We start from the raw sequence: 56,113 nt of genomic DNA, 5'->3' as shown, positions 1-56,113 counted from the left end.
CGCAGGGCCAACGAGCCAGGCCGTGGGCAGTGGTCACTGCCCGGCGGCCGCGTGGAGCCGGGTGAGAGCGACGCTTCCGCCGTCGCCCGCGAGCTCCGGGAGGAGACCGGCCTGGAGGTGCGGGTCGGTTCCTTGGTCGGAAGCGTACAGCGGGGGCCGTTCTTGATCTTCGACTACGCCGCCGAGGCGGTCGGCGGTCGGCTCGGTGCGGGCGACGACGCCACCGCGACAGCCTGGGTGACCAGGGCGGAGTTCGACGAGCTGGACCTGGTGGCACAGCTCGCGGACACGCTCGCCGACTGGCGGGCCCTGCCCCGCGCGTGATGCCGTGCGGGACCGTCCGCCGAGGGCTCTGCCGCGCGACGAGTCCTTCGTGGCCTCACGCCAGCCAGTGCATCCGCTCCCCGTGCCAGGACGTCCTGGCGAGCGGGGTCGTCTGCTCGGCGCCGCCCGTCCAGCGGGTGCAGGACAGCACCGCCTGCGGCGTGTCCAGTGCCGGATAGTCCGGAAGCAGGCCGGCGGAGTACTCCTCCAGGCTCACCCAGAACGTAGGGCGGGCTGCGGCCAACTCAGCGACAGCAGCACGGAAGGCTGTCACCCGTTCGGCTGAAAATGGTCGCAGTGCGTTGCTGGTGAGTAGTACGACCGGGAGATCGTCGGGGATTCGCCCGGCCGCGCCGGCGAGGTCCGCGACGGGGTCGCCCTTGACCAGGATCGGCGGCTTCTTGTTGCGTACGGTCGCCGCCGCGCCCAGCTGGCGCAGCCGGTCCGGCTGGTCCGGCCACACGCACGCCTCGAGCCAGGCGTACTCGTCCTCGTCCGCGAGGTCTACCGGATCGTGGTCGAGCCCGACCCGCGCGGACACCTGCAACCGCTTCGGGATCGTCGGGCCCTTCTGCCCCGGTTCCAGCCGCAGCGCGCAGTGCAGGCCCAGCGCCGCCCGCCCGGGGCCGGCCGCGACCTGGCCGGCCTGCTCGGACTGGTACCGGTACGAGTACAGGTCCATGCCCAGCAGCAGCGCCGCGCACGAGCCGACCTCCAGCAGCCCGACCGGACCGCCGCCGGCCTGCCGCGCCGCCAGCGCGACCGCCGGGTAGAACAGCGCGGCACGGCCGACCTCGTTGCCGCGCGGCACGGTGCGGGTCGCGACGAGCGCGCGGACCCGGTCGGCCCGCTCCAGCGCGAACGCCCGCCACATCCCCCAGAGGCCGGCGTCCGGCCCGTACGAGCCGCCGAGCGTCGGGTAGTAGTTGGTCAGCTCGTGGAACGGCTCGGCCTGTAGCACCCGCTGGACGGCGGCGAGCAGCAGCTCGGGCTCGGGGGCGGGGGCCACCGCGAGCAGGCGCGCGACGTCCTCGTCGGCCGCCGCGTTGACGGCCAGGTAGCTGTAGAGCGGTGACGTCTTCTCGACGTCCGTGCCGAACCGCCGCAACCGTTCGCGAATAACATCCAGTGCGGCGTTCATACGCCTAGTTTGCCCGAGGCTCCGGCCGTCCGGGTTGCTCGCCGCCCCGCGCGTCGCCGTATGACCTCCTGGGGACCATCACCTTGCGCCGAAAGACGCACACGACGGTGCCGTCCTGCTTGTAGCCGCGCGTCTCGACGTACACGACGCCGCGGTCGTCCTTCGACCTCGACGGGGTCTTCTCGAGGACCTCGGTCTCGCCGTAGATGGTGTCGCCGTGGAAGGTCGGCCTGACGTGCCGCAGCGACTCGACCTCCAGGTTGGCGATGGCCTTGCCGGAGACGTCGGGGACGGACATGCCGAGCAGCAGCGAGTAGATGTAGTTGCCCACCACGACGTTCCTGCCGAAGTCGGTGGTGTTCTCGGCGTAGTTGGCGTCCAGGTGCAGCGGGTGGTGGTTCATCGTGAGGAGGCAGAAGAGGTGGTCGTCGTACTCGGTGACCGTCTTGCCGGGCCAGTGCTTGTAGACCTCGCCGACCTCGAACTCCTCGTAGTAGCGACCGAACTGCACGTGCCAACCTCCTTGTCGCGACCGGGCACGAGCAGTCTTTCAGGTGGAGTACCCTTGACCACTGGTGTGTGAGTGAGCCCGCACCGACATTCGACCCGAGGAGGTGAGGACGCAATGAGCGACCCGCATAACCATGCCGGCGCCATCGGTCGCAGTAGCACCAGCGTCCCCGCCGGAAGGTTCTTCAGCCAGCACAGGGTCACCCGCTAGGACAGGCAGGCCCAACTGGTTCCGGGCGGACGCTCCGGCGCCCTTCGTGGCGCGTCGTAGTTCCGAACGAAACCCAGCTGGAGGTCACCATGCCTGCGATCCCCTCGCTCGGCAACCTGAGAGGCCGGGTGAACCGCCGCCACCAGAACCATCAGGTGAGCGCGGAGGAGTTGGCCCACGTCGTCGACTGCGCGGTGTACGTCGAGGGCGAGCGGCTGCCCGGGCAGTGGTCGCCGCTGGAGGCGATCACCGAGGTCCGGCGCCGGCGCGACGGGTTCGTGTGGATCGGGCTGTACGAGCCGGGCGAGGAGCAGCTGCAGGGCATCGCGGAGGTGTTCGGGCTGCACGAGCTGGCCGTCGAGGACGCGGTGACCGCCCATCAGCGACCCAAACTCGACCGGTACGACGAGACGCTGTTCATGGTGCTCAAGACCGTCCGGTACATCGAGCACGAGTCGCCGACGACCGCGAACGAGATCGTCGAGACCGGCGAGATCATGGCGTTCCTCGGCAAGCAGTTCATCGTGACCGTGCGGCACGGGAAGCACTCCAGCCTGAGCGAGCTGCGTGAGGAGCTGGAGGCGGCGCCGGACCGGCTGAGCATCGGGCCGGCGGCGGTGCTGCACGCGATCGCGGACCGGATCGTGGACTCGTACCTGGCCGTCAGCGAGGCCTTCGAGAACGACATCGACGTCATCGAGGCGACGGTCTTCGCGCCGCGGTCGCCGATCGGCGCCGAGCAGATGTACCTGATGAAGCGGGAGATCCTGGAGCTGCGCCGCGCGGTCATGCCGCTCGCGGTGCCGCTGCGGCGGCTGGCCGAGGGCTACACGCCGCTGGTGCCCGAGGAGGTCCGTTCGTACTTCCGCGACGTCGACGACCACCTCACGACCGTGTCGGAGCGCGTGGCGAGCTTCGACGAGCTGCTCACCACGCTGGTCGACGCGACGCTCGCGAAGATCTCGCTGCAGCAGAACATCGACATGCGCAAGATCACCTCGTGGGCCGCGATCCTCGCGGTGCCGACCATGGGGGTCGGCGTGTACGGCATGAACTTCGACTACATGCCGGAGCTGCACTGGCGGTTCGGGTACCCGCTCATCATGTGCGTGATCGTCACCGCGTGCCTGATCCTCTACCGGATCTTCCGCAAGAACCGATGGCTCTAGCTGGACGGCCCGTTGCCGTCCAGCGACCCAGTTCGGCCAACCGTTCGTTCGTGTTGAGGGAGGTTCCCCATGCCCAGGCTGTTCGCCAACCCACGTTTCTGGATGATGATGTTCGTTCTGACCTGGCTCTCCGTTGTCACGGTGCTCATCGCCATGGGGTCGGACATCGCCCCCGACACCGCGGGCGCCCGCTGACCCCATCGATGCGCTGAAGGACGCCTCGCCCGCGTGCGGAGGCGTCCTTCAGCGCGTTCGCCGGCGGCGGGGCCTAGTCAGGGCCTAGTCGTCGGCGCCGATCACCGGGGTGCTCGCGCGTTCTGGTTTGCCGAAGATGTCCTGGGGGTTGCCGACGACCCGTGCGCGTGACTTGTGCGTCTGGTCGCCCTGGCCCTGCCCCTGACCGCCCATCATCGGCGACATCGGCATCATGCCGCTTCCCGTGCCACCCTTCGAAGCGCCGGCGCTGGCCGCCGCGGCCGCGCCGCCGGGTGCGGCGGTCGAGTGTGGCGCCTGCTCACCGGCCACCGTGGAGTTGCCGGGCGCCAGCGGGGAGTCCATCGCGGCCGCCGCGGCGGCACCGCCGCCGAAACCGCCGCCGCCCAGGCCCCCGCCGAAGTCACCGAGACCACCGCCGAGTGCCGCCGCGTCGGTGCCGGTGTCCACCGGAACGCCGGTGTCACCGGGCGCCGGCGCACCGGGCGTCGACGGCACGACGTACGACCAGTCCTCGGCCGGGTAGGTGTGCGCCATCGTCACCCCGCCGAACGCGCCGTCGCCCTCGGCTCCCTCGCACAGCTGGACGAACGCCTCCAGCACCTGGCGGACCGCCTCGAACAGCTCCTTCGTCGGGCGCCGCATCAGGTCCAGGTACTCGCGGGTGCGGGCGTCGCCCTGCACCGGCAGGGACATGGCCTCCGACGCCGACTCGGCCGTCTCCGCCATCACGCCGGCCAGCTCGACGACGATCTCGCGGATCGAGTCGGCCGTCTGGTCCAGCACCTCGGCCATCGCGGACATGGCGTCCGCCAGGTCGTTGCCGGCCAGGCCGACCTGCTGCATGTACCCGATGAACGACTGCGCGGCCTCGCCCTCCCACGCGGCGTCCAGCTTGCCGAGGGGCTTGTTCAGCGCGCCGGTGACCTGCTCGACGCCCTCGCCGACCGTCCGCCAGCGCTCGGCCTCGGCGTGCATGTCGCTCCACCGGCCGACCACCGGCGCGAAGTACTCCTCGACCGGGTCGTTGACGCCGAGCTGGCGCGCCAGGCGGGACAGGTAGGCGAGCTGCGTGGTGATCTGGCCCTCGATGTCCTTGCCGTCCGGGGACTGCGTTACCTCGATGGTCACTGGAGCTCCCGCGTGATCGCGAGCCTGCTCGACTCGTCGGTGTCCAGGTAGGCCCTGGTCACCTCGCCGAGACCCTCCGACACCCCGTGCATCGCCTCGACCGCGCGGGCCAGCTGGTCACGCAGCAGCCCGGCGGCTCTGGCGTACGCCTCCGGCGTGCGCAGCTGACGGCCGAGCTGGCCGAACGACTCGTCGTCCAGCGGCTCGATGGCCATCGTGCCAACGCCCTCGGCGAGGGCGTCCCCGCTTTCCGCGGCCAGTTTCGCGTAACCGCCCACCCAGGCGGCGTCCAGCTTGATCCCGGTCACCGATGTCACCCTTCGTCAGGCATCCGACGATAGGCGAGGCGGCTGTCGTGCTGTGGTGCTTGCGAAAAAGGTTTGCGAACAGAACTCAGCCGCCGCCGGAGTTCTTCGTCGTCGACGGGTACTCGCCGCCGGCGAACGGGGTCGAGTCGTAGCTCTGTTTCACGTCCTTGACGCTCAGCGAGGCACCGTTCGGGAGCAGCCGGATGATGTTCTCCGGTGCGGGCACCGCGTTGTCGAGGCCGAGCCCGTCCGCGGTCGCCTTGTCCGGGATGCCGTACTTCACGCCGCGGTCGGAGACCAGGGTGAGCTGGCCGGTGGCGAAGTCCTCCCGGGACGTCGCCTGGCGGACCACCGCGCCGCGACCCGGCGGCATGAAGAAGTGGTCGATGCGCACACCGTCCGCACTGGGCGTCGATATGTCGACATACGACGGGACGCCCTTCGAGTCCGTCGAGATGCCCGGGAGGGTGTCGCCGATGTACACCGCCGTGCGCTCGTCGGCGTTGCCCCCGGAACCCGTGTAGCTCCAGCCGAGGCACGCGACCGGGTTGGAGCCCGGGTCGAGCACGTCCGTGGCCTCCGCCGGGTAGGTCGAGTCGTCGATCACCTTCGGGTCGTCGAGCCCGGAGACCCTGTCCGGGTTGACGGCCTTGATCTCCGGGGCACCCGGGTTGTCGAAGTACCGGATGAGGTCCGCCGTGGACTGCTTGACCAGCTGGATGCCGTCCTTGAGCAGGACGTAGTACTTGGTCTCCTCGCCGGCCCGCTCGACCTTGAACACCGAGCCGACCTTGCGCAGGTCCGGGTCGTCCAGGGCGATGTTGGAGTTGGTGCCACGGCCGGGGATGTCAGGCGGCCTCAGCTCGGCCTTCTCCGGGATGGCGTTCAGCATGCCGGTCGTGATCACGCGGGGTGTCTTTCCGGTGAGGTCGAGCGCCGAGCGGACCGCCGGCTCGGTCAGGTCGACCTTCGCGCGGACCGCGCTGGTGTTCGGCAGGTTCGCCGTGCCGGGCGTCCGGTAGACGAGGTAGGTCTGCCCGTCCGGCGCCTTCACCAGCAACGACTGGTCCTGCGGCAGTAACTTCCCGAGCCCCTTGACGCCGGCGATCACCGTCGTCTCGACCTTGTTCTCCGACGCGGGATCGTTCAGGTCCTTGTTGAGGAGGTACTGGTCGCAGACCGTCCACACCGAATCGATGCGCTGGTCCGCGCTGGGCAACAGGTCCGGACCGTCCGCGATGCCGACCTTGCGGCCCTTGGGGATGTCCCGCAGCTGGTTGTCGTCGACCACGCTCGGCGCGACGACCTTGACCGCGCCGGGGGCCGGCGCGGCGCCACCCGCTCCCTGCTGGTCCTGCGAACCCTCCTGTTGCTGTGCCATCAGCAGAAGCCGCGCGGACGCGAGGTTGAACACCGGGATCAGCTTGCGGTCCGGCTTCGCGATGAGCACGTACACCTGGCCGGACGGCTTGCCGATGACGATCCCGTCCGAGCCCGGCGCCTTCGCCTGCGGCGAGAGGATCCCCCAGATCAGGAAGCCGATCAGACCGATACCCGCCAGACAGACCCCGACGACCGTGGCACGGCTGTGCGTGCGCATCGGGTCGTGCAGCATCACCGCGTCCTTGCGGACCAGCGCCGACTGCATCCTGCGCAGCACGAAGCGATACGCCTGGACCTGTGACTTGGTGGTCGGTGTACTTGGCATTTCCGCCTCTGCAGCTCCCCGATCGCGGTACGGTTCCGCAGAATAGCCGTACGGGTGTCGGTTGCACGTTGGTTCGAAGCTAACGGCACAATCGGTGCTGGTGGGAGCCACGGGATGAGGGGAAGTAGCGAGCGGATGTCGGTGAGCACACCTCCACGGCACGGCGACGGCCGCACCCCGCCGGGACAGCCGCCGAGACCGCCACAGGGCCCGGTCGGCCCCCCGCCCGGCAACGGCGGACGCGGCATGCCCGGCGGACCGGGCGGCGGCGTTCGTGCTCCGGCGGTCGCCCCCAACGGCCGCGGACAGGCCGGCCCAGGAGGTCCCCCGCCAGGACCCGGCGGTCCTGGTGGCCCCGGCGGTGGTGGCGGTGGTGGCAACGGACCCGGTGGTCCGGCCGGTCCACCGCAACCCGCGACACCCCCGCGCCCGCCCATGTCGGCACGGCGCCGCACCCGTGGCGCGAGCCTCGGCTCGCTGCCGGTGTCGAACCTGGTCGTGCTGGAGGTCGCGTTCGCGATCGGGCTGATCATGCTCGCGATCAACATCGACCTCGTCTACGTGTCGATCGCGATCACCGTCATCGGGCTGGTCGTCGCGCTCATCCGCTGGAAGGGCCGCTGGTTCACGCAGTGGATCGGCCTCACCATGCGCTACGCGTTCCGCACGCACGCCCGGCTGTCCAGGCCGACCAAGCCGGTGAGCATCGAGGGCATCGAGGACTCCGACATCACTCCGGTGACCGGCCCGGACGACCCGCGCGTCGCGCTGCTGCGCCTCGCCGTGCCCGACCTGGTGGTCGCACACGGCACCGACCACGAGCGGCGGCCGCTCGGCCTCGCCTGGCACGACGGCACGTGGACCGCGGTGCTGCTGGTCGACCCGGCGCCCGGCCTGGTCACCCAGCTCGGCGGGGCCCCGAACCTGCCGCTCGGCGCGCTCGCGCCGTGCCTCGAGGACCGCGGCGTGGTGCTCGACAGCATTCAGGTGCTCTGGCACTGCTACCCCGGCAGCGCCGCACTGCCACCGAACTCACCGGCGCTCGCGTCGTACATGGAGCTGCTCGGCCCCCTGCCGGCCGCCGCGCGGCGCACCACGTGGGTCGCCGTCCGGCTCGACCCGCGCCGGTGCCCGGCCGCGGTGCGTGAGCGTGGCGGCGGCGTGATCGGCGCGCACCGCGCGTTGATCGGCGCGCTGTCCCGGGTACGCAACGCGCTCGAGTCGCGCGGCGTGCCGACCCGCCCGCTGGACCCGGACGAGCTGCTCAAGGCCGGCATCTCCGCCGCGGAGCTGACCGGTGCCCTGAACGTGCCGGCGACCCCGCCCGGATACCAGGGCCCACCGCCGACGACACCCCGCGCCAAGCTGACCGAACGGTGGACCGGCGTGACGGTCGCCGGCATCGGCCACGCGAGCTACGCGATCACCGGCTGGTCCCGCGGCAAGCCCGCGACCAGCCTCAACGCGCTGACCGGCGTGCGAGCCCTGTCGTCGACGGTGGTCGTGTCCATCTCACCCGGTGGCGAGGAGAACCAGGTCGGACTGCGTGGGCTGGTGCGGGTCAGCGCCCGCACGCCGAGTGAGCTGGAGTACGCGGACGGCCGACTGTCGACCATGTCCGACCGGCTGGGCATCACGCTCACGCCGCTGCGTGGGCTACAGGTGGCCGGTCTGGCCGCGACGCTGCCGCTTGGAGGGAGGGCGTGAGCATCGCGAACCATCAGACACCGAACGACCAGCGCCCGCCCACTCGGAGCCTGCGAGGAGAGGGCGAGGTGCGGTCGTGAGCGAAGCCTGCGGAGCGAACCATCAGACACCGAACGACCCGCGCCCGCCCACTCGGAGCCTGCGAGGAGAGGGCGTGGTGCGGTCGTGAGCGAGTCGTCGAGGCTTATGGATCTCCAGACCGGCAACGGTCTGGCGCAGGAGTTCATGGTCTCTCCCGCGATCCTCGACGCGATCAGCCCGACCGGCGACCGCGGCGGCATGATGCTGGGCTCGTCGCAGCAGGGCGAGCCGATGACGATCTCCGCGCTGCGTCCGGCGCCGACGAGGCTCGTGCTGGTGGGCGGCCTCTACCTCGCGCGGCAGGTCGCGTTGCGTGCCATGGCCGTCGGCGCTTGGGTCGTGGTCGCGACCGGGCGGCCGGCCGCGTGGCAGGTGTTGCAGAAGGCGGCCGGCACCGGTCCGGACGGGCGGCCGGCGCCGCTCGTGCAGATCCGGCGCCTGTCCCCGGTCGAGCTGCCGCGGCCGTCCGAGGACGCACCGCTGCTGGTCGTGCACGACGGCGGGCCCACGCCACAGGAGCTGTTCCCGCCACGTTCTCCTTGGCAGACAACGGTTTACGTGCTGCCGTACATGCACCCGCAGGCCGGCGCCACCGCGAACGCGGCGGATCTCGTGCTGCTGCAACGGTTGCCGGTCGGTCAGGCACAGCTCGCGGCCCGCGTGTGGCGGCTGCCGCCGCCGATGGTGCACGAGCTGACCACGCTCCCGGACGAGGAAGTCGTTGCGCTGGGCCACATGCTGTGGAAGCGGATGCGGCTGATCACGAACACCAAGGAGCAGCAGATCCTGGGCCCGGTCCGCCGCGGCGACTAGCCCTGTCCGCCTCCCCGGGGATTTTGTGTTGGTCGCGTTTCGGGGGATGGTGCGGTTTTCGGGGGTGGATGGTGGCTGGGTTTCGTCACGTTCCCCTGAGGTAGCTGTTGGGTGGTGTGGACCTGCGTTCGAAGATCTTCGGGGTACGTCTGGTTTCCCTCAGGTATCCCGTTGGGGGTTCTGCGGGTCGCTGAGATTCGGGCGGGGGCACTCGGCGCAACTTTTGCGGCCGTTCGGTGGAACTTGTTCCCAAGCGTAGGTCAAGTGTTCATAAGTAACTTCCCGAACACGCGTGACTCTATTGCGTAACCGCTCGTCGCGTACGAATGTGGGAGATAGTTCGCTTGCGAACGACGTCCTCTCCCCTACGCGACGAGACCTCCACGAGGGCTGGGGGTCCGTGCGCCCTGCGACAAGGAGAAACGGGAATGGGAAGGTCTCATGCCGTCTCCATGAGACGGCTTATGTCAGCTGGGTTCGCCACAGCCGCGGCTGTGGGCCTCGCGGTCGTCGGCATCACGCCGGCGTCGGCCGCCGAGGGCCAGATCCTCGGCGCCGGCACGGCTGACTCGATCGACGGCAGCTACATCGTCGTCTACAAGGACTCCGCCGCGGCCGAGGCGAAGAGCACCGCCACCTCGCTCGGGTCCAAGGTCAACTACCGGTACGACGCCGTCTTCAGCGGGTTCGCGGCCTCGATGACCGAACAGCAGGCCAAGCAGCTCGCCGCCGACCCGGACGTCGCCTACGTGGCGCAGAACCACCGGGTCCACATCACGACCGACCAGCCCAACCCGCCGTCATGGGGCCTGGACCGCGTCGACCAGCGGAACCTGCCACTCAACCAGAACTACGCGTACTCGACCACGGCCAGCAACGTGCACGCGTACATCATCGACACGGGCGCGGACCTGGACCACCCCGACTTCGGCGGCCGGATGACCTCCGGCTTCGACGCCGTCGACGGCGGCACCGCCGATGACGGCCACGGCCACGGCACCCACGTCTCCGGCAACATCGGCGGCACGACCTACGGTCTGGCCAAGGGCGTGCAACTCGTCGCCGTCCGCGTGCTGGACAACGGCGGCTCCGGCACGGAGGCGGGCGTCGTCGCCGGCATCAACTGGGTGACCGCCAACGCGATCAAACCGGCCGTGGCGAACATGAGCCTCGGTGGCGGCGGCAACACACCCATCGACAACGCCGTGAAGTCCTCGATCGCGTCGGGCGTCACCTACGCGATCGCGTCGGGCAACTCGAACGCCGACGCCTGTGGCTTCTCGCCGGCCCGCGTGCCGGAGGCGATCACCGTCAACGCCACGGACACCAACGACGCGCGTGCCTCGTTCTCGAACTTCGGCACCTGCACCGACATCTTCGCACCGGGCGTGAACATCACGTCCGACTGGCTCAACGGCGGCACGAACACGATCAGCGGCACGTCGATGGCGACGCCGCACGTGGCCGGCGCGGCGGCCCTGTACCTGGCCGACCACCCGACCGCGACGCCGCAGCAGGTGCGCGACGCCCTGGTCGCCAACGCCACGCCCAACAAGGTCACCAACCCCAACACGCAGAACCCGGTGCTCCTGTACACAGGCACGGAGCCCCCGCCGGACCCGCCGTCCAACGGCGCCTGCCCGGCCGCGACCAACGGCACCGACTTCGCGATCAACGACAACTCGACCGTGAGCAGCCCGATCACGATCTCCGGCTGCTCGGGGACCGCCAGCGACGGCTCGACGGTCGAGGTGCACATCGTGCACACCTACATCGGTGACCTGGTCGTCGACCTCGTCGCCCCGGACGGGTCGGTGTACAACCTGCACAACCGGGCCGGCGGCAGCGCCGACAACATCAACCAGACCTACACCGTGAACCTGGCGAGTGAGACCGCCAACGGCACGTGGAACCTCCGCGTCCGCGACGCCGCCTCCCTCGACACGGGACGCATCGACACCTGGACGCTCGACCTGTAGGCAACGCCTGCGCGGATGGGCCCCTCCACGCCGGAGGGGCCCATCTCCTTGTTCAGAGCCGTTCGCGGACGTTGCGGGTCTGTTCGGCCCTGGCGGCCAGCTGGTCGTCGGGGGGGTAGTCCACGCCCACCAGGGTCAGGCCGTGGGCCGGGGCCACCGTGATCGTGCTCGGGCGGGTCGCCGCGGTCAGCATCGAGGCCGGCCAGTCGCCCGGCTTGCGGCCCTCGCCCACCGCCAGCAGTGCCCCGACGAGGCTGCGGACCATCGAGTGGCAGAACGCGTCCGCGGACACCTCCACGGACACCAGCGTGCCGTTGCGGGTCCATCGCAGGCGTTGGAGGTCGCGGATGGTCGTCGCGCCGTCGCGACGGCGGCAGAAGGCCACGAAGTCGTGCAGGCCAAGGAGACGCTCGGCCGCCTCGTTCATTGCGTCGACGTCCAGCGGCCGTGGCCACGTCACGGTGTCCTTGCGGCGTAAGGGATCCGCGGACCACTGCGCGTCGCACACGCGGTAGACGTAGTGGCGGCGGACCGCCGAGAAGCGGGCGTCGAACCCGGGGGGCGCGACGCGGATCCCGTGGACCCGCACGTCCGCGGGCAGTGGGCGCGCCAGGCGCGACAGGTCCGGCGCGGCCGGCAGGTCCGTGTGGGCCACCTGGCCGGACGCGTGCACCCCGGCGTCGGTGCGGCCGGCGACCGTGAGCCGGACGTCGTGGCGCAACACGAGCGCCATGGTGTCCTCGATGACCGCGCATACCGTGCGGCGGCCCGGTTGCCGGGCCCAGCCGGAGAAATCCGTGCCGTCGTAGGCGATCTCGAGCAGGAAGCGGACGAGCCCGCCGGCCCCGGGGGGCGCGACGGGCTCGTCCGGGACGAGACCGGTCAGGACTCGTCTTCCTGCGTCTTCGGCCTGCTGAAGCCGGCGGCTTCCGCGTCCTCGGCCGTGGCGAACCACACCTCGGGGTCGGTCTGCTCGTAGTGCGGCGACTCCTGGTCGTGGAACAGCATCGAGTTGGCGTTGCCCTTGATCGGGAAGCCCTCGGGCGCCGAGCCGTCCTCCAGCGGGGCATGGCTGCCCGCGCCGTAGGGGTGCTCGTCGTCCGACTCGCTCTCCTCGACCTCGACGTCCGCGTCCTCGGCGGCGGCCTCGGTCGCGGTCTCCTCGGCCTCCTCCGTCGCGGCGGCGGACTCGGACTTGGCCTTCTCGTCCTTGGCGAACCGCGTCTTGCGCGCGGCCTCGGCCTCGGCGGTGACCGTCTTCTCAGCCACCAGCTCGATGATCGCCATGGGGGCGTTGTCGCCCTTGCGCGGGAGCGTCTTCAGGATCCGGGTGTAGCCACCGTTGCGGTCGGCGAAGAACGGGCCGATCTCCGTGACGAGCCGGTGCACGATCCCCTTGTCCCGGATCAACTGCATGATCTGGCGACGGTTGTGGAGATCACCCTTCTTCGCCTTGGTGATCAGGCGCTCCGCGTACGGCCGCAGCTTCTTGGCCTTGGCCTGGGTGGTGTGGATCCGGCCGTGCTCGAACAGCGATGTGGCAAGGTTTGCCAGCATCAGCCGCTCGTGGGCCGGCGAGCCGCCCAGGCGGGCGCCCTTGGTTGGCGTGGGCATTACAGCTGCTCCGTCTCCGCGTAGTCCTGGCCGTCATCGTGACCGCTGTCCCCACCGACACCGGTGTCCGAGGACCAACCTTCGCTCGCGTAGTCCGAGGCGGCGGTGGTCGGGTCGAACCCGGGCGGGCTGTCCTTCAGCGCCAGGCCGAGACCGACGAGCTTCATCTTGACCTCGTCGATCGACTTCGCACCGAAGTTGCGGATGTCCAGCAGGTCCGCCTCGCTGCGCGACACCAGCTCACCCACGGTGTGGATGCCCTCGCGCTTGAGGCAGTTGTACGAACGCACGGTGAGGTCGAGGTCCTCGATCGGCATCGCGTAGGCGGCGATGGTGTCCGCCTCCTGCGGCGACGGACCGATCTCGATCCCCTCGGCGTCCACGTTGAGCTCGCGGGCGAGGCCGAACAGCTCGACCAGCGTCTTGCCGGCCGACGCGACGGCGTCCCGCGGGGTGATCGAGGGCTTGGTCTCGACGTCGAGGATCAGCCGGTCGAAGTCGGTGCGCTGCTCGACACGCGTCGCCTCGACCTTGTAGGTGACCCGCAGGACGGGCGAGTAGATCGAGTCGACCGGGATACGGCCGATCTCGGCGCCCGCCTGCTTGTTCTGCACGGCCGGCACGTAGCCGCGGCCGCGCTCGACGACCAGCTCGATCTCGAGCTTGCCCTTGCCGTTCAGGGTGGCGATGTGCAGGTCCGGGTTGTGCACCGTGACGCCGGCCGGCGGCACGATGTCGCCCGCGGTGACCTCGCCGGGGCCCTGCTTGCGCAGGTACATGGTGACCGGCTCGTCCTCCTCGGAGCTGACGACCAGCTCCTTGAGGTTGAGGATGATGTCGGTGACGTCTTCCTTCACGCCCGGCACGGTGGTGAACTCGTGCAGCACACCGTCGATGCGGATGCTGGTCACCGAGGCGCCCGGGATGGACGACAGAAGCGTCCGGCGCAGCGAGTTGCCCAGCGTGTAGCCGAAGCCGGGCTCCAGCGGCTCGATGGTGAACCGCGAACGCGTCTCGTTGACCGGCTCCTCGCCGAGCGAGGGCCGCTGTGAAATCAGCACTTTCTTTTTCCTTTACCTCAGGGGCGACCGCTATTTGACGCCCACCGGAGATGTGCCGGGAGGCGGCTGGCGCCGCCTCCCGGGATGAATCACTTCGAGTAGAACTCGACGATCAGCTGCTCCTGCACGGGCACGTCGATCTGTGCGCGCTCGGGCAGCTGGTGCACGAGGATCCGCATCGTGTTCGGCACGACCTGCAGCCAGCCCGGGATGGGCCGGTCGCCGAAGGACTCCTTGGCGGCGACGAACGGCAGCGTGGGCATCGACTTCGGCTTCACGTCGATGATGTCGAACTTCGACACCTGGAAGCTCGGGACGTTGACCCTCTTGCCGTTGACGATGAAGTGGCCGTGGCTGACCAGCTGCCGCGCCTGGCGGCGGGTGCGGGCGAGGCCCGCGCGGTACACCACGTTGTCCAGCCGCGACTCGAGCAGCTGCAGCAGCGCCTCACCGGTCTTGCCCTTGGTGCGCGCGGCCTGCTCGTAGTAGCGACGGAACTGCCGCTCCAGCACGCCATAGGTGTAGCGAGCCTTCTGCTTCTCCTGCAGCTGCAGGAGGTACTCGCTCTCCTTGACCCGACCGCGGCCGTGCTGGCCGGGCGGGTACGGGCGGCGCTCGAACGCGCGGTCGCCGCCGACGAGGTCAACCTTGTACCGCCGTGACTTCTTGGTCACGGGGCCGGTGTAACGAGCCATTCTCTACTCCCCCGATCCCTAGACCCGGCGCCGCTTCGGCGGACGGCACCCGTTGTGCGGCTGTGGCGTGACGTCCTGGATGGTCCCGACCTCGAGGCCCGCCGCCTGAAGCGACCGGATCGCGGTCTCCCGGCCGGAACCGGGGCCCTTCACGAAGACGTCGACCTTGCGCATGCCGTGTTCCGCGGCCTTGCGGGCCGCGTTCTCGGCCGCCATCTGCGCCGCGAACGGGGTCGACTTGCGGGAGCCCTTGAAGCCGACGTGGCCGCTGGAGGCCCAGCTGATCACGTTGCCGGCGGGGTCGGTGATGGAGACGATCGTGTTGTTGAACGTGCTCTTGATGTGCGCGTGGCCATGAGAGACGTTCTTCTTTTCCTTGCGCCGGACCTTCTTGACGCCGGCGCCCTGACGGGACTTGGGTGGCATTGCTTCGGGGTGCTCCTGTTAGCGCGAGGAAGTCGAGGTCTGGGTGATCGCGGGCTCCGCGGTCGGTTCGAAATCACCGTCGCGGGCGGCCTCGTGCTTGAAGCCGGGCACGCGGTAGAGGTCGCGGAGTGCCTGTGGCCGGGCGCTCTTCGGCGCCACCTGAAGGGCCACGAACTGCCGGTTGCGACGTCGCTGTGCGACGACCGATACGACCTGGCTCACTTCTTACCAGCCTTCTTCTTGCCGGCGACGGTCTTCTTCGGGCCCTTGCGGGTGCGGGCGTTGGTCTTGGTCCGCTGACCACGCACTGGCAGGCCACGACGCCAACGAATGCCCTCGTAGCAACCGATCTCGATCTTGCGCCGGATGTCGGCATTCACCTCGCGGCGGAGGTCACCCTCGACCTTGAAGTTCGTCTCGATGTATTCCCGCAGCTTCGTGACGTCCTCGTCGGACAGGTCCTTCGCGCGCAGGTCCGGGCTGATCCCGGTCTCGGTCAGCAGCTCCTTGGAGCGCGTACGGCCGATGCCGTAGATGTAGGTCAGCGCGATCTCCATCCGCTTCTCGCGGGGGAGGTCGACGCCAGCAACGCGTGCCATATCTCCTCTTGAAGGTAGTTTCCAGGTCTTCTCCCCAGCCGCCCCGCACGGTGGCGGGCGCCGGCCTGGTCCGACGGTGAACCGAGCCCGAGTGGCTCGGCAGGCTTGGGGAGGGCCTCTTCAGTCAGTGCGGTGTGATCAGCCCTGGCGCTGCTTGTGGCGCAGGTTCTCGCAGATCACCATGACCCGCCCATGACGGCGGATCACCTTGCACTTGTCGCAGATCTTCTTGACGCTCGGCTGGACCTTCACGTCCCTGTCTCTCTTGTATTCGGTGGCTCTACTTGTAGCGGTAGACGATTCGGCCGCGGGACAGGTCGTAGGGCGAGAGCTCCACGACCACTCGGTCCTCGGGCAGGATGCGGATGTAGTGCTGCCGCATCTTGCCGCTGATATGTGCAAGGACCTTGTGTCCGTTCTCCAACTCGACCCTGAACATCGCGTTGGGGAGCGGCTCCACCACACGGCCTTCGACCTCGATAGCCCCGTCTTTTTTGCCCATGTCCTCCGCGTTTCGTCTTCGACGCAGCCCGCCGCACATGTACCTGGCTGGCTACACGCATGACGGAGACGGCGCAACGGGTGCGCCACCGAACTAGTCTACGCGCGTGTTTTGAACAGGAGAAATCAGCCCCCCGATACCAGGAACTGCCAGCCGGCCCGCCACCAGGTCAGCGTGCCGAGCCGCCGCCCGACTGCCGCCAACGGCGGCCGACGGGCCGCCGTGACGCCGGAGCCGGGTCGGCCACCGCGCAGTTCCAGCATAGCGAAACCGGCCATGAGCAGGGCGAACGCCGTGACGTGCCACTTGTGCACCGGCAGCCCTCCGTTATGGGGCCGGGCCAGGCAGACCTCGGCCGCGAGCCGGACGAGGGGCAGCGACGTTCGGCCAGGTCCGCCGGTGAAAGTGGGTCGAGGATCACACTCGGTGTTCGGGCGGTCCCACCGGCCGGGCCGAGGATCAGGCCGCTGGGGGAACCGGGCCACGCGGACACGCACACCGACCGTGGTCCTCAGCCACCATCGGGGTCTCAGGTCCGCCGGATCGGGGTCCGGGCGCGAGGGAGAGTGCGGCGGCTCGCCACAGCGATGGGGACGGCCGAGGGCCGGGACATCGAGATCACCCAACCGAGGGACACGGCGGCGAGGGCGACTCCGCGATGACTCCCCTGTTCGTCCGTGCCAACTCGGGTGCGGCCGTGAATTTTCCGCGGCCCACGCAAGACGGCGGCCCACGCGCTCCGAACCAGTCGTGACGAGGGGGCGACGATGCGACTACTGATGGGCAGCGTCGTGCAGGCCAGCGCGACCTGCTAGTGTCCCGCGCCGGAAATGCGGTGACTAAGTCGGTGGATCCAGGTTTCTGCTGGCAAGACGCCGGTTCGCCCTCGTACTGGGTCGTACTTGGGCGAACCGGCAACGCCGCCAGCAGGAAGCTGGGCCGCCGAATTAGTCGCCTGATTTCCGGCGCGGGACACTAGGGCGCGGTCAGCACCCAGGGACCGTCGTCGGTCACGGCGACCGTGTGCTCCCAGTGGGCGGCGCGGGAACCGTCGGCGGTCACGACGGTCCAGCCGTCGGCCAGCTCCTCCGTTGCCTCGTCGCCGCGGGTGAGCATCGGCTCGATGGCGATGGCCATGCCGGGGCGCAGGCGCGGGCCCTTGCCCGGCTTGCCGAAGTTGGGCAGGAACGGCTCCATGTGCATCGACGTCCCGATGCCGTGGCCGCCGTACTCGCGGACGATGCCGTAGGTCGTCCCGGAGGCGTGCTCGGTCGCGTGCACGGACTCCTCGATGGCGTGGGAGATGTCGGTCAGGTGGCCGCCGACGACCACGGCCTTGATGCCGGCCTCCATGGCCGCGCGGGTGGCGTCGGACAGGGCCTGGTCCTCGGGGGTCACGGTGCCTACCGCGACCGTCACCGCGGAGTCGCCGTGCCAGCCCTCCAGGATGGCGCCGCAGTCCACCGAGATCAGGTCGCCTTCGGACAGGACCTGGGTGCGGGACGGGATGCCGTGGACGATCTGCTCGTTCACCGAAGCGCAGATGGTCGCCGGGTAGCCGTGGTAGCCGAGGAACGACGGGACGGCGCCCGCGTCGCGGATCGTCTGCGCGGCCAGCTCGTCCAGCTCGGCCGTGCTCACGCCGGGGCGAATGGCCGCGACGACGTCGGCGAGCGCCTTCGCCACGACCAGGCCGGCGGCACGCATGGCCTCCAGCTCGGTCGGGCTCTTCAGCTCGATCATGGGACGGTTACGCCACTGTCGCAGCGCGTCGACCAGCGCACGGGTCACGTCCGGTCGCGAAGGGCGGCGAGGATCCGGTCGGTGACCTGGTCCACCTCGCCGACACCGTCGACGGTCACCAGCAGGTCCCGGTAGTAGTCGAGCAGCGGCGCCGTCTCCGACTGGTACACGTGCAGCCGGTGCCGGATGACGCCGTCGTTGTCGTCCGAGCGGCCGCGTACGAGCAGCCGCTGGACGAGCACGTCCTCGCTGACCTCGATCTGCACGACCGCGTCCAGCTTCTGGTCGGACTCCGCCAGCACCTTGGCCAGTACCTCGGCCTGGCCGATGTTGCGGGGGAAGCCGTCGAGCAGGAAGCCGTCCTCGGTGTCGGCCTGGTGGAGCCGCTCGATCAGCATCTGGTTGGTGATCTCGTCCGGCACGAGACCGCCGCTGTCGAGGATGTGCTTGACCTCCCGACCGAGCTCCGTCTCCTCCGCGATGTTCTTGCGGAACAGGTCCCCGGTGGAGATGTGCGGAATCCCCAGCTTCTCGCTCAGCGCGGTCGCCTGGGTGCCCTTGCCCGCACCTGGCGGACCCACCAGAACGAGTCTTGTCACTTGAGGAACCCTTCGTAGTTGCGCTGCATGAGCTGGCTTTCGATCTGCTTGACGGTGTCAAGGCCAACGCCAACCATGATCAGAACAGCGGTGCCACCGAAGGGGAAGTTCTGGTTCTGGCCGCTACCGGTCAGGTCGAGGAAGAAGTTCGGGAGCACCGCGATGATGCCGAGGTAGATCGACCCGGGCAGGGTGATCCGGCTCAGCACGAACTGCAGGTACTCGGAAGTCGGGCGGCCGGGGCGGATACCCGGGATGAAGCCGCCGTACTTCTTCATGTCCTCGGCCCGCTCCTGCGGGTTGAACTGGATGCCGATGTAGAAGTACGTGAAGAAGATGATCATCGCGAAGTAGATCGCGATGTGCACCCAGTCCGACTGGGCGGTGAGGTGCTCGGAGACGAACCTCGTCCACCAGTTGTTGGTGTTGCCGGCGAGCCTGGTGATCAGGTCGGGCAGGTACAGCAGCGACGACGCGAAGATGATCGGGATGACGCCGGCCTGGTTGACCTTCATCGGCAGGTAGGTCGAGGTGCCGCCGTACATGCGCCGGCCGACCATGCGCTTGGCGTACTGCACCGGGATGCGGCGCTGGCCCTGCTCCAGGAACACGACGCCGACGATGATGCAGAGGCCGAAGAAGCAGACGACCGTGAAGATCAGCGGGCCGCCGTTGCTCCAGATGTTGCCGCCCTCGGCCGGGATGCGGGCCGCGATGTTCACGAACATCAGCAGCGACATGCCGTTGCCGATGCCACGCTCGGTGATGAGCTCGCCGAACCACATGATCACCGAGGTGCCGGCGGTCATCGTGATGACGATGATGGCCAGGTCCCAGATGCCGTTCTTCGGGATGATCGGGTCCTGGCAGTCACCGAACAGGCCGCCGCGGTTGGCCATGGCGATGATGCCGGTGGCCTGCAGAATCGCGAGACCGATGGTCAGGTACCGGGTGTACTGCGTCAGCTTGCCCTGGCCGGACTGGCCTTCCTTGCGCAGCTGCTCGAACCGCGGGATGACCACGGTGAGCAGCTGGATGATGATGCTCGCGGTGATGTAGGGCATGATCCCGAGCGCGAACACCGACAGCTGGAGCAGCGCACCGCCGCTGAACAGGTTCAGCAGCTGGTAGATGCTCTGGTTGTCGACCTTCGCGACACACTTCTGCACGTTCGGATACGAGACACCCGGGGACGGCAGCAACGCGCCGACCCGATAGATCGCGATGATCATCAGGGTGAAAAGGATCTTGCGGCGCAGGTCCGGCGTCATGAGAGCCGAGCGGAAGGCGCTGAGCACCCAAGGACCTCCTCGACGTCGCCGGCGATTCTTCGCCGACGATCGGCTTTGCCGGCTGTTCACCGGCCGGGAACACGCACCTGGCCGTCAACGAGCTGGCAAGCCAGAACGCTTCGGGGGACACTCCACCCGAAGCGTGCTCCCGACTTTAACAGGAGGCACGTCGGCTTCTGCACCCCCTCGCCTGTTCCACCCGCCGTTGCACCGTTCGGCCTACCCAATACGCCCAGAAACCGCTCGACTACACGTTCGGCGGCTCGGCCAGCGGATCCTCGGTGGGCGGGATGGCCGGACCCGGCGGTTTCCCCGGCGACGGCGGGGCGTCCGGGACGACGATCGGTCCCGGCTCCACGGCGGCCGGCGGCTGGCCGGTCGGCCCGGGGTGCCCGTTGACCTGGCCGGGCGGGAGCGCGGACGGGTCCTGCGTGGCGGGGGCCGGGGGCGGCCCGGTCAACGGGTCGACGGTGTGCGCCTGGCCCCCAGGGGAGATCGGCTGGCCGGTCAGCGGGTCCACGGCGTTCGGCGGCTGGGCGGGCAGTCCGGCCGGCGGGCTCGTTCGACCCGTCAGCGGCCCGCTGCCCGCCGGCGGGCTCGCCGGGCCCTGAGCCAGCGGTTGGCCCGTCAGCGGGTCGACCGCGAGCCCCACGGCCCCCGTCACGCCCGGCACGGGCTCCGGTGGCAGGGCGTGGACCACCGGCTGGTGCCGCGGGACCTGACGCGGCAGTGTCATGCCGTACGGCGGCGTCGACAGGTACGGGTTCCCCGGCGGCGGCAGGGGCTGCCAGGCCGGGTCGCGGGCCGGGAGCAGGGACAGCACCGCCGCCGCGAAGCCGAACAGGACCGCGACCAGCAGCAGCCAGTAGCCGACGAGGTAGGAGCCGGACGTCTCGACGCCGAGCCCCAGGGCGCCCAGCGAGTCGAAGTACTCGACGCCGCTGTTGGCCACGACGGCGATCGTCCAGACGGTGCCGATCAGGAACGCGACGCCCGCAGTCATGAGCGAGCCGGACGCGCGGCCGGTGGTGCGGCCGGCCGACGGCGTGGCCGCGTACCAGCAGGCACACGCCGCGCCCGCCAGGATCACCGCCGCGAACACCAGGGGATAGCCGACCTTGGGGACCTGGATCGTTTCGGAGCCGGCCCGCCTCGGGCTGACCTCCACACTCCACGGCGTGTACGTGAACTCGATCCGGTTCACGTCGCTGAAGTCGCTGTCGACGTGCAGCTCGCCCGAGTACAGCGGCAGGAACGCGCTCGCGATCACCAGCACCAGCGCGGCGAAGCACAGCACCGCGGCGGTCACCCTGACCGGCTTCCAGCGGGTCGGCACCGTCATCGGCCGCAACGCGGTCATCGCGGCCGGGTACATGGGCATACCTGGCCGCTCCCCCATAGTCATGTCTGGAGCGTCGCCTATCGGATGCTTGAGCCACAAGACAGAAAAGTCACGATTATGCGTGAACACAGACGAAACGGCCGGCGGGGACGAATCCCCGCCGGCCGTTTCGGTGGTACTCCGGTGGAACCGGCTACAGCTTGGTGGCGCTGCCGCCCGCCGCCGTCAGCTTCTCCTGCGCGCTCTTGGAGAACGCGTGGGCCGTGACGTCGAGCTTGACGGACAGGTCGCCGTCGCCGAGCACCTTCACGAGCTCGTTCTTGCGGACCAGGCCCGCCTTCACCAGCTCGTCCACGCCGACCGTGCCGCCGTCGGCGAACACGCGGGCGATGTCGCCCAGGTTCACCGGCTGGTACTCGGTGCGGAAGCGGTTCTTGAAGCCACGGAGCTTCGGCAACCGCATGTGGATCGGCATCTGGCCGCCCTCGAAGCGCGCCGGCACGTTCTTGCGTGCCTTCGTGCCCTTGGTACCGCGGCCGGCGGTCTTGCCGCCCTTGCCACCCTCACCACGGCCGACCCGCTGCTTCTCCGTCTTGGCGCCGGGCGCCGGACGGAGGTGGTGGATCTTGATCGCCATCAGTCTTCGACCTCCTCGACGGTCACCAGGTGGCGGACCGTGTGGATCAGGCCGCGGATCTGCGGGGTGTCCTCACGCACGGTGGTCTGGCGGATCTTCCGCAGGCCCAACGTGCGCAGGGTCTCCCGGTGGTTGCGCTTGGTCCCGATGACGCTGCGGACCTGGGTCACCTTGAGCTGTGCCATGTCCTCACGCCCCCTGACCAGCCTGCGCACGCGCCCGCAGCATGCCGGCCGGGGCCACGTCCTCCAGCGGAAGACCACGGCGGGCCGCGACCTCCTCCGGACGCTGCAGACCCTTCAGCGCGGCCACCGTAGCGTGCACGATGTTGATCGCGTTGTCGCTGCCGAGCGACTTCGACAGCACGTCGTGGATACCGGCGCACTCCAGCACGGCACGCACCGGGCCACCGGCGATGACGCCGGTACCGGCCGAGGCCGGGCGCAGGAGCACCACGCCGGCGGCACGCTCACCCTGGATCGGGTGCGGGATGGTGCCGGCGATCCTCGGGACCTTGAAGAAGTTCTTCTTCGCCTCCTCCACACCCTTGGCGATCGCGGCCGGCACCTCCTTCGCCTTGCCGTAGCCGACACCGACCATGCCGTCACCGTCGCCCACCACGACCAGCGCGGTGAAGCTGAAGCGACGACCACCCTTCACGACCTTGGCGACCCGGTTGATGGCCACCACTCGCTCCAAGTGCGGGGTCTTGTCCTGGGCCGCCCCGCCACGGCCCCCATCGCGACGGTCCCGACGGTCCCGACGGTCACCGCGGTCTCCGCGGTTGTCACCGCCCTGGCCGCCCTGCTGGTGGCCGCCGCCGAATTGCCGTGAACGTCCCGGCATCAGGCGATCCTTCCCATGATCTTTTGCATGTCTAGAACTCCAGCCCGGCTTCCCGAGCCGCGTCGGCGAGCGCCGCGATCCGGCCGTGGTAGTCGTGACCACCGCGGTCGAACACGACCTTGGTGATCCCGGCGTTCTTGGCACGGTCGGCCACTAGCTGGCCCACCTTCGCCGAGCGGGCCTTCTTGTCGCCGTCCAGCGCCCGGACGTCCGCCTCGAGGCTGGTCGCCGCGGCGATCGTGCGCCCGGTCAGGTCGTCGACCAGCTGGGCCACGATGTGCCGCGAGGACCGGGTGACCGCCAGACGCGGCCGCTCGGCGGTGCCCTGCAGCTTCCGGCGGACCCGGAAGTGCCGGCGGGCCTTCGCGACCCGGCGACGCGTCGAGATGTCCTTGCCCAGCGGCTTGCGCCGCTTGGTAACAGTCGCTTCGCTCATGATCACTTACCCGTCTTTCCGACCTTGCGCCGGATCTTCTCGCCCGCGTACCGCACGCCCTTGCCCTTGTACGGGTCGGGCTTGCGCAGCTTGCGGATGTTCGCGGCGACCTCGCCGACCAGCTGCTTGTCGATCCCCTGCACGGAGAACCGGGTCTGGTTCTCGACCACGAAGGTGATGCCCTCCGGCGGCGAGACCTTGACCGGGTGCGAGAACCCGAGCGAGAACTCCAGTTCCGAACCCTTGAGCTGCACGCGGTAACCGACGCCGTGGATCTCGAGCTTCTTCTCGTAGCCGTCGGTGACACCGACGACCAGGTTGTTCACCAGCGACCGGGTCAGGCCGTGCAGCGCGCGGTTGCGGCGCTCGTCGTCGGGGCGCTTGACCTCGAGGACACCGTCCTCGCCGCGCTCCACGACGATCGGCTCCGCCACCGTGTGCGCGAGGGTGCCCTTGGGGCCCTTCACGCTGATGCTCTGGCCGTCGATCTTCACGTCCACGTTGGTCGGGACGGGGATCGGCAGCCTACCGATGCGAGACATCTGTCTACTCCCCTTTCCCGCTACCAGACGTAGGCGAGGACTTCCCCGCCCATCCGCTGCTTGCTCGCCTGCCGGTCGGTGAGCAGGCCGGCCGACGTGGAGATGATCGCCACGCCAAGGCCGCCGAGCACCTTCGGCAGGTTGGTCGACTTCGCGTACACCCGCAGACCGGGCTTGGACACCCGCCGCAGACCCGCGATGCTGCGCTCGCGGTTCGGGCCGTACTTGAGCTCGACGACGAGGTTCTTGCCCTTCTCGCCGTCTTCGTCGCGGTAGCCCATGATGTAGCCCTCGCGCTTGAGGATCTCCGCGATGTTGGCCTTGAGCTTCGAGTGCGGAAGCACGACCTCGTCGTGGTACGCCGAGTTGGCGTTACGCAGACGGGTCAAGAAGTCTGCGATCGGGTCGGTCATCGTCATGGTGACCTGTCAACCTTTCTCGCCATGGTTCCCTCACGGGCCTGTGGCGATCTCCTGGGTGTTACCAGCTGGACTTGGAGACGCCGGGAAGCTCGCCGCGGTGGGCCATCTCCCGCAGGCAGACGCGGCAGAGGCCGAACTTGCGGAAGACCGCGCGCGGACGGCCACAGCGCTGGCAGCGGGTGTAGCCCCGCACCTTGAACTTCGGCTTCTGCGCCGCCTTGTGGACAAGAGCTTTCTTGGCCATTCGCTCAGTTCTCCTTGAACGGGAAGCCAAGACGCCGCAGCAGCGCCCTGCCCTCATCGTCGTTGGTGGCGGTGGTGACGACGGTGATGTCCATCCCCCGCTGCCGGTCGATCGAGTCCGGGTTGATCTCGTGGAACATCGACTGCTCGTTGAGACCGAACGTGTAGTTGCCGTTGCCGTCGAACTGCTTGGGCGACAGGCCGCGGAAGTCACGGATACGCGGCAGCGCGATGGTCAGCAGCCGGTCCAGGAACTCCCACATGCGGTCGCCGCGCAGGGTCACCTTGGCGCCGATCGGCATGCCCTCACGCAGCTTGAACTGCGCGATGGACTTGGTGGCCCGCCGCACCTGCGGCTTCTGCCCGGTGATCAGCGACAGGTCGCGCAACGCGCCCTCGATCAGCTTGCCGTCGCGGGCGGCGTCACCGACGCCCATGTTCACCACGACCTTGACGACGCGAGGCACCTGCATCACGTTGTCGTAGGTGAAATCCTGCTGCAGGCCCGCCGCGATCTCCTCGCGGTAGCGGGTCTTGAGCCGCGGAATGGTTTTCTCTGCGGTGGTCATCAGACTTCCTTCGGCTCGCCGTTCTTGTCCTGGCCGGCCTTGCCACGTGCGACGCGGACCTTCTTGCCGTCCTCGCCGATCTTGTAGCCGACGCGGACCGCCTTGCCATCGACGACCAGCATCACGTTGCTGACGTCGATGGGGGCTTCCTGCGTGACGATTCCGCCTGACTGGGCACCGCGCTGCGTCTGGGTGATCCGGGTGTGCTTCTTGATCCGGTTCACGCCCTCCACGAGGACCTTGCCGGTCGCCGGGTAGGCCTGGATGACCTTGCCCTTGGCGCCCTTGTCCCGGCCGGCGATGACGACGACCTCGTCGCCCTTCTTAATCTTCATGTCAGAGCACCTCCGGAGCCAGCGAGATGATCTTCATGAACTTCTTGTCGCGCAGTTCGCGACCGACCGGTCCGAAGATGCGGGTGCCCCGCGGCTCATTGTCCGGCTTGATCAGCACGGCGGCGTTCTCGTCGAACCGGATGTAGGACCCGTCCGGGCGGCGCTTCTCCTTGGTGGTCCGGACGATGACCGCCTTGACGACGTCGCCCTTCTTCACCCCCGCGCCCGGGATCGCGTCCTTGACGGTCGCGACGATGATGTCGCCGATGCCCGCGTAGCGACGCGCGGAGCCGCCCAGCACACGGATGCAGAGGATCTCCTTCGCACCCGTGTTGTCGGCGACGCGCAGTCGCGATTCCTGCTGGATCACTTTGCCTTCTCCACGATCTCCACGAGCCGCCACCGCTTGGTGGCCGACAGCGGGCGGGTCTCCATCAGCAGCACGCGGTCGCCGACGCCGGCGGTGTTCTCCTCGTCGTGCGCCTTGACCTTGGTCGTGGAGCGCATGACCTTGCCGTAGAGCGGGTGCTTCTTACGGTCCTCGAGCGCGACCACGATCGTCTTGTCCATCTTGTCCGACACGACCAGGCCCTCACGGACCTTGCGGCGGCCGCGTGGCTTGTTCTCTGTCGTCTCAGTCGTCTCACTCATGCGGCACCCTCATCACTGGAAGCTTCATCCGGCGACACCGACAGCCCCAGCTCACGCTCACGCATCACGGTGTAGATCCGAGCGATGTCGTGCCGGACCGTACGGAGGCGACGGTTGTTGTCCATCTGACCGGTCGCCATCTGGAACCGAAGGTTGAACAGCTCTTCCTTCGACTCGCGCAGGCGCAGGACGAGCTCCTCGTCGTTCAGCTCGCGCATCTCGGACGCGTTCGTACCAGCGGCCATCAGAAGTCACCACCCTCACGCGTGACGATGCGGCACTTCATCGGGAGCTTGTGAATGGCCCTCGTGAGCGCCTCGCGTGCGACCGTCTCGTTCGGGAAGCTCAGCTCGAACATGACCCGACCCGGCTTGACGTTCGCGATCCAGTACTCCGGCGAGCCCTTGCCGGAACCCATGCGGGTCTCGGCGGGCTTCTTGGTGAGCGGGCGGTCCGGGAAGATGTTGATCCAGACCTTGCCGCCACGGCGGATGTGCCGGTTGATGGCGATACGAGCGGACTCGATCTGCCTGTTGGTCACGTACGCCGGCTGAAGCGCCTGGATGCCGAACTCCCCGAAGGTGACCCGGGTACCGCCCTTGGCAGCGCCGCCCCGCTTGGGGTGGTGCTGCTTGCGGTGCCTGACCTTGCGTGGGATGAGCACTGCTCAGCCCTCCCCGTCAGTCGCGTTGTTCACGGTTGGCTCGGCCCCGTTCACCTGCGGAGCCTCCGCCGCGGTCTCCGCCGGAGCGGGAGCGCGGCCGGCGTCGCCACTCGGCGCGCCGCCACCACTGGGTGCGCCACCACTCTGGGCGCCACCACTCTGCGCGCCGCCACCCGATGCGCCACCGCTCGGCGCACCGCCACCGGCGGCACCCCGGCGGGCCCGCGTCGGGCGCTCGCGCCGCGGCGCACGCTCGGACGGGGCCTGGCTGCGGGCATCGGCCTCACGCCGGCCACCGACGACGTCACCCTTGTAGATCCAGACCTTCACGCCGATGCGGCCGAAGGTCGTGCGGGCCTCGAAGAAGCCGTAGTCGATGTCGGCACGCAGCGTGTGCAGCGGCACCCGGCCCTCGCGGTAGTGCTCGGAGCGGGACATCTCGGCGCCGCCGAGACGGCCGCCGCACTGCACGCGGATGCCCTTGACCTGCGGGCTGCGCATGGCCGACTGGATGGCCTTGCGCATCGCGCGGCGGAAGGAGACACGGTTGGACAGCTGCTCAGCGGTCACCTGCGCGACCAGCTGGGCGTCGGCCTCGGGGTTCTTGACCTCGAGGATGTTCAGCTGCACCTGCTTGCCCGAGAGCTTCTCGAGCTCGCCTCGGATGCGGTCCGCCTCGGCGCCACGGCGACCGATGACGATGCCCGGACGCGCGGTGTGGATGTCGACGCGAACCCGGTCCCGGGTGCGCTCGATCTCCACCTTCGAGATCCCGGCGCGCTCCATGCCCTTGGACAGGAGCTTGCGGATCTTCACGTCCTCGGCCACGTACTCCGCGTACTGCTTGTCGGCATACCAGCGGGACTTCCAGTCAGTGGTGATCCCGAGCCGGAAGCCGTGCGGGTTGATCTTCTGACCCACTAGCTGGCACTCCTCTTCGCACTGGACTTACGACCCTTCGCAGCGGCCGCCTTCTTCGGCTCCGGCTTCGGCCGCGACTCCACCTCGACGGTGATGTGGCTGGTCCGCTTCCGGATCCGGTACGCGCGGCCCTGGGCCCGCGGGCGGAACCGCTTGAGGGTCGGGCCCTCGTCCACGTAGACCTGGCTGATCCAGAGCGTCTCCGGGTCAAGGTCCAGGTTGTTCTCGGCGTTGGCCACGGCGCTCGCGAGCACCTTGGCCACCGGCTCGCTGGCGGCCTGCGGCGCGAAACGGAGCACGTTCAGTGCATCCTCGGCGCTGCGGCCCCTGATCAGCTCGACCACCCTGCGCACCTTCATCGGCGTGGCGCGGACGTAGCGAGCCCGAGCAATCGCGCGCGGAAGCTCTTCCACCGCGGTCTCGTCACTCATCGCTTACTCCCTAGTCCTCTAGCGCCTGCGCGCCTTGCGGTCGTCCTTCACGTGCCCCTTGAAGGTGCGGGTCGGGGCGAACTCGCCCAGCTTGTGCCCGACCATGGACTCCGAGATGAAGACCGGCACGTGCTTGCGGCCGTCGTGCACCGCGATCGTGTGGCCCAGCATGTCCGGGATGATCGTCGAACGGCGCGACCAGGTCTTGATCACCGTCTTCTTGCCGGACTCGTTGAGCGCGTCCACCTTCTTGAGCAGGTGGTCGTCGACGAACGGGCCCTTCTTCAAACTCCTAGGCATCTGTCACTCCCTCCTGCTCTTAGCGCTTCTTGCCGGTCCGGCGACGACGGACGATCATCCGGTCGCTGGCCTTGCCCTTGCGGCGGGTGCGGCCCTCGGGCTTACCCGCCGGGTTCACCGGGTGGCGACCACCGGACGTCTTGCCCTCACCGCCACCGTGCGGGTGGTCGACCGGGTTCATCGCGACACCGCGGACGGTCGGGCGCTTGCCCTTCCACCGCATGCGGCCCGCCTTGCCCCAGTTGATGTTGGCGTGCTCGGAGTTGCCGACCTCGCCGACCGTGGCACGGCAGCGCACGTCCACGTTGCGGATCTCGCCGGAGGGCATACGCAGCTGGGCGTAGGGGCCTTCCTTCGCGACCAGCTGGACGCGGGCACCCGCCGAACGGGCGATCTTGGCACCGCCGCCGGGCCGCAGCTCGATGGCGTGCACCACGGTGCCGACCGGGATGTTGCGCAGCGGCAGGGCGTTGCCCGGCTTGATGTCCGCGCTCGGCCCGTTCTCGATCCGGTCACCCTGCCTGAGCTTGTCCGGCGCGATGATGTAGCGCTTCTCGCCGTCCGCGTAGTGCAGCAGCGCGATCCGCGCGGTCCGGTTGGGGTCGTACTCGATGTGCGCGACCTTGGCCGGCACGCCGTCCTTGTCGTGCCGGCGGAAGTCGATCAGCCGGTACGCACGCTTGTGGCCACCACCCTTGTGCCGGGTGGTGATCTTGCCGTGCACGTTTCGGCCGCCGCGGCCGTGCAGCGGCCGGACCAGCGACTTCTCCGGCTCCGAGCGGGTGATCTCGGCGAAGTCGGAGACGCTCGCGCCACGACGCCCCGGCGTCGTCGGCTTGTACTTGCGAATGCCCATCTCTACGCAGTCCCTTGGGTCTCTACTCGCCGGCTCAAGAGGCCGGGCCGCCGAAGATCTCGATCGGCTTGCTCTCCTCGGACAGGGTCACGATCGCGCGCTTGGTGTCCTTGCGCTTGCCGTACCCGCTCCGGGTGCGCTTGCGCTTGCCCTGCCGGTTCAGCGTGTTCACGCTCACGACCTGCACGCCGAACACCTTCTCGACCGCGATCTTGATCTCGGTCTTGTTCGCGTGCGGCGCGACGACGAACGTGTACTTGTTCTCCTCGAGCAGCCCGTAGGACTTCTCGGAGATCACCGGCGCGAGCAGCACGTCTCGGGGGTCGGGGATCACTTGGCCTCCTCCTGCTCGACCTCGCCGGAGCGCGCGGTGGCCTTGGCGGAACGACCCTGGACCGGGCCCTCCAGGAAGGCCTGCAGCGCGTCCTTGGTGAAGACGACGTCGTCGTTGACCAGCACGTCATAGGTGTTCAGCTGGTCCGGCGCGATCGGGTGCACGTTCGGCAGGTTGCGCACCGAGAGCCAGCTGTTCGCGTCCTCACGGGTGAGGACCAGCAGCACGTGCTTGGCCTCGGTGAACGACTCCAGCGCGATCCGGGCGGCCTTGGTGGACGGCTTCTCGTCGTCGACCAGGCCGCTCACCACGTGCACCTGGCCGGCGCGGGCGCGGTCGGAGAGGGCGCCCCTGAGGGCGGCGGCCTTCATCTTCTTCGGCACCCGCTGCGTGTAGTCACGCGGCTGGGGGCCGTGGACCGTGCCACCGCCGGCGAACTGCGGCGCCCGGGTCGAACCCTGGCGGGCGCGGCCGGTGCCCTTCTGCCGGTACGGCTTCTTGCCGCCGCCGCTGACCTCGCCGCGGGTCTTCGTCGAGTGCGTGCCCTGCCGGGCCGCGGCCTGCTGCGCGACGACCACCTGGTGCATCAGCGCGATGTTGGCCTGCACGTCGAAGATCTCCGCGGGCAGGTCGACGGAGCCGTCGGTCTTGCCTTCGGGGGTCTTGATCTCAACGCTGGTCACTGCTCATCACCCTTCGCGGCGGTCTTGAGGAACACCACGCCGCCCTTGGGCCCGGGGACCGCGCCCTTGAGGAGGATCAGCCCGTCCTCGGCGTCCACACGGTGGACGGTGAGGTTCTGGGTGGTGACCTTCACGTGGCCCATGCGGCCGGCCATGCGCAGGCCCCTGAACACGCGGCCAGGGGTGGCACAGCCACCGATGGAGCCGGGTGAGCGGTGCTTGCGCTGCGTGCCGTGGGAGGCGCTCAGGCCCTTGAAGCCGTGGCGCTTCATGACGCCCGCGTAGCCCTTGCCCTTGCTGGTGCCGGTCGCGTCGATGACCGCGCCAACCTCGAACACCTCAGCGGTGATCTCCTGGCCCAGCTCGTAGCTGTCGGCGTCGGTGGTACGCAGCTCGGCGAGGTACCGGCGCGGCGTGACGCCGGCCTTGGCGAAGTGGCCCTTCTCGGGCTTGTTCACCTTGCGGGGCTTGATCTCGCCGAACGCCAGCTGCACCGCGGTGTACCCGTCGTTGTCCTGGGTACGGATCTGGGTGACCACGTTCGGGCCGGCCTTGACGACGGTCACCGGGACGATCCGGTTGTTCTCGTCGAAGACCTGGGTCATCCCGAGCTTCGTGCCCAGGATCCCTTTCATCTGCCGGGAAGACATTAGTGCTCAGGCCTCACTGGATGTTGACGTCGACGCTGGCCGGAAGGTCGATGCGCATCAGGGCGTCGACGGTCTTCGGCGTCGGGTCGAGGATGTCGATCAGACGCTTGTGCGTACGCATCTCGAAGTGCTCGCGCGAGTCCTTGTACTTGTGCGGCGAACGGATGACGCAGTACACGTTCTTCTCGGTGGGCAGCGGCACCGGCCCGACGACCCGAGCACCAGTGCGGGTCACCGTCTCCACGATCTTGCGCGCCGAAGCGTCGATCGCCTCGTGGTCGTAGGCCTTGAGCCGGATGCGGATCTTCTGTCCCGCCATGGTGGCTTGCCGTCCTTGTCTCTAAAGACTCGTGCGCTCCGGTCCACGCGGTCGGGTGTGTCGCGCCCTACGCACAGACCGGCCCCTCAGACATTTGTCCTCAGGAGTGGTCATAGGTGGCTCCGCGGGCTGTCTTTGACTCAAACACAGCTACCCGCGAGCCAGCCCGTGCATGGCCGATCGCATGACCGTCCACGACGAGCAACCTGTCAAGGATGCCATACGCGTTCGTAGGCACCCACACCGGGGGCCCCAGGTGTGTGACCTGGGGCCCCGGTGGCGTAACTACTTGATGATCTTGGTGACGCGACCCGCGCCGACCGTCCGGCCACCCTCACGGATGGCGAACCGCAGGCCCTCGTCCATGGCGATCGGCTGGATCAGCTTGACGAGCATGCCCGTGTTGTCGCCCGGCATGACCATCTCGGTGCCCTCGGGGAGGGTCACCACACCGGTCACGTCGGTGGTGCGGAAGTAGAACTGCGGGCGGTAGTTGTTGAAGAACGGCGTGTGCCGGCCGCCCTCGTCCTTGCTCAGGATGACGACCTGAGCCTCGAACTCGGTGTGCGGCGTGGTGGTGCCGGGCTTCACGACGACCTGACCGCGCTCGACATCCTCGCGCTTGATGCCGCGGAGCAGCAGACCCACGTTCTCACCCGCGCGCGCGTCGTCCAGCGTCTTGCGGAACATCTCGATCGCGGTGACGGTGGTCTTCTGCGCCTTCTCACGGATGCCGACGATCTCGACTTCCTCCATCGGCTTGAGCACGCCCCGCTCCACACGACCGGTGACGACGGTGCCACGACCGGAGATCGTGAACACGTCCTCGACGGGCATGAGGAACGCCTTCTCGATCTCGCGCTCCGGCTCGGGGATGCTCTCGTCAACCGCGTCGAGCAGCTCGAGCAGCTTGCCGCCCCACTCGGCGTCGCCCTCCAGCGCCTTCAGCGCGGAGACGCGGACCACCGGCAGGTCGTCACCCGGGAACTCGTACTCGGTCAGCAGCTCGCGAACCTCGAGCTCGACGAGCTCAAGGATCTCCTCGTCGTCCACCATGTCGGCCTTGTTCAGGGCCACCACGATGTACGGCACGCCGACCTGACGGGCCAGCAGCACGTGCTCCTTGGTCTGCGGCATCGGACCATCGGTCGCGGCGACCACGAGGATCGCGCCGTCCATCTGGGCGGCACCGGTGATCATGTTCTTGATGTAGTCCGCGTGACCCGGGCAGTCAACGTGCGCGTAGTGACGCTTCTCGGTCTGGTACTCGATGTGCGCGATCGAGATCGTGATGCCGCGCTGCTTCTCCTCCGGCGCCTTGTCGATCTCGTCGAACGGCGTGAAGGGGTTCAGCTCGGGGTACTTGTCGTGCAGAACCTTGGAGATGGCCGCGGTCAGCGTGGTCTTCCCATGGTCGATGTGACCGATGGTCCCGATGTTGACGTGCGGCTTGGTCCGCTCGAACTTCGCCTTCGCCACTTCTCTCGTCCTCCTGGACTTGTTCTTCCGCCGTCTGACGTTCAGCGACGGCAGTTCTTGGGTTCAGTTGTGCGGAACCATAGGGGGCACTACCCACGCAGCCCGCACCGGATTGGTTATTCGCCGGTTGCCTTGGCGATGATCTCCTTCGCGACGTTCGTGGGAACCTCGGCGTAGGAGTCGAACTGCATGGAGTAGTTCGCCCGGCCCTGGGTCTTCGACCGAAGGTCGCCGACGTAGCCGAACATCTCCGACAGCGGCACCAGCGCCTTGACGACGCGGGAGCCCGACCGCTCCTCCATGGCCTGGATCTGGCCACGGCGGGAGTTCAGGTCGCCGATGACGTCACCCATGTACGTCTCCGGCGTGGTCACCTCGACGGCCATCATCGGCTCGAGGAGTGCCGGGCTCGCCTGGCGAGCGGCCTCCTTGAGCGCCATGCGGCCCGCGATCTTGAAGGCCATCTCCGAGGAGTCGACCTCGTGGTACGAGCCGTCGAGCAGGGTCATCTTGATGCCGACCAGCGGGTAACCCGCCAGCACGCCGTCCTGCATGGCGTCCTGCGCGCCGGCGTCCACCGACGGGATGTACTCCCTCGGCACCCGGCCACCGGTGACCTTGTTGTCGAACTCGTACATGGCGCCGTCCGCGGTCGACATCGGCTCGATCTTGATGACGACCTTCGCGAACTGGCCGGAGCCACCGGTCTGCTTCTTGTGCGTGTAGTCGTACTTGTCGACGGTCTTGCGGATCGTCTCGCGGTACGCCACCTGCGGCTTGCCGATGTTGGCCTCGACCTTGAACTCGCGGCGCATGCGGTCCACCAGGATGTCCAGGTGAAGCTCGCCCATGCCGGCGATGATCGTCTGACCCGTCTCGTCGTCCTGGTTGACCCGGAAGGTCGGGTCCTCCTCGGCGAGCTTCTGGATCGCGGTCGACAGCTTCTCCTGGTCGGCCTTGGTCTTCGGCTCGATCGCCACCTGGATGACCGGCTCCGGGAACGTCATCGACTCGAGGACGATCGGGTTCGCCGGGTCGCACAGGGTCTCACCCGTGGTGGTGTCCTTCAGGCCGATCACCGCGTAGATGTGACCCGCCATGGCCTCGCCGACCGGGTTCTCCTTGTTGGCGTGCATCTGGAAGATCTTCCCGATGCGCTCCTTGCGGTCCTTGGTCGAGTTGATGACCTGGGCGCCGCTCGCCACCTTGCCGGAGTAGACCCGGATGTAGGTCAGCTTGCCGAAGAACGGGTGCACGGCGATCTTGAAGGCCAGCGCCGCGAACGGCTCGTCGGTGCTCGGCTTGCGGAAGGCCGGCGTCTCGCCGTCCTGCAGCGTGCCCTCGACCGGCGGCAGGTCCGTCGGTGCGGGCAGGTAGTCGATCACCGCGTCGAGCATGGGCTGGACGCCCTTGTTCTTGAACGCGGAGCCACACAGGATCGGGTAGGCCGAACCGTCGACCACGATCTTGCGGACGCCCTGCTTGATCTGCTCGACGGACAGCTCCTCGCCACCGAGGTAGAGCTCCATGAGCTCGTCGTCGGTCTCGGCCACTGCCTCGATCAGCTGCTCGCGGTACTCGTTCGCGCGCTCGAGCAGGTCGGCCGGGATCTCCTCGACCGCGTAGTCCTCGCCCTTCTGCACCTCGCCGCGCCACGTGAGCGCACGCATGTTCACCAGGTCGATGACACCGATGAACTCGCTCTCCGCGCCGATGGGCAACTGGAGGGGCAGGGGCTTGGCACCGAGGCGCTCGGAGATGGTCCGGATGGTGAAGTAGAAGTCCGCACCCAGCTTGTCCATCTTGTTGACGAAACAGATGCGCGGGACGTCGTACTTGGTCGCCTGCCGCCAGACCTGCTCGGACTGCGGCTCGACGCCTTCCTTGCCGTCGAACACCGCGACCGCGCCGTCGAGCACGCGCAGGTTCCGCTCCACCTCGACGGTGAAGTCGACGTGTCCCGGCGTGTCGATCAGGTTGATCTGGTGGTCCTTCCAGAAGCAGGTCGTCGCGGCCGACGTGATCGTGATGCCGCGCTCCTGCTCCTGCTCCATCCAGTCCATCGTCGCGGCGCCGTCGTGCACCTCGCCGATCTTGTAGTTGATCCCGGTGTAGAACAGGATCCGCTCGGTCGTGGTGGTCTTGCCCGCGTCGATGTGGGCCATGATGCCGATGTTGCGCACCTTGGCCAAGTCGGTCAGCACGTCCTGTGCCACGGGTCTCTTCCCCTGTCTATCAATCTGCGTTGGTACGACCTGAGCGGTCTGTTCGGCTGCCGATCGTCACCAGCGGTAGTGGGCGAAGGCCTTGTTGGACTCCGCCATCTTGTGCGTGTCCTCGCGGCGCTTCACGCTCGCCCCGAGGCCGTTGCTCGCGTCGAGCAGCTCGTTCATGAGCCGCTCGGTCATGGTCTTCTCCCGGCGTGCGCGCGAGAAGGTCACCAGCCAGCGCAGCGCCAGCGTCGTGGAGCGGCCCGGCTTGACCTCGATCGGCACCTGGTACGTGGCGCCACCGACACGACGGCTCTTGACCTCGATGGTCGGCTTCACGTTGTCCAGCGCACGCTTGAGCGTGACCACCGGGTCTGTGCCGGTCTTGTCACGGGCGCCCTCGAGCGCCTGGTACACGATCTTCTCCGCGACGGAGCGCTTGCCGTCCCGCAGCACCTTGTTGATCAGCTGCGTGACCAGCGGGGAGCTGTAGACCGGGTCGGTGATCAGCGGTCGCTTGGCGGCGGGTCCCTTGCGAGGCATCAGGCCTTCTCCTTCTTCGCGCCGTAGCGGCTGCGGGCCTGCTTGCGGTTCTTCACGCCCTGCGTGTCCAGCGAGCCCCGGATGATCTTGTAACGGACGCCAGGCAGGTCCTTCACTCGGCCGCCGCGCACGAGCACCATCGAGTGCTCCTGCAGGTTGTGACCCTCACCCGGGATGTAAGCGGTGACCTCGATGCCACTGGTCAGCTTGACGCGCGCGACCTTGCGTAGCGCGGAGTTCGGCTTCTTCGGGGTGGTGGTGTACACGCGGGTGCACACGCCACGACGCTGCGGGCTCCCCTTGAGGGCCGCAGTCTTCTGCTTGGCGACCTTGTCCTGGCGGCCCTTACGGACCAGCTGCTGGATCGTGGGCATGGACCGGCTTTCTCCTGGTGTACTGCTTGCTGCTCTATGTTGTGGGCGCTCCGACCGAATCACGAGGTCGGGCGTGTCGCCCTTCCCTGTAACGCTCGCGCAGGATTGAATCATCCCTACGAGGCTCGGAAGGAACTCCGCGGTTACTGCGAGGTGTCCGCTCACACGGACTCCGCGCACAGGCACGCGGATCGACCCGACATAGGCCGGGCGCGAGTTCCCAAGATACCTGGCGCCCAGAACACGGTCAAAACCGGGGTCGACTCACGGTGCAACGCCGTGCCACCCCGCGCTGTTCCCGACCTGCGGAACGATCTTCCTGGTCGCGTCCTGTCCGTCGCCAGTCTAACTCAAGCCCTGGTCACGGGCTGTGTGAGCGGTCCGGCCGCGGCCGCGGACCGGCCTCCGCCGGATGTCGCGTCGAGCGCGCCCCGGCCGGCCGGTGGTCAACCGGGCGACTGGGTGGGTGCCGAGCGCCCGGTGGCGTCGTACAGGTGGTGGACCGGGTCGTGGATGAAGTAGCGGGCGAACGTGTCGATCGTGAAGTGGGCGCCGTCGCTTCTGGTTCCCGTGCGGTGCCACTCCGTGACCTCCGCGAAGCGGTCGGCGAGGTGGTTGGCGGCCTCGCTCAGCTCCTTCGCCACCGTCGCGGGGTCCTGCTCGCCGTAGCGGTCCTGGACGGCGGTCGCGTCCTGGTCCCAGTTGGGGTAGTGCGGGGCGTCGCGGGTGAGCATGAGGTGCAGGCGCTCGGTGTAGACGCGGCAGACGTCGCGGACGTGCGCCGCGTACTCCAGCGGCGACCACGTGGTCGGAGCCGGCCGTTCGCGGGCGTCCGCGCGTGCCAGGACGTCCTGCCACGCCGCGGCGTTGGCCCGCAGCAGGGCGGGGATCTCGTCGTGGCCGAACGTGGCGGTGTCCAGCCCGCACTCCGGGCACGGGCGGTCGAGGACCCAGGTCCAGTCCTTCGTGTCGGGCGTGATGGTCTTGGGGCCAGCATCGGGCCGCGCGGCCGGCGGCACCAGCGACGGTTGCTACAGGGTGTGTGAAGCCGGCCTACAGGCGGGTGCCGCAGTCCGAGCAGAAGACCGCGCCCGGCTTGTTCGCCGTGGACCCGCAGCCACCGCGGGTGGCGACCATCGCGAGGGCCGCGCCGCAGGACGAGCAGAACCTGCCGCCGTCGACCTTGCTGCCGCAGGACGAGCAGTTCAGCTTCGCGCGGGTGGCGAGGTCGAGGTCGCCGGTCCAGTTGGTCTCCTTGGCCCTGTCCCAGATCTGCTGGCGCTGGGCGTCGGCCTGGGCGCGGGACAGCTCCTCGGCGACGCTGGGCGAGCAGCGCAGGCACTGGCGATGTCGTCGTTCCAGCACTGGGCGGCGCACATCCAGTCACCGCAGCCCCGGCACTGGCGGAAGCTCGGGCTGATCTCCGTGACCGCGGCTTCCAGCGCCTTGTCCTTGGCCGGGGAGTTGGTGGCGCGGTCGTAGCGCCACTGCTGGGCGGAGTTGCTCAGGTCCTGGAGCTTGCCGCCGAAGAAGGAGCCCACGGCCCGCAGCGCACTGCGGCCCATCTCCATCTTGTCGCGGACGAACGCGGAGCGGTGACCGTTGCCACAGCGCTCGCAGTAGAACTCGAACTGGTACCCGTCGTAGTTGGACAGGTCACGCACGTTGTCCGTGAACGGAACCGGGTTCTGCACGTGCGGGGAGCTATCACCGCATCCGCCCGTCACGGAGGTGACGTGACCCGAATTGCCCCCGGGGCGGTGCCCCGGGGGCGTTTCGCACTATATGCCGCAGTTCGGCGCCGACCAGAGCTGTCCCGAGCGCAGTGCGACGTGGACGTGGTCGTTGTGGTCGGGGTAGCCGGGGCCGAGGATCTCGGTGAAGCCGTGGTTGCGGGCCTGGCGGGCCAGGTTGCAGAAGCCCTGCGCGCCGGCGCCGAGGTCGGCGGCGTCGCCGTAGAGGTGGCGGCTGTTTGTGGCCCCGTCGACGGCGTTGTTGCAGGAGACGCTGCGGAAGCCACCGTTGACCACCACCGGGCGGTCGCCCATGGCGTGACGCATGGCCTGGAGCTTCCACATCGTGACGAGCGCGTTGGCCCGTGCCTGGCTCGCCGAGACGCGGCCGCCGGACCAGTCGGAGTTGCAGTTGTTGAGCTCGTCGTAGCTGAAGTTGACCGGGGTGCAGTCGTTGTCCTGCAGGTCGTAGATCTTCTGGAAGGTCTGCGGGCCCGCGATGCCGTCCGCGGTGAGGCCGTAGGCCTGCTGGAAGCGGGTGACCGCGGCCTTCGTGGCGGGGCCGAAGTCACCGTCGAGACCGAGGACGGCGTTGTAGCCCGGGTAGCCGGCCACCCGGATCTGGAGCTGGCGGACGTCGTCGCCGGTCGCGCCCTGGGAGAGGCTGCGGCTCCAGGTGTAGCAGGCGTCGGCGGTCTGGACGTCTCCCGCGGTGACCTGGCCGGGATCGGCGGTCGCGGCGGTCGCGGTGAGGACGATCGAGAGCAGGCCGGCCAAGCCGGCCAGGAGGATCTTCATCTGTCGGGACACCTTTCGTGCAGGGTGAAGGTGATGCCCGAAAAGTTACGTTACGGGCGGGTCTGCCACAGAAGGTTTTGGTGTGCGCCAAAGCGAGGGCGTCCCAGAAAATGCGACGGAGCCCTCGACCGGCAGGTCGAGGGCTCCGCTTCCGCGTGGTTCTAGCGGTAGTCGCGGCCGAAGTCGTAGTCGTCCAGTGGGACGGCTGCGCCGGTGCCGGTGCCGAACACATCCGGGGTGTAGTAGCCGTCGTCGTAGCTCGGGATCGCGTACGCCGCGACCCGGGCCTCCTCGGTCGGCTGGACCTGGATGTTGCGGTACTTGTTGATGCCGGTCCCCGCGGGGATCAGCTTGCCGATGATCACGTTCTCCTTCAGGCCCACCAGCTTGTCCGAGCGGCCGTTGATGGCCGCGTCGGTCAGGACACGGGTGGTCTCCTGGAAGGAGGCCGCCGACAGCCACGAGTCCGTGGCCAGCGACGCCTTGGTGATACCCATCAGGACCGGGCGACCCGAGGCCGGCTCGCCGCCGGAGGCGACGACACGACGGTTCTCGGACTCGAACTCGGCCCGCTCGACCAGCGCACCCGGGAGGAACTCGGTCGACCCGGAGTCGAGGATCGTGACCCGGCGCAGCATCTGCCGGACGATGACCTCGATGTGCTTGTCGTGGATGGACACACCCTGCGCCCGGTACACCTTCTGGACCTCGTCCACCAGGTGCAGCTGAGCCTCGCGCGGACCCATGACGCGCAGGACCTCGTGCGGGTCCGGCGTGCCTTCCAGCAGCTGCTGACCGACGCGCACGTGGTCACCGTCGGCGAGCGGCCCGTCCGGCGTGACCGCCAGGCGCTGACGCTTCGACAGCTTCTCGAAGACGATCTCCTCGCTGCCGTCGTCCGGGACCAGCGTGATCTTCCAGTAGCGGTCGCCGTCCTCGATGCGGACACGGCTGTCCACCTCGGCGATCGGCGCCTTGCCCTTCGGCTGGCGAGCCTCGAACAGCTCCTGGACACGCGGCAGACCGGTCGTGATGTCCTCGCCGGCCACACCACCCTGGTGGAACGTGCGCATCGTGAGCTGGGTACCCGGCTCACCGATGGACTGCGCCGCCACGATGCCGACCGCCTCGCCGACGTCCACCAGCTGGCCCGTCGCCATGGACCGCCCGTAGCAGGTGGCGCAGACGCCGACCGCCGACTCACACGTCAGCACCGACCGCACCTTCGCCTCGGTGACGTCCGAGCCGATCAGCTTCGCGATGGCCGGGTCGCCGAGGTCGTCGCCGCGGTTCAGCAGGACGTTGCCGTCGGCGTCGGTGATCTCCGAGGCCAGCGTGCGTGCGTAGACCGAGGTCTCCACGTGCTCGGCCTGGAACACCTTGCCGTCCGCGGCGACGTCGCCGACCTTCATGATGATGCCGCGCGTGGTGCCGCAGTCGATCTCGCGGACGATGACGTCCTGCGACACGTCCACCAGACGACGGGTCAGGTAACCCGAGTCGGCGGTACGCAGCGCGGTGTCCGCGAGGCCCTTGCGGGCGCCGTGCGTCGCGATGAAGTACTCCAGCACCGTGAGGCCCTCACGGAAGTTGGACTTGATCGGACGCGGGATGAACTCACCACGAGGGTTGGTCACGAGGCCGTTCATGCCGGAGAGCTGGCGGATCTGGGTCATGTTGCCCGCCGCGCCCGACTTCACGATCGTGGGGATCGGGTTGGTGTCGGGGTAGTTGTCCTCCATGGCCTTCGCGACCTCTTCAGTCGCGGTGCTCCAGACCTTGACCAGCTCGTTGTTCCGCTCGAGGGCGGAGAGCTGACCACGCTGGTAGCGCTTCTCGACCGCGTCGGCCTTCTTCTCGTACTCGTCGAGGATCTCCTGCTTGTTCGGCGGCACGACCACATCGGAGATCGCGATCGTGACCCCGGACCGGGTGGCCCAGTGGAAGCCGGCGTCCTTGAGCTTGTCGAGCGTCCGCGCCACCGTGACCATCGGGTACCGCTCGGCGAGGTCGTTCACGATCGCGGCCTGCCGCTTCTTCGGCATCGGCTCGTTCATGAACGGGTAGTCGTCGGGCAGCAGGTCGTTGAACAGCACGCGACCCAGGGTGGTGTTGGCGAGCCACGGCTGACCGGGCTCCCACTCCTCCGGCTTGTCGGCCGAGGTCGGGGTGCGGTCCGAGATGCGGATCTTGATCATCGCCTGCAGGTCGATCACGCCGCGGTCGTAGGCCATGATGGCCTCGGCCGGCGACGAGAACGCCAGGCCGGCGCCCTTCGCGTCGTCCTTGGGACGGGTCAGGTGGAACAGGCCCGTCACCATGTCCAGTCGCGGCATGGCCAGGGGGCGACCCGAGGCCGGCGACAGGATGTTGTTGGACGACAGCATCAGGATGCGTGCCTCGGCCTGCGCCTCGGCGGACAGCGGCAGGTGGACCGCCATCTGGTCACCGTCGAAGTCCGCGTTGAACGCCTCGCAGACCAGCGGGTGCAGCTGGATGGCCTTGCCTTCCACCAGCTGCGGCTCGAAGGCCTGGATGCCGAGGCGGTGCAGCGTCGGCGCGCGGTTCAGCATCACCGGGTGCTCGGTGATGACCTCTTCCAGCACGTCCCACACCGCGGGCCGTGCGCGCTCCACCATCCGCTTGGCGGACTTGATGTTCTGCGCGTGGTTGAGGTCGACCAGCCGCTTCATGACGAACGGCTTGAACAGCTCGAGCGCCATCGCCTTCGGCAGACCGCACTGGTGCAGCTTGAGCTGCGGGCCGACCACGATGACCGAACGGCCGGAGTAGTCGACACGCTTGCCGAGCAGGTTCTGGCGGAACCGGCCCTGCTTGCCCTTGAGCAGGTCGGACAGCGACTTCAGCGGCCGGTTGCCCGGGCCCGTCACCGGCCGGCCGCGGCGGCCGTTGTCGAACAGCGCGTCGACGGCCTCCTGCAGCATCCGCTTCTCGTTGTTGACGATGATCTCGGGCGCGCCGAGGTCGATCAGTCGCTTCAACCGGTTGTTGCGGTTGATCACGCGGCGGTACAGGTCGTTCAGGTCGGACGTGGCGAACCGGCCACCGTCGAGCTGGACCATCGGCCGCAGGTCCGGCGGGATCACCGGGATGCAGTCGAGGACCATGCCCATCGGCGAGTTGTTCGTCTGCGAGAACGCCGCGACGACCTTCAGCCGCTTGAGGGCGCGGAGCTTCTTCTGCCCCTTGCCGTTGCGGATGGTGTCGCGCAGGTTGTCGGCCTCGGCCTCGACGTCGAAGTCGTGGGCCAGCTTCTGGATCGCCTCCGCGCCCATGGCGCCGGTGAAGTGGTCGCCGTAGCGGTCGACCAGCTCGCGGTAGAGGAGCTCGTCCGCGATCAGCTGCTTGGGCTCGAGCTTGGTGAAGGTGGTCCAGATCTCGTCGAGCCGGTCCAGCTCACGCTGGGCGCGGTCGCGGAGCTGGCGCATCTCCCGCTCGCCGCCCTCCTTGACCTTGCGGCGCACGTCGGACTTGGCGCCCTCCTCCTCGAGGGCGGCCAGGTCGGCCTCGAGCTTCTGGGCCCTGGCCTCGATGTCGGCGTCCCGCCGGTTCTCGACCTGCTTGCGCTCGACGCTCATCTCGCTCTCGAGCGTGGGCAGGTCGGTGTGCCGCTGCTCCGTGTCCACCGTGGTGATCACGTAGGCGGCGAAGTAGATGATCTTTTCCAGGTCCTTCGGCGCCAGGTCGAGCAGGTAGCCCAACCGTGAAGGCACGCCCTTGAAGTACCAGATGTGCGTGACGGGCGCGGCCAGCTCGATGTGGCCCATGCGCTCACGGCGCACCTTGGCGCGGGTGACCTCGACACCACAGCGCTCACAGATGATGCCCTTGAAGCGCACGCGCTTGTACTTGCCGCAGTAGCACTCCCAGTCCCGGGTGGGGCCGAAGATCTTCTCGCAGAAGAGCCCGTCCTTCTCCGGCTTCAGGGTTCGGTAGTTGATGGTCTCCGGCTTCTTGACCTCGCCGAAGGACCACTGGCGGATGTCGTCAGCGGTCGCCAGGCCGATGCGGAGCTCATCGAAGAAGTTGACGTCAAGCACGTCGGGTCTTCCCCTTTTGTTGGTTACAGCCTTTTAGTCATTGGGGATCGGGGGCGGCGGGCGCGGCGGTTTCGTGGAGCTTGCGGAGCGAATCATTGAACACTGCGCCGCGCCCGCGCTCGCCCGGCTAATTCACGACGTCGTCAACAGACGGCGACTCATTGCGGGACAGGTTGATGCCGAGGTTGGCGGCAGCGCGCTCGAGGTCCTCGTCGTCCCCGTCGCGCATCTCGATCGCGGCGCCGTCGGAGGACAGCACCTCGACGTTGAGGCAGAGCGACTGCAGTTCCTTGAGCAGGACCTTGAACGACTCCGGGATGCCCGGCTCCGGGATGTTCTCGCCCTTGACGATCGCCTCGTAGACCTTGACGCGACCGAGCACGTCGTCGGACTTGATCGTCAGGAGCTCCTGGAGCGTGTACGCCGCGCCGTAGGCCTGCATGGCCCAGCACTCCATCTCACCGAAGCGCTGGCCACCGAACTGCGCCTTACCACCCAGCGGCTGCTGGGTGATCATCGAGTACGGGCCGGTGGAGCGGGCGTGGATCTTGTCGTCCACGAGGTGGTGCAGCTTCAGGATGTACATGTAGCCGACCGCCACCGGGAACGGGAACGGCTCGCCGGAACGCCCGTCCAGGAGCGTCGCCTTGCCGTCCTCCGCGACCATCCGCTCGCCGTCCCGGTTCGGGAGCGTCGAGCCGAGCAGCCCGGTGATCTCGTTCTCCTTGGCCCCGTCGAACACCGGCGTCGCGGTGTTCGTGTCGGGCGCGACCTCGTAGAGCTCCTGGGACAGGTTCTTCGCCCAGTCCGGGTTGCCCTCGATCTTCCACCCCTGGCTGGCGAGCCAGCCGAGGTGCAGCTCCAGCACCTGACCGATGTTCATACGCCGTGGCACACCGTGGGTGTTCAGCACGACGTCGACCGGGGTGCCGTCCGGCAGGAACGGCATGTCCTCGACGGGCAGCACCTTGCCGATGACGCCCTTGTTGCCGTGCCGGCCGGCGAGCTTGTCGCCGTCCTGGATCTTGCGCTTCTGGGCCACGTACACCCGGACCAGCTCGTTCACGCCCGGGGGCAGCTCGTCGTCGTCGTCGCGGGAGAACGTGCGGACGTGGATGACCTTGCCGGTCTCACCGTGCGGCACCTTCAGCGACGTGTCGCGGACCTCGCGCGCCTTCTCACCGAAGATCGCGCGGAGCAGCCGCTCCTCCGGGGTCAGCTCGGTCTCGCCCTTCGGGGTGACCTTGCCGACCAGGATGTCGCCGTCGGAGACCTCGGCGCCGATGCGGACGATCCCGCGCTCGTCGAGGTCGGCCAGCACCTCCTCGGAGACGTTCGGGATGTCCCGGGTGATCTCCTCGGCGCCCAGCTTGGTGTCCCGCGCGTCGATCTCGTGCTCCTCGATGTGGATCGAGGTGAGCACGTCGTCCTGGATGAGCCGCTGCGAGATGACGATGGCGTCCTCGTAGTTGTGGCCCTCCCACGGCATGATCGCGACGAGCAGGTTCTTGCCGAGCGCCATCTCGCCGTCTTCTGTGCACGGCCCGTCGGCGATGACCTGGCCCTGCAGGATCCGGTCGCCCTCGGAGACGATCGGCTTCTGGTTGATGCAGGTGCCCTGGTTCGACCGGTGGAACTTGTGCAGCGCGTAGGTCCGGCGGGTGCCGTCGTCGGCCATGATCGTGACGTAGTCGGCCGACAGCTCCTCGACCACGCCGTCCTTCTCGGCGACGATGACGTCACCGGCGTCGACGGCGGCCTTGAGCTCGGTGCCGGTGCCCACCAGCGGCGACTCGCTGCGCAGCAGCGGGACGGCCTGGCGCTGCATGTTCGCGCCCATGAGGGCACGGTTCGCGGCGTCGTGCTCGAGGAACGGGATCATCGCGGTCGCGACCGAGACCATCTGCCGCGGCGAGACGTCCATGTAGTCCACGTCGAACGGCTCGATGAACTCGACCTCGCCGCCCTTCTTGCGGACCAGGACGCGGTCGCCCGCGAAGTGGTTCTGGTCGTCGAGCAGCTCGTTCGCCTGCGCGATGACGTGCCGGTCCTCCTCATCGGCGGTCAGGTAGTCGACCTGGTCGGTGACCTGACCCTCGATGACCTTGCGGTACGGCGTCTCGATGAAGCCGAAGGGGTTGACCCGCGCGTACGACGACAGCGAGCCGATCAGGCCGATGTTCGGGCCTTCCGGCGTCTCGATCGGGCACATGCGGCCGTAGTGGCTGTGGTGGACGTCCCGGACCTCCATGCCGGCGCGCTCACGGGACAGACCGCCAGGACCCAGCGCGTTCAGGCGGCGCTTGTGGGTCAGGCCCGCGACCGGGTTGGTCTGGTCCATGAACTGCGACAGCTGCGAGGTGCCGAAGAACTCCTTGATCGCGGCCACGACCGGCCGGATGTTGATCAGGGTCTGCGGCGTGATGGCCTCGACGTCCTGCGTGGTCATGCGCTCGCGGACGACGCGCTCCATGCGGGACAGGCCGACCCGGATCTGGTTCTGGATCAGCTCGCCAACGGTGCGGATGCGCCGGTTGCCGAAGTGGTCGATGTCGTCGACCTCGACCGGGACGTCCGTGCCGTCCTGGCCGTGCATGCTCGTCTCGCCGGCGTGCAGGCGGACCAGGTACTCGATCGTGGTGACGATGTCGTCCTCGGTCAGCACGCCCGTCTCGATCGGCAGCGCGACGCCCAGCTTCTTGTTGACCTTGTAGCGGCCGACCTTGGCCAGGTCGTATCGCTTGTCCTTGAAGAACAGGTTCTCCAGCAGCGTCTGCGCGGACTCCTTGGTCGGCGGCTCACCCGGGCGCAGCTTGCGGTAGATGTCCAGCAGCGCCTCGTCGGTGCCGGCCGTGTGGTCCTTCTCCAGGGTCGCGAGCAGCGTCTCGGAGAACTCGAAGCGCTCGCGGATCTGCTCGGTGGTCCAGCCGAGGGCCTTCAGCAGGACGGTGACCGGCTGACGGCGCTTGCGGTCGATGCGGACACCCACGGTGTCCCGCTTGTCGACGTCGAACTCCAGCCAGGCGCCGCGGCTGGGGATGACCTTGGCGACGAACACGTCCTTGTCGGTGGTCTTGTCGACGGACGTGTCGAAGTACACGCCGGGCGAGCGGACCAGCTGCGACACCACGACGCGCTCGGTGCCGTTGATGATGAAAGTGCCCTTGTCCGTCATGACCGGGAAGTCACCCATGAACACCGTCTGGCTCTTGATCTCGCCAGTCTGGTGGTTGGTGAACTCGGCCGTCACGAAGAGTGGGGCCGCGTAGGTCATGTCCTTGTCCTTGCACTCCTCGGTCGAGGCCTTGACCTCGTCGAAGCGTGGGTCGTCGAAGGAGAGGGACATAGAGCCGGAGAAGTCCTCGATGGGGGAGATCTCGTTGAGAACCTCCTGAAGACCACCGACGGGATTCTCGTCACCGGCGTCGACACGGCGCTGGAACCACGCCTCGTCGCCGGTGAACCACTGGAACGATTGGATCTGCAGGTCGAGCAGGTTCGGCGTGCCCAGCGGCTCGCGGATCTTCGCGAACGAGACCCGTAGCGGTGCGCCTGGGATGCCAGAGTTCGACATGGTGGAGTTGGTCGCAGCAGTGGCTTGGGTCGCGCGGGAGACTGCCAAGATGCGTCCTTCCAGGACTAATGTGCGGTTTGAGCAGCCTCGTTAGCAACTGTAACTAAACTGCTCAGGGGTGCGGTCGTGCCCAACAGTCTAGGGCATGCGAAAGTGGGCAGCGCAAAGGGGCAGTCTAGCCACTCAGGCGACGACTGTCCAGGCCCGCACCCAACCGTCCTCCCGCCGAAGGCGTGCTTGGTGAATAGCGTGACCCTGAGGTGGCCCTGAGTCAAGATGCCGCGCCATGATCTCACGCGGTTCACGGTCCCGGCGTCAGCCGCGTTCCAGCGGAAGTTCAGCAGGTGAACGCACGTGTCGGCTGGTCTCGATGGTCCTCGTGACCCGGGTCCGGTGATCTTCGGGGTGCCCGTGACCGGCCCGGTACGAAGTGTGCGGAACGTCACGTTTTCCGGGTGTCGTGCTCGTCGCCGGAGCCCCGGCCCGCCGACGGCGTCAGCGCTCGCCCAGCTGCCCCACGAGCCGCTCCGCCCACCCCCGCGCGGCCGCCTCGTCGGCGCCGGCCCAGCCCAGCTCCAACCGGACGTACGTGACCCCGTCGGCTGGCCGTGACCCCGTCGGGCAGCTCGGCGAGGTCGATCGAGACCGTGCCACCGAGCGGGTCGAACCTGGCGGGACGCCCGCCCACGATGAACTTCGCGAGCCCGGCGTCGGTGTCCCGGTGGGTCTACCACCGCCCGGCGCCCGAGGTCGTCGGACACGCACTGGCCGAACCTGTCCGTCCAGTAGCCGCCTTGTGCGGTGTTCGCCATCGCCGTGCACAGGACGAGTCCCTGGACCCGCCGCGGCAGGTCGGACAGCCGGACTCCCGGCACGGGCGGTGTCGGGCGCAGGGGCACATGGCCGTAGCTGTCCTCGACGGGCGTCACCGGCCCGTCGTGCGCGAGCCTGGTCAGCAGGGTGGCGAGCAGCTTCCTCAGCATGTCGTCCAGGCCGTCGCGCTTTCCGGATGTTCCGTCGAAGCGTGGAGCGTCAGCACAGGCCGGGCGGGGTCCGGGCGGCCCGACCTCGGCGGCGGCCCGCGCCGACCTCCCGTCCTCCGACGGGGAGAGCCACGCACGGTGCCCGGCGACGTCCGCGGGGCCACCGGCCGTGTCGGTCACGGGGCCGCCGATCATCGCGGCCTCCACCTTCAACCCGCCGCTGATGGCCACACAGGCCGTGCCGCCGTCGAACCGGACCGTCCGGCCGACGTCGCCGCCGCCGAGCAGGTCGACTCCACTCCTCCCGCGAGAGGGCGTGGCAGAGCGCCTGAGCGGCGGTCTCCTCGGGTGCGTAGGCGAGCCCGTCGCGGTAGGTCATGGTCACCGGCCGCAGTCCCGAGTCTTCCGGCGCCTTGACAACGGAGGGCGGTTGGGTCGGCGGCGGTGGCGCGGGGTCCGGGGCCGAACACCCGGCCAGCACGGCGCCGACCAGCGGCGGAACGGCGACCCGCACGCTCACGACTCCCCCTCGCCACTGAGCCGTTGGCCGATCAGGCCGCCGGGCCTGGGGCTCGACTCCTCGGCGTGGCGCTTGCGCTCCTGCTCGACGGTGGTGTCGACCCCCGGTACCGGCTCGTGGAACTGGAACTCGCCGTAGCGGAACGCCGGGCCGCTGGTGCCCCCCATGTGAACCATTCCCCTCGGGTGATGTGCGAGTCGGCGGTAGGACCGCGCGGTCGGCGCGTCGGTGCCGTTGCGGACGCACACCACTCGAAAGCAGTGACGCCGCGCAGCACATGGCTGCGCGGCGTCACCGTGGGCGGTTCAGCAGGTGGGTGCCGGCTTGCCGTTGAACAGGGGCTGGCCGAACATGTCGAACTCGGTGATCTTCCAGTGGTTGTCGACCCTCTTGGCCTGTACGGCGAACTGGCCGCCGACCGCGACGGTCTTGTTGACGTCCACGCGGGTCGAGAGCTGGTCGATGTAGACGAGCGCCTCGGCACGTTCGCCGTCGATGCGGACGACCGCCAGTTCGCGGACCGTGGTGTCCAGGACGATCTTCTGCTGCGGCGCCAGCTGCTTGACCTCGCCGAACAGCAGGTTGTACTCGCACAGCGCCTTGCCGGTCAGGTTCTCCTTGACCGCCTTCTCCGTGGATCCGAGGTCGGTGTAGTTGTAGCTGAACGTCTGCTTGATCGCGTTCGTCAGCTGGCCCTTGACCTGGCTCGTCGTCGCCGAGTCGGTCAGGGCCGTGTTGGTGTCGCCGTCGGACGCCGCGTCGGCGTTGCCGCGGAAGACGAACGCCAGCACGCCCAGGATCACCGCCACGACGGTCAGCGCGATCGCCATCGAGATCTGCGTCTGTGCCCGGGAGCGGGCTGGACGCGTCGCCACCCTCTCCTGGCGGGACGGGCGGCGCTCGGTGTCGGACTCCGCGACCGCCAGGTCGTCCGGCCGGGCCGTGCCGGCCGAGCGGCGCTTGCCGGCCGGCCGGGCCGCCTCGCGCAGCCTCTGGCGTGGCTTCTGAACCGGCTCGTCGACCTCGTCGAGCGAGTCGTCCTCGACGATCGTGGGCGGCTCGTTCGTCTCCGGGTCGACCTCGACCCGGTCCTCGACCGGCGGCTCGTCGGTGATCCGGGGCAGGACGGCGGTCTCGTCGTCGGACCCACGGCTGGGCGGGGTGCCCCGGAGGCCGTTCAGCACGCCGCTCACACGTTCGGGCGACTCCGGTGACTCCTCGGCGTGGACGTCCGCGGGCTCCGGGCGGTTGCGGATGCCCGCGACCTTCGGACGGCGGATCGGCGGCGCCTGGCCCGGGCTTGGCGCCGGGCGGCGGCGGTGCGGTGGCACGTCGGTTCTCCCTTACTGCTGGCCCGGCTGCAGGTACGGGACCTGGCCTATCTCGTAGAGCTTCCAGCCGTCCTGCGTGCGTTGCAGCTTCCCCGCCAGCCGCATGAACTTGTCCGCCGGCTGCTGGCCCTTCACGGTCACGTTGACCTTCAGCGCGACCAGGATCGAGGCCTGGCCGGCGCGGTCGTCCAGCTCCGAGACCGCCGACGAGAGGACCGTCGCCTTCGTGACCGACTGGGCGGCCACGATGGCGTCGCGGCTGGTCTTCTTGCCCTTCACGATCTCGTCGTGCAGGCCGCCGGTGGTCGCGGCCTCCCAGTCGGCCAGGCCCTGGTCGACCTTGCGGTAGTCGAGGGTGTTCATGGTGACGACCGCGTTCGCGCCGACGCGGTTCACCTCGTCACGGTGCTTCGAGTACGCCAGCGAGTCGTCGTTCGCGGCGCGTGCCCAGGCCACGCCGAACCAGCCGCAGACCGCGGCGGCGGCCACCACCAGCGCGATCGCGGCCGTCAGGAGGACACGCGGAACGTTCGACTCGGTCTCGGTGGTCGTGTCAGTGGTCAACGTGCATCACCCCGGTAGTCCGAGCAGCGTGGCGAGGCTCGTCGCGCTGCCACCCCGCTGGCTCACCGAACCGGGCAGGCCGGCGAGCGGGTCAGAAGTATCCGTCGTGCCACCGCCCGGTGGCGTCGCGGGTTGGTCCTGCGCCACCGGCACCCCACCGTAGGGCGCGTTCGCCGACCCCCGCACGTTCACGGGGCTGCCCGGCGGCTCGGCACAGTAAGTCTGCTCCGGCACCGGCGGCGCCGAGCTCCCGGTGTCCGTGCCCGTACGGCGCTGGGTGTGCTCGTACCCCTTGGTACAGGGCGGCGGGTTGAACAGGTTGAGCACGAGCCCCAGGTGCACCTGCCCGGGATCGTCGGCGAGCAGGCCCTGGCCGGCCGCGCTGAACAGCGGGTACGCCACGAACGCGTACTCCAGGCCGTCCTTGCGTGCCCGCAGGATGTCCGACGTCGTGAGCAGGTTCGCGATCGTCACGCCGAGCCCGGGACCGGACTCCTGGAGCAGGTCGGTCACCTGCGAGGCCACCTGCGGCGCCGCGGTGATGAGCCGGCGCAGGTCCGGGTCGGAGTTCTTCAGCTGCTCCGACAGCAGGTTCAGCGAGTTGGCGAACGACTTGATGTTGCCGGCGTTCGCGTTCTGCGTGTCCAGCACGGTGCCGCCGTCGGAGATCAGCGTGATCGTCTGCGGCAGGTGCTCCTGCGCCATCGACGTGAAGTCGCGCGTCGAGTCCAGCAGGACCTGGAGGTCGTCGCCGGTGCCGGCGAAGGCCCGGTCCAGCTCGTCGACGACCGTGCGCAGCGACTCCGTCGGCACCGAGGTCGCGAGGCTGTCCAGGTCGCGGAGGACCGCGTCGGTGCTGACCGGCGTCACCGTGCGGTCGGCCGAGATCACCGAGGCGCCGGACAGGTACGGGCCCTCGTCCCCACGGGGCCGCAGGTCGACGTACTGCTCGCCGACCGCCGACCGGTTGGCGACCACGGCGTCGAGGTCCGTGGGGATCCGCGGGGCGTCCGGCTCGATGTCGAGGTCGACCTGGATGCCGTCGTGCGTCAGGTGGATCTCCCCCACCCGGCCCACGTTGAAGCCCCGGTAGGTGACCTCCGCGTTGGTGAAGATCCCGCCGGACTCCCTGAGGTTCATCTTCACCGTGTAGCCGCCGCCACCGAACACCTTGCCGACGTCGGTGAACCGGAACATCGCGTACACGACCGCGACGACGGCGATCACCGCGAAGGCGACCAGCTGCAGGCGTACCCGCTTGGTGAGCACTGTGACACCCCCTCACCCGCTGCGTGGCGTCGGAACGCTCCGCAGGCTCCGCTCATGAGCCACCTCCCAGGAGACCGCCCAGCAGACCGCCGAGACCGCCACCGCCCGAGGGCTGCTGTTGCTGCGAGCCGGACGACGAGCCGCCGATGATAGGCACCGGCAGCAGGGGCCCGTTCGCCGCACCCGGCTCACCCGAGAGCAGGCCACCCACGATCGGCACGTTCTGCAGCGGGTTGTTCCGGCTGCGGGACAGGTTGTCGAGGACGTCCTGCAGGTTCAGGTCGATCTTGGCGTACAGGTTGAAGTAGTCGCCCTTGATGCCCTTCATCGCCTCGTCGCTGAACGGGATGGTGAACAACACCTCCAGCGACTTCGGCAGGTCCGCGCCGGCCTCCCCCAGCTTCCGCAGTGCCGGGGTCAGCGCCTTGAGGTCGGCGACGATGTCCGCCTGGCTCGCGTTCACCGTGTCCACCGCGACGTCCGACAGGGAGTCCAGCGACTGCAGCATGGTCACGAGCTGGGACCGCTGGTCGTTGAGCACCTGCAGGCCGGGGCCGAGCGAGTCGATGGCCCCGGCGAGCTGGTCCTTCTCACTGGCCAGCGTGGCGGCGAGTGAGTTCACACCGTCGATCGCGCGGATGATGTCGGACTTGCTCTCGTCCAGGGTGGACACCAGGGTGTCGACGTCGGCCAGGGTGGCGCGCAGGTCCGGCTCGTTGCCCTCCAGCGCGGCGTTCAGCTCCTGGGTGATGTTCTGCAGCTGCGCGACGCCGCCGCCGTTGAGCAGCATGGACAGCGCGCCGAGCACCTCCTCGATCTCGGTGTTGCGGTTGGTCCGCGCGATCGGGATCGTGGCGCCGTCGTCCAGCCTGCCCCGCGCCTCACCCGGTGGCGGCGAGGACAGCTCGACGTACTTCTCGCCGAGGAGGCTGGACTGGCGCAGCATCGCGAGCGCGTTCTCCGGCAGCTTCACGTCGCCGTTGACCCGCATGGTCACCTCGGCCGTCCAGCCGTCCGGGGCGAGCTGGATGTCCTCGACCCGGCCGACGGGCACCTCGTTGACCTTCACGCCGGACTGTGGCACCAGGTCCAGCACGTCCTTGAAGTGCGCCCGCACCGTGTACGGGTGGTCGCCGAGGTCCGCGCCGCCCGGCAGCGGGAGGTCGTAGATGCCGGTGAACTGCGTGCCGCACGCGGACAGGGCGAGCGCGGCCGCGGCGAGGGCGGGCAGGAGACGGCGTTTCATCAGTTGCCTCCCGCGATGTTGCCGGGGATCGGCAGCTGGGGCGCCGTGCCGTTCTGGGCCGCGGTCAGCAACTCGGCGGCCGTCGGGAGCTTCACCGTGCCCTCGACGAGCGGCTTGAGCTGGTCACAGGTGTCCGCGAGGACCCCCGGGACGTTCGGCGTGCCCTGGCGGAACAGGCCGCACAGCGTCACGATCGGCGGCTGGGCCAGCTCGTTGAGGTCCGCGCGGGCGTCCAGCGTGCCGGACGAGCCGTTGTAGGCGTTGATGATGTTGGACAGCGCGACCGGCGCGATGTCCAGCGACTCCGCGAGGGCCGCCCGCTGGTCGACCAGCACCTGGGTGATCGACGCGAGCTTGTCGACGTTGGTCTTGAGGTGCGCGCGGTTGTCGTTGATGAACTGCTGCACGGCGCTCAGCGCGATGCCCAGCTGGCGCACGGCCTCGCCGAGGTCGCCGCGCTCGTCGGCGAGGAACTGCGTGGCGTCGGCGGCCTGCTCGCTGAACTGGTCCACGGCGTCGTCGTTCGTGGCGAGTGCCGTGGTGAACTTCTGCAGGTTGTCGATGGTCGCGAACAGGTCGTCGTCGCTGCCGGCCAGCGTCCTCGCCGCCTGGGACAGCTGGGTGATCGTCTCGTTCGTGATCGCGCCGTTGCCGGCGAGGTTCTTCGCGAGCGTGTTCAGCAGGTCCGCGAGCGCGCCGTCCTTGTTCACCCCGTTGGGGCCGAGCGTCTGGCTGACCCGGTTGAGGCTCGCGTACAGGTCGTCGACCTCCAGCGGCGTCGCGGTCCGCTCCTTGGGCAGCAGCGCGCCCTCGGCGAGGGTCGCGCCGCTGGTGTAGACCGGCGTGAACTGCACGTACCGGTCGCTGACCAGCGACGGCGCGACGATCACGGCCTTGGCGTCGGCCGGGAGCTTGACCGTGCGGTCCACCAGCATGTCGACGCGGACCGTGTCGCCATCCGGGGTGACCGTGTCGACGTGGCCGACCTTGACCCCCAGGATCCGCACGTCGTTGTCCTCGTACAGGCCGACGACGCCGGTGAACACGGCCGAGTAGCGGCGCTGGTTGCCGTCCACCAGCACCCACCAGAGGAAGAGCGCGACGAGCAACGCGAGCACGATCGCGATCGCGACACCGCGGGCGAGGTCCCGGCCCATGCGGGAGGCGAAGTTGCTCATGAGGTGGCCCCCAGGCAGCCCTTTTCGTTGACGGACCCGGTCTGTGGCGGCAGGAGCCCGCAGATGTAGTTGTCGAACCAGCGCCCGTTGCCGACCGCGTTGTTGAACAGCCGGTAGAACGGCGCCATGTTCTTGATGCCCTGTGCGAGCGCGTCCTGGTTGCGCTGCAGCATGCCGGTCAGCTGGTCGAGGCTGGTCAGCACCGGGCCGAGCTGCTTCTGGTTGTCGGCGACCAGGCCGCTCAGCTCCTTCGCCAGCGCCTGGGTGCCGGACAGCAGCGTGCTGATGGCCTCGCGGCGGTTGTTGACCTCCGCCAGCAGCAGGTTGCCGTCCTGGAGGAGCCTCACGACCTCCGCGTCGCGTTCGGCGAGGGTGTCGCTGATCTTGCGGGTGTTGGACAGCAGCGTCGCGAGCTGCTGGTCCCGCGAGGAGATCGTGGTCGACAGCTGCTGCAGGCCGGTCAGCGCGCCCCTCACGTCGTCCGGGGTGTCGCCGAAGGTCTGGGAGATGACCTCGAAGCTCTGCGCGAGCTGGGTGGTGTCGATGGCGTTCGTGGTCTCGGCGAGGCCGCGGAACGCCTCCAGCACGTCGTAGGGCGCCACGGTCCTGGCCCGCGGGATCGGCGTCGACGGGTCGAGCACGTCGCGGCCGTCCGGCTCCAGCGACAGGTACTTCTGGCCGAGCACGTTCTTGATCTTGATGGCCGCGGCGGTCCGGTCGCCGACCCAGGCGTCCCTGACCTTGAACGTGACCATGACGTTGGCGCCGGACAGCTCTACGTCGGTCACCTTGCCGACCTTGACCCCGGCGATGCGGACCTCGTCGTCGGAGCTGAGGCCGGCGGCCTCGCTGAACTCGGCCGAGTAGCTGGTGCCGCCGCCGATGATCGGCAGGTCGTCGGAGAACATCGCGACCGTGAGCGCGAGGCCGATCACCACGAGCCCGGCGATGCCGATCGGGATGGGGTTGCGCGAACGGAAGGACCTCATGCCGAGCACCTCGCCGGGGTGGACGGGGTGAGCGGGACGTCGATGGGCTGGGTGATGATCCCGGGGATCCCGATCGAGCCGGACGCGGAGCAGAGGTAGAAGTTGAACCAGGAGCCGTAGCTCACCAGCCGCGTCAGCTTCGCCTCCTTCTCCGGCAGGAACTGGATGAAGTGCTCCACCACCGACTCGCTGTCGTTGAGGTTGTCGACCAGCCCGCCGAGTGCCGAGATGTCCTCCTTGAGCGGCGCGCGGGCGTCGTTCAGCAGGCCGGCCGTGGTGTCCGCCAGCCCGCCGAGCGCGTCGATCGCGTCTCCGATCGGCTCCCGGTCGGCGGCGAGGCCGGACACCAGCTGCTGGACCGTCACGATCAGGTCGGACAGCTTCTGGCCGCGCTCGTTGATCGTGGTCAGCGCGCTGTTGAGATTGCTGACGACCTCGCCGATCACCTGGTCGCGGCCGGCGATCGCGCTGGTCAGCGAGGCCGTGTGAGCGAGCAGCGACTCGACCGTGCCGCCCTCGCCCTGCAGCACCTGGATGATCTCGTAGGACAGCTTGTTGACGTCGTCGGGTGAGAGCGCGCGGAACAGCGGCTTGAAGCCGTTGAACAGCTCGGTCAGGTCCAGTGCCGGACGGGTGTGCTGGAGCGGGATGGTGTCCCCCGGGTCGAGCACGTCGTTGGGGTTGCCACCACTGACGCCCTGCGTCAGCGACACGTACCGCTGGCCGACCAGGTTCCGGAACTTGATCTGCGCCGTCACGTTCTTCGGCAGCTTCCGCCCGGCGCTGACGGAGAAGGTCACCTCGGCCTGCTTGCGGTCGACGATGCCGACCTCCTCGACCTGGCCGACCCGCACGCCCGCGATGCGCACGTCGTCGCCGGGCAGCAGCAGGGTCGCGTCGGTGAAGCGGGCCTTGTAGTCCGTGGTGTCGGACAGGTCGACGTTGGCGATGCTGACCGCGAGCAGCGCGGTGGCGGCGACCGTCACGACCGTGAAGATGATCAGCTTGGTCAGCGGTCCGGTGACACCCCTCATGACGCCCCCTCGCCCGTTCCGCGGCGGTCGAGGTGCCACCCCGAACATCGATTGGCTCTGTTCACCGGACGGTCACCTCCGCCCCACGGAACAGGGGACCGACGAGGTAGGTCGCCCAACCCGGCACCTGCGCGGGCTCCAGGCCCATCCCCGGCGCGATCAGCTGCGCCAGGAAGTCGTACTCGGCCGGGGTGTTGGCGATCGAGCCCGGCGCCGAAGCGGCCGAGTTCGGGCTGGTGAGATAGCCGGCGGAGTTCGACGGCGGCAGCACACCGTCCTCCTGTGTGCGGTTCGCCGGGCCGTGCGTGGAACCGTCCCGCAGCGGGCCGTCCGGCGGCTGGTCGGGGAAGGGCTTGCCCATCTGGTTCGGGTCGTAGCAGCGCGGGCCGCGGTGCTCGTCGAACTCCGGGGTGTCCTTGCCCGGCTCGTACTTGCCCTTGTCGGCGACGACCTCGATGGTCGCGTGCAGGCCCGGCTGGTTGGTGCCGCCGCCGAAGACCGGCCTGGCCGCGTCGACCAGTGACGCCATCTGCTTGAGGAAGCACGGGTAGGACGGCGAGTACCTGGCCAGGATGTCGAGCGTGGGCCGGGAGCTGTCGGCCAGGCGGATGATGTTGTCGGAGTTGGCGCGCAGGAAGGACTCCAGGTCACGGCTGGCCGTGGTCAGGCCGGCGTACAGCAGGTTGAGGTTGTCGCGCTGCTCGTAGACGGTCCGCGAGGTGACCGTCAGGTCGTCGAGCGCGCTGACGAAGTCCGGGATGGCCTGGGTGTAGGTGTCGCTGACGTCGACCAGTGCCTGGAGGTCGTGGGTCAGCTGCGGCACGTGCGGGTTGATCTCCTCGACCAGCTTGCCGAGCTGGACCATCGTGTCGCCCACCTGCTTGCCGCGGCCGTCGAGGGCGGTGGAGATGGCGGTCAGCGTGGTGGACAGCTTCTGCGGCTGCACCGCCTGCAGCACCGGCAGCAGGTGGTCGAGGGCCTGCGACAGCTCGACCGCCGGCGCGGAGGTGTCCTGCTCGATGTGGGCGCCGTTGGTCAGGTGCCGCTGTGCCGGGCTCTCGGGGATCTGCAGCGCCACGTACCGGTCGCCGAAGAGGGTCTTCGGGATGAACCGGGCGGTGACGTTGTCCGGGATGAGATCGGCCTTGTCAGGGTCGATCGCGAGGTCCAGCTCGGCACCGTGCGCGGTTGGGGTGATCTTCTCGATGGAGCCCACGATC

The 56,113-nt window shown here is 68.7% G+C and carries 64 protein-coding genes and 1 pseudogene (1 of these 65 cut by a window edge); 6 read left to right on the top strand and 59 right to left on the bottom strand.

Features of this window, described 5'->3' with window-relative positions; translation table 11 throughout:
* Positions 1-324 carry the 3' portion of an NUDIX hydrolase gene (locus VET29_RS16280; RefSeq protein WP_324920954.1) on the top strand. 69 nt of this gene lie to the left of the window's left edge, so the window shows 324 of its 393 coding nt (coding positions 70-393); the start codon falls outside the window, past its left edge; its stop codon occupies positions 322-324.
* Positions 325-379: 55 nt separating this feature from the next.
* On the opposite strand, the gene VET29_RS16275 is transcribed toward VET29_RS16280, so the two are convergent.
* Entirely contained in the window at positions 380-1,465 is a 1,086-nt protein-coding gene (locus VET29_RS16275) for a DUF2332 domain-containing protein (protein ID WP_324920951.1), read from the bottom strand.
* Between the two features lie 4 nt (positions 1,466-1,469).
* Positions 1,470-1,976 (bottom strand): MaoC family dehydratase, encoded by a 507-nt coding sequence (locus VET29_RS16270; protein ID WP_324920949.1) that lies wholly within the window; start codon positions 1,974-1,976, stop codon positions 1,470-1,472.
* A gap of 299 nt (positions 1,977-2,275) precedes the next feature.
* On the opposite strand from VET29_RS16270, the gene corA reads away from it, so the two are divergent.
* The gene (corA, locus tag VET29_RS16265; protein ID WP_324920947.1) at positions 2,276-3,355 is read left to right on the top strand and encodes a magnesium/cobalt transporter CorA; all 1,080 of its coding nucleotides are present in this window, start codon (positions 2,276-2,278) and stop codon (positions 3,353-3,355) included.
* Between the two features lie 69 nt (positions 3,356-3,424).
* Positions 3,425-3,550 carry a hypothetical protein gene (locus tag VET29_RS16260; protein WP_324920944.1) on the top strand — a complete coding sequence of 42 codons (126 nt, stop codon included), beginning with the start codon at positions 3,425-3,427 and terminating at the stop codon, positions 3,548-3,550.
* Positions 3,551-3,634: 84 nt separating this feature from the next.
* On the opposite strand, the gene VET29_RS16255 is transcribed toward VET29_RS16260, so the two are convergent.
* From VET29_RS16255 to eccB, 3 genes are all read right to left on the bottom strand, one after another.
* Entirely contained in the window at positions 3,635-4,699 is a 1,065-nt protein-coding gene (locus tag VET29_RS16255) for a WXG100 family type VII secretion target (protein WP_324920940.1), read from the bottom strand.
* Positions 4,696-5,007 carry a hypothetical protein gene (locus VET29_RS16250; RefSeq protein ID WP_324920938.1) on the bottom strand — a complete coding sequence of 104 codons (312 nt, stop codon included), beginning with the start codon at positions 5,005-5,007 and terminating at the stop codon, positions 4,696-4,698. The genes VET29_RS16255 and VET29_RS16250 overlap by 4 nt, the downstream gene beginning before the upstream one ends.
* 85 nt (positions 5,008-5,092) lie before the next feature.
* Positions 5,093-6,715, bottom strand: a complete 1,623-nt coding sequence (eccB, locus tag VET29_RS16245) for a type VII secretion protein EccB (RefSeq protein WP_324920936.1) — start codon at positions 6,713-6,715, stop codon at positions 5,093-5,095.
* A 435-nt stretch (positions 6,716-7,150) separates the two neighbouring features.
* Between eccB and eccE the strand changes: the two genes are divergently transcribed.
* The 3 genes from eccE to VET29_RS16230 all read left to right on the top strand — a co-directional run bounded on the left by eccE (position 7,151) and on the right by VET29_RS16230 (position 11,295).
* Positions 7,151-8,422 (top strand): type VII secretion protein EccE, encoded by a 1,272-nt coding sequence (gene eccE / locus VET29_RS16240; protein ID WP_324920932.1) that lies wholly within the window; start codon positions 7,151-7,153, stop codon positions 8,420-8,422.
* Between the two features lie 186 nt (positions 8,423-8,608).
* Entirely contained in the window at positions 8,609-9,316 is a 708-nt protein-coding gene (locus VET29_RS16235; RefSeq protein WP_324920970.1) for a hypothetical protein, read from the top strand.
* Positions 9,317-9,744: 428 nt separating this feature from the next.
* The gene (locus tag VET29_RS16230) at positions 9,745-11,295 is read left to right on the top strand and encodes a S8 family peptidase (RefSeq protein WP_414636512.1); all 1,551 of its coding nucleotides are present in this window, start codon (positions 9,745-9,747) and stop codon (positions 11,293-11,295) included.
* Positions 11,296-11,347: 52 nt separating this feature from the next.
* Here VET29_RS16230 and truA read toward each other — a convergent pair whose 3' ends face one another.
* From truA to VET29_RS15960, 54 genes and pseudogenes are all read right to left on the bottom strand, one after another.
* Positions 11,348-12,118, bottom strand: coding sequence for a tRNA pseudouridine(38-40) synthase TruA (gene truA, locus VET29_RS16225; protein ID WP_324920968.1), 771 nt, complete (start codon positions 12,116-12,118; stop codon positions 11,348-11,350).
* A 266-nt stretch (positions 12,119-12,384) separates the two neighbouring features.
* A pseudogene (gene rplQ / locus VET29_RS16220) lies at positions 12,385-12,909 on the bottom strand (50S ribosomal protein L17); the annotation flags it as partial.
* Positions 12,909-13,970, bottom strand: coding sequence for a DNA-directed RNA polymerase subunit alpha (locus VET29_RS16215; RefSeq protein WP_324920928.1), 1,062 nt, complete (start codon positions 13,968-13,970; stop codon positions 12,909-12,911). The gene VET29_RS16215 and the pseudogene rplQ, both read right to left, overlap by 1 nt.
* An 89-nt stretch (positions 13,971-14,059) precedes the next feature.
* Entirely contained in the window at positions 14,060-14,665 is a 606-nt protein-coding gene (gene rpsD / locus VET29_RS16210) for a 30S ribosomal protein S4 (RefSeq protein ID WP_324920926.1), read from the bottom strand.
* A gap of 18 nt (positions 14,666-14,683) precedes the next feature.
* Entirely contained in the window at positions 14,684-15,091 is a 408-nt protein-coding gene (gene rpsK, locus VET29_RS16205; RefSeq protein WP_324920924.1) for a 30S ribosomal protein S11, read from the bottom strand.
* An 18-nt stretch (positions 15,092-15,109) separates the two neighbouring features.
* The gene (locus VET29_RS16200) at positions 15,110-15,313 is read right to left on the bottom strand and encodes a hypothetical protein (protein ID WP_324920922.1); all 204 of its coding nucleotides are present in this window, start codon (positions 15,311-15,313) and stop codon (positions 15,110-15,112) included.
* Positions 15,310-15,690, bottom strand: a complete 381-nt coding sequence (rpsM, locus tag VET29_RS16195) for a 30S ribosomal protein S13 (protein ID WP_324920920.1) — start codon at positions 15,688-15,690, stop codon at positions 15,310-15,312. Before rpsM ends, VET29_RS16200 begins: the two co-directional genes overlap by 4 nt.
* Before the next feature lie 138 nt (positions 15,691-15,828).
* On the bottom strand, positions 15,829-15,942 hold the full coding sequence (gene rpmJ / locus VET29_RS16190) for a 50S ribosomal protein L36 (RefSeq protein WP_010148647.1): 114 nt from the start codon (positions 15,940-15,942) through the stop codon (positions 15,829-15,831).
* Positions 15,943-15,970: 28 nt separating this feature from the next.
* Complete coding sequence (gene infA, locus VET29_RS16185; protein WP_005166804.1) at positions 15,971-16,192, bottom strand: translation initiation factor IF-1; 222 nt, start codon at positions 16,190-16,192, stop codon at positions 15,971-15,973.
* A gap of 125 nt (positions 16,193-16,317) precedes the next feature.
* Positions 16,318-16,506: a hypothetical protein gene (locus VET29_RS16180; protein ID WP_324920898.1), complete on the bottom strand. Its 189-nt coding sequence runs from the start codon at positions 16,504-16,506 to the stop codon at positions 16,318-16,320.
* 661 nt (positions 16,507-17,167) lie between these two features.
* Positions 17,168-17,935, bottom strand: a complete 768-nt coding sequence (gene map / locus VET29_RS16175; RefSeq protein WP_324920965.1) for a type I methionyl aminopeptidase — start codon at positions 17,933-17,935, stop codon at positions 17,168-17,170.
* A 44-nt stretch (positions 17,936-17,979) separates the two neighbouring features.
* Entirely contained in the window at positions 17,980-18,534 is a 555-nt protein-coding gene (locus VET29_RS16170) for an adenylate kinase (RefSeq protein ID WP_324920896.1), read from the bottom strand.
* The gene (secY, locus tag VET29_RS16165) at positions 18,531-19,832 is read right to left on the bottom strand and encodes a preprotein translocase subunit SecY (protein ID WP_324920893.1); all 1,302 of its coding nucleotides are present in this window, start codon (positions 19,830-19,832) and stop codon (positions 18,531-18,533) included. The genes VET29_RS16170 and secY overlap by 4 nt, the downstream gene beginning before the upstream one ends.
* Positions 19,833-20,073: 241 nt before the next feature.
* Complete coding sequence (locus VET29_RS16160; RefSeq protein ID WP_324920891.1) at positions 20,074-21,231, bottom strand: hypothetical protein; 1,158 nt, start codon at positions 21,229-21,231, stop codon at positions 20,074-20,076.
* A gap of 130 nt (positions 21,232-21,361) precedes the next feature.
* On the bottom strand, positions 21,362-21,808 hold the full coding sequence (gene rplO, locus VET29_RS16155) for a 50S ribosomal protein L15 (RefSeq protein ID WP_324920963.1): 447 nt from the start codon (positions 21,806-21,808) through the stop codon (positions 21,362-21,364).
* Positions 21,805-21,990, bottom strand: a complete 186-nt coding sequence (gene rpmD, locus VET29_RS16150; protein ID WP_324920889.1) for a 50S ribosomal protein L30 — start codon at positions 21,988-21,990, stop codon at positions 21,805-21,807. The genes rplO and rpmD overlap by 4 nt, the downstream gene beginning before the upstream one ends.
* A gap of 4 nt (positions 21,991-21,994) precedes the next feature.
* A complete protein-coding gene (gene rpsE / locus VET29_RS16145; protein ID WP_324920887.1) occupies positions 21,995-22,651 on the bottom strand; it encodes a 30S ribosomal protein S5 in 657 nt (218 codons plus the stop codon).
* 31 nt (positions 22,652-22,682) lie between these two features.
* Positions 22,683-23,087 carry a 50S ribosomal protein L18 gene (gene rplR / locus VET29_RS16140; protein ID WP_324920885.1) on the bottom strand — a complete coding sequence of 135 codons (405 nt, stop codon included), beginning with the start codon at positions 23,085-23,087 and terminating at the stop codon, positions 22,683-22,685.
* Positions 23,088-23,089: 2 nt separating this feature from the next.
* Entirely contained in the window at positions 23,090-23,629 is a 540-nt protein-coding gene (gene rplF, locus VET29_RS16135) for a 50S ribosomal protein L6 (protein WP_324920884.1), read from the bottom strand.
* Between the two features lie 20 nt (positions 23,630-23,649).
* A complete protein-coding gene (rpsH, locus tag VET29_RS16130; protein ID WP_133906301.1) occupies positions 23,650-24,048 on the bottom strand; it encodes a 30S ribosomal protein S8 in 399 nt (132 codons plus the stop codon).
* A 61-nt stretch (positions 24,049-24,109) separates the two neighbouring features.
* Entirely contained in the window at positions 24,110-24,295 is a 186-nt protein-coding gene (locus tag VET29_RS16125) for a type Z 30S ribosomal protein S14 (RefSeq protein ID WP_075133135.1), read from the bottom strand.
* 4 nt (positions 24,296-24,299) lie between these two features.
* Positions 24,300-24,863 (bottom strand): 50S ribosomal protein L5, encoded by a 564-nt coding sequence (gene rplE, locus VET29_RS16120; RefSeq protein WP_324920876.1) that lies wholly within the window; start codon positions 24,861-24,863, stop codon positions 24,300-24,302.
* Positions 24,863-25,198 carry a 50S ribosomal protein L24 gene (rplX, locus tag VET29_RS16115; protein WP_324920874.1) on the bottom strand — a complete coding sequence of 112 codons (336 nt, stop codon included), beginning with the start codon at positions 25,196-25,198 and terminating at the stop codon, positions 24,863-24,865. Before rplX ends, rplE begins: the two co-directional genes overlap by 1 nt.
* A 1-nt stretch (position 25,199) precedes the next feature.
* Positions 25,200-25,568 (bottom strand): 50S ribosomal protein L14, encoded by a 369-nt coding sequence (gene rplN, locus VET29_RS16110; RefSeq protein ID WP_324920871.1) that lies wholly within the window; start codon positions 25,566-25,568, stop codon positions 25,200-25,202.
* Complete coding sequence (gene rpsQ, locus VET29_RS16105; protein ID WP_324920868.1) at positions 25,565-25,849, bottom strand: 30S ribosomal protein S17; 285 nt, start codon at positions 25,847-25,849, stop codon at positions 25,565-25,567. The genes rplN and rpsQ overlap by 4 nt, the downstream gene beginning before the upstream one ends.
* Entirely contained in the window at positions 25,846-26,094 is a 249-nt protein-coding gene (gene rpmC, locus VET29_RS16100; RefSeq protein ID WP_324920865.1) for a 50S ribosomal protein L29, read from the bottom strand. The genes rpsQ and rpmC overlap by 4 nt, the downstream gene beginning before the upstream one ends.
* Positions 26,094-26,513 carry a 50S ribosomal protein L16 gene (rplP, locus tag VET29_RS16095; protein ID WP_324920862.1) on the bottom strand — a complete coding sequence of 140 codons (420 nt, stop codon included), beginning with the start codon at positions 26,511-26,513 and terminating at the stop codon, positions 26,094-26,096. The genes rpmC and rplP overlap by 1 nt, the downstream gene beginning before the upstream one ends.
* A 3-nt stretch (positions 26,514-26,516) precedes the next feature.
* On the bottom strand, positions 26,517-27,434 hold the full coding sequence (rpsC, locus tag VET29_RS16090; protein ID WP_324920860.1) for a 30S ribosomal protein S3: 918 nt from the start codon (positions 27,432-27,434) through the stop codon (positions 26,517-26,519).
* Positions 27,434-27,865, bottom strand: coding sequence for a 50S ribosomal protein L22 (gene rplV, locus VET29_RS16085; protein ID WP_324920858.1), 432 nt, complete (start codon positions 27,863-27,865; stop codon positions 27,434-27,436). Before rplV ends, rpsC begins: the two co-directional genes overlap by 1 nt.
* A gap of 18 nt (positions 27,866-27,883) precedes the next feature.
* A complete protein-coding gene (rpsS, locus tag VET29_RS16080; RefSeq protein ID WP_075126579.1) occupies positions 27,884-28,165 on the bottom strand; it encodes a 30S ribosomal protein S19 in 282 nt (93 codons plus the stop codon).
* A 19-nt stretch (positions 28,166-28,184) separates the two neighbouring features.
* Complete coding sequence (gene rplB, locus VET29_RS16075; protein WP_324920854.1) at positions 28,185-29,021, bottom strand: 50S ribosomal protein L2; 837 nt, start codon at positions 29,019-29,021, stop codon at positions 28,185-28,187.
* 34 nt (positions 29,022-29,055) lie between these two features.
* The gene (rplW, locus tag VET29_RS16070; protein ID WP_324920851.1) at positions 29,056-29,355 is read right to left on the bottom strand and encodes a 50S ribosomal protein L23; all 300 of its coding nucleotides are present in this window, start codon (positions 29,353-29,355) and stop codon (positions 29,056-29,058) included.
* Positions 29,352-30,038, bottom strand: a complete 687-nt coding sequence (rplD, locus tag VET29_RS16065) for a 50S ribosomal protein L4 (protein WP_324920847.1) — start codon at positions 30,036-30,038, stop codon at positions 29,352-29,354. The genes rplW and rplD overlap by 4 nt, the downstream gene beginning before the upstream one ends.
* Positions 30,035-30,688, bottom strand: coding sequence for a 50S ribosomal protein L3 (gene rplC, locus VET29_RS16060; RefSeq protein WP_324920844.1), 654 nt, complete (start codon positions 30,686-30,688; stop codon positions 30,035-30,037). The genes rplD and rplC overlap by 4 nt, the downstream gene beginning before the upstream one ends.
* Before the next feature lie 13 nt (positions 30,689-30,701).
* Positions 30,702-31,007 carry a 30S ribosomal protein S10 gene (rpsJ, locus tag VET29_RS16055; protein ID WP_003938093.1) on the bottom strand — a complete coding sequence of 102 codons (306 nt, stop codon included), beginning with the start codon at positions 31,005-31,007 and terminating at the stop codon, positions 30,702-30,704.
* Between the two features lie 285 nt (positions 31,008-31,292).
* Positions 31,293-32,486 (bottom strand): elongation factor Tu, encoded by a 1,194-nt coding sequence (gene tuf / locus VET29_RS16050; protein WP_324920841.1) that lies wholly within the window; start codon positions 32,484-32,486, stop codon positions 31,293-31,295.
* 116 nt (positions 32,487-32,602) lie between these two features.
* Complete coding sequence (gene fusA, locus VET29_RS16045; protein WP_324920838.1) at positions 32,603-34,702, bottom strand: elongation factor G; 2,100 nt, start codon at positions 34,700-34,702, stop codon at positions 32,603-32,605.
* Positions 34,703-34,768: 66 nt separating this feature from the next.
* The gene (gene rpsG / locus VET29_RS16040; protein ID WP_324920834.1) at positions 34,769-35,239 is read right to left on the bottom strand and encodes a 30S ribosomal protein S7; all 471 of its coding nucleotides are present in this window, start codon (positions 35,237-35,239) and stop codon (positions 34,769-34,771) included.
* Positions 35,239-35,613: a 30S ribosomal protein S12 gene (gene rpsL / locus VET29_RS16035; RefSeq protein ID WP_133906284.1), complete on the bottom strand. Its 375-nt coding sequence runs from the start codon at positions 35,611-35,613 to the stop codon at positions 35,239-35,241. Before rpsL ends, rpsG begins: the two co-directional genes overlap by 1 nt.
* 446 nt (positions 35,614-36,059) lie before the next feature.
* On the bottom strand, positions 36,060-36,632 hold the full coding sequence (locus VET29_RS16030; protein WP_324920829.1) for a DinB family protein: 573 nt from the start codon (positions 36,630-36,632) through the stop codon (positions 36,060-36,062).
* Between the two features lie 34 nt (positions 36,633-36,666).
* Complete coding sequence (locus tag VET29_RS16025; protein WP_324920827.1) at positions 36,667-36,990, bottom strand: hypothetical protein; 324 nt, start codon at positions 36,988-36,990, stop codon at positions 36,667-36,669.
* A 404-nt stretch (positions 36,991-37,394) separates the two neighbouring features.
* Positions 37,395-38,144 (bottom strand): D-Ala-D-Ala carboxypeptidase family metallohydrolase, encoded by a 750-nt coding sequence (locus tag VET29_RS16020; protein ID WP_324920823.1) that lies wholly within the window; start codon positions 38,142-38,144, stop codon positions 37,395-37,397.
* A 161-nt stretch (positions 38,145-38,305) separates the two neighbouring features.
* Positions 38,306-42,205, bottom strand: a complete 3,900-nt coding sequence (locus VET29_RS16015; RefSeq protein ID WP_324920820.1) for a DNA-directed RNA polymerase subunit beta' — start codon at positions 42,203-42,205, stop codon at positions 38,306-38,308.
* 127 nt (positions 42,206-42,332) lie between these two features.
* Complete coding sequence (locus VET29_RS16010; protein ID WP_324920817.1) at positions 42,333-45,827, bottom strand: DNA-directed RNA polymerase subunit beta; 3,495 nt, start codon at positions 45,825-45,827, stop codon at positions 42,333-42,335.
* A gap of 447 nt (positions 45,828-46,274) precedes the next feature.
* On the bottom strand, positions 46,275-46,433 hold the full coding sequence (locus tag VET29_RS16005) for a hypothetical protein (RefSeq protein WP_324920814.1): 159 nt from the start codon (positions 46,431-46,433) through the stop codon (positions 46,275-46,277).
* Between the two features lie 845 nt (positions 46,434-47,278).
* Positions 47,279-47,449, bottom strand: a complete 171-nt coding sequence (locus VET29_RS16000) for a hypothetical protein (RefSeq protein ID WP_324920812.1) — start codon at positions 47,447-47,449, stop codon at positions 47,279-47,281.
* A gap of 138 nt (positions 47,450-47,587) precedes the next feature.
* On the bottom strand, positions 47,588-48,613 hold the full coding sequence (locus tag VET29_RS15995; protein ID WP_324920810.1) for a hypothetical protein: 1,026 nt from the start codon (positions 48,611-48,613) through the stop codon (positions 47,588-47,590).
* Positions 48,614-48,625: 12 nt separating this feature from the next.
* On the bottom strand, positions 48,626-49,177 hold the full coding sequence (locus VET29_RS15990) for a hypothetical protein (RefSeq protein WP_324920808.1): 552 nt from the start codon (positions 49,175-49,177) through the stop codon (positions 48,626-48,628).
* Between the two features lie 6 nt (positions 49,178-49,183).
* A complete protein-coding gene (locus VET29_RS15985; protein ID WP_324920806.1) occupies positions 49,184-50,446 on the bottom strand; it encodes an MCE family protein in 1,263 nt (420 codons plus the stop codon).
* A 52-nt stretch (positions 50,447-50,498) separates the two neighbouring features.
* Entirely contained in the window at positions 50,499-51,692 is a 1,194-nt protein-coding gene (locus VET29_RS15980) for an MCE family protein (RefSeq protein WP_324920804.1), read from the bottom strand.
* Complete coding sequence (locus VET29_RS15975; RefSeq protein ID WP_324920802.1) at positions 51,692-52,870, bottom strand: MCE family protein; 1,179 nt, start codon at positions 52,868-52,870, stop codon at positions 51,692-51,694. Before VET29_RS15975 ends, VET29_RS15980 begins: the two co-directional genes overlap by 1 nt.
* Positions 52,867-53,859, bottom strand: coding sequence for an MCE family protein (locus VET29_RS15970; RefSeq protein WP_324920800.1), 993 nt, complete (start codon positions 53,857-53,859; stop codon positions 52,867-52,869). The genes VET29_RS15975 and VET29_RS15970 overlap by 4 nt, the downstream gene beginning before the upstream one ends.
* Positions 53,856-54,893, bottom strand: a complete 1,038-nt coding sequence (locus VET29_RS15965) for an MCE family protein (RefSeq protein WP_324920797.1) — start codon at positions 54,891-54,893, stop codon at positions 53,856-53,858. The genes VET29_RS15970 and VET29_RS15965 overlap by 4 nt, the downstream gene beginning before the upstream one ends.
* Before the next feature lie 61 nt (positions 54,894-54,954).
* Positions 54,955-56,113 (bottom strand): MCE family protein (locus VET29_RS15960; protein ID WP_324920793.1); only part of this gene is annotated, 1,159 nt, incomplete at its 5' end.

Source organism: Actinophytocola sp., assembly GCF_035634895.1.
GTDB lineage: Bacteria > Actinomycetota > Actinomycetes > Mycobacteriales > Pseudonocardiaceae > Actinophytocola.
The sequence above is the reverse complement of the archived record's forward strand: the minus strand, read 5'-3'. Positions and strand labels throughout refer to the sequence as shown.

Excerpts from the sequence above, each read along its gene's own strand:
- rpmC (WP_324920865.1), bottom strand. The coding sequence starts at position 26,094 with ATGGCCGCTGGTACGAACGCGTCCGAGATGCGCGAGCTGAACGACGAG.
- rplX (WP_324920874.1), bottom strand. The coding sequence starts at position 25,198 with ATGAAGATTAAGAAGGGCGACGAGGTCGTCGTCATCGCCGGCCGGGAC.
- rplV (WP_324920858.1), bottom strand. The coding sequence starts at position 27,865 with ATGAGTGACGAGACCGCGGTGGAAGAGCTTCCGCGCGCGATTGCTCGG.
- map (WP_324920965.1), bottom strand. The coding sequence starts at position 17,935 with ATGATCGAGCTGAAGAGCCCGACCGAGCTGGAGGCCATGCGTGCCGCC.
- VET29_RS16275 (WP_324920951.1), bottom strand. The coding sequence starts at position 1,465 with ATGAACGCCGCACTGGATGTTATTCGCGAACGGTTGCGGCGGTTCGGC.
- eccB (WP_324920936.1), bottom strand. The coding sequence starts at position 6,715 with ATGCCAAGTACACCGACCACCAAGTCACAGGTCCAGGCGTATCGCTTC.
- infA (WP_005166804.1), bottom strand. The coding sequence starts at position 16,192 with ATGGGCAAAAAAGACGGGGCTATCGAGGTCGAAGGCCGTGTGGTGGAG.
- VET29_RS16230 (WP_414636512.1), top strand. The coding sequence starts at position 9,745 with ATGGGAAGGTCTCATGCCGTCTCCATGAGACGGCTTATGTCAGCTGGG.
- rpsH (WP_133906301.1), bottom strand. The coding sequence starts at position 24,048 with ATGACGATGACCGACCCGATCGCAGACTTCTTGACCCGTCTGCGTAAC.
- rpsJ (WP_003938093.1), bottom strand. The coding sequence starts at position 31,007 with ATGGCGGGACAGAAGATCCGCATCCGGCTCAAGGCCTACGACCACGAG.
- VET29_RS15975 (WP_324920802.1), bottom strand. The coding sequence starts at position 52,870 with ATGAGCAACTTCGCCTCCCGCATGGGCCGGGACCTCGCCCGCGGTGTC.
- VET29_RS16235 (WP_324920970.1), top strand. The coding sequence starts at position 8,609 with ATGGATCTCCAGACCGGCAACGGTCTGGCGCAGGAGTTCATGGTCTCT.
- VET29_RS16125 (WP_075133135.1), bottom strand. The coding sequence starts at position 24,295 with ATGGCCAAGAAAGCTCTTGTCCACAAGGCGGCGCAGAAGCCGAAGTTC.
- rpsQ (WP_324920868.1), bottom strand. The coding sequence starts at position 25,849 with ATGAGTGAGACGACTGAGACGACAGAGAACAAGCCACGCGGCCGCCGC.
- rpsL (WP_133906284.1), bottom strand. The coding sequence starts at position 35,613 with ATGCCCACGATCCAGCAGCTGGTCCGTAAGGGCCGCCAGGACAAGGTC.
- rplC (WP_324920844.1), bottom strand. The coding sequence starts at position 30,688 with ATGTCTTCCCGGCAGATGAAAGGGATCCTGGGCACGAAGCTCGGGATG.
- rpsD (WP_324920926.1), bottom strand. The coding sequence starts at position 14,665 with ATGGCTCGTTACACCGGCCCCGTGACCAAGAAGTCACGGCGGTACAAG.
- rplE (WP_324920876.1), bottom strand. The coding sequence starts at position 24,863 with ATGACCACCGCAGAGAAAACCATTCCGCGGCTCAAGACCCGCTACCGC.
- rpsK (WP_324920924.1), bottom strand. The coding sequence starts at position 15,091 with ATGCCACCCAAGTCCCGTCAGGGCGCCGGCGTCAAGAAGGTCCGGCGC.
- eccE (WP_324920932.1), top strand. The coding sequence starts at position 7,151 with ATGTCGGCACGGCGCCGCACCCGTGGCGCGAGCCTCGGCTCGCTGCCG.
- rpmD (WP_324920889.1), bottom strand. The coding sequence starts at position 21,990 with ATGGCACAGCTCAAGGTGACCCAGGTCCGCAGCGTCATCGGGACCAAG.
- rpsE (WP_324920887.1), bottom strand. The coding sequence starts at position 22,651 with ATGCCGGGACGTTCACGGCAATTCGGCGGCGGCCACCAGCAGGGCGGC.
- rplF (WP_324920884.1), bottom strand. The coding sequence starts at position 23,629 with ATGTCTCGCATCGGTAGGCTGCCGATCCCCGTCCCGACCAACGTGGAC.
- VET29_RS15980 (WP_324920804.1), bottom strand. The coding sequence starts at position 51,692 with ATGAAACGCCGTCTCCTGCCCGCCCTCGCCGCGGCCGCGCTCGCCCTG.
- VET29_RS16160 (WP_324920891.1), bottom strand. The coding sequence starts at position 21,231 with ATGACTATGGGGGAGCGGCCAGGTATGCCCATGTACCCGGCCGCGATG.
- VET29_RS16260 (WP_324920944.1), top strand. The coding sequence starts at position 3,425 with ATGCCCAGGCTGTTCGCCAACCCACGTTTCTGGATGATGATGTTCGTT.
- corA (WP_324920947.1), top strand. The coding sequence starts at position 2,276 with ATGCCTGCGATCCCCTCGCTCGGCAACCTGAGAGGCCGGGTGAACCGC.
- VET29_RS15970 (WP_324920800.1), bottom strand. The coding sequence starts at position 53,859 with ATGAGGTCCTTCCGTTCGCGCAACCCCATCCCGATCGGCATCGCCGGG.
- VET29_RS15965 (WP_324920797.1), bottom strand. The coding sequence starts at position 54,893 with ATGAGGGGTGTCACCGGACCGCTGACCAAGCTGATCATCTTCACGGTC.
- rpsG (WP_324920834.1), bottom strand. The coding sequence starts at position 35,239 with ATGCCTCGCAAGGGACCCGCCGCCAAGCGACCGCTGATCACCGACCCG.
- VET29_RS16000 (WP_324920812.1), bottom strand. The coding sequence starts at position 47,449 with ATGGGGGGCACCAGCGGCCCGGCGTTCCGCTACGGCGAGTTCCAGTTC.
- VET29_RS16020 (WP_324920823.1), bottom strand. The coding sequence starts at position 38,144 with ATGAAGATCCTCCTGGCCGGCTTGGCCGGCCTGCTCTCGATCGTCCTC.
- rpsS (WP_075126579.1), bottom strand. The coding sequence starts at position 28,165 with ATGCCTAGGAGTTTGAAGAAGGGCCCGTTCGTCGACGACCACCTGCTC.
- rplR (WP_324920885.1), bottom strand. The coding sequence starts at position 23,087 with ATGAGCGAAGCGACTGTTACCAAGCGGCGCAAGCCGCTGGGCAAGGAC.
- rplB (WP_324920854.1), bottom strand. The coding sequence starts at position 29,021 with ATGGGCATTCGCAAGTACAAGCCGACGACGCCGGGGCGTCGTGGCGCG.
- rpsM (WP_324920920.1), bottom strand. The coding sequence starts at position 15,690 with ATGGCACGCGTTGCTGGCGTCGACCTCCCCCGCGAGAAGCGGATGGAG.